General features: G+C 52.1%; 37 protein-coding genes, 1 pseudogene and 9 CRISPR repeat arrays (2 of these 47 only partly in view). Of the genes and pseudogenes, 16 read left to right on the forward strand and 22 right to left on the reverse strand.

The annotated features are described in order from the left end of the window. Nucleotides 1-410, forward strand: partial view of a cytochrome d ubiquinol oxidase subunit II gene (cydB, locus tag O77CONTIG1_RS22285; RefSeq protein ID WP_068515353.1) — the final stretch only. It extends 604 nt beyond the left edge of the window; the window shows 410 of its 1,014 coding nt (coding positions 605-1,014); its start codon lies off the left edge, out of view; the stop codon is at nucleotides 408-410. 261 nt (nucleotides 411-671) lie between these two features. Here cydB and O77CONTIG1_RS22290 read toward each other — a convergent pair whose 3' ends face one another. Then, nucleotides 672-1,148 carry an MBL fold metallo-hydrolase gene (locus O77CONTIG1_RS22290; RefSeq protein ID WP_317134164.1) on the reverse strand — a complete coding sequence of 159 codons (477 nt, stop codon included), beginning with the start codon at nucleotides 1,146-1,148 and terminating at the stop codon, nucleotides 672-674. A 69-nt stretch (nucleotides 1,149-1,217) separates the two neighbouring features. Next, nucleotides 1,218-2,207, reverse strand: a pseudogene (locus O77CONTIG1_RS24000) (IS1 family transposase). A gap of 216 nt (nucleotides 2,208-2,423) precedes the next feature. Between O77CONTIG1_RS24000 and O77CONTIG1_RS22305 the strand changes: the two are divergent. Together O77CONTIG1_RS22305 and O77CONTIG1_RS22310 are read left to right on the forward strand one after the other, a co-directional pair. Then, on the forward strand, nucleotides 2,424-2,870 hold the full coding sequence (locus tag O77CONTIG1_RS22305; protein ID WP_172799741.1) for an NUDIX domain-containing protein: 447 nt from the start codon (nucleotides 2,424-2,426) through the stop codon (nucleotides 2,868-2,870). Between the two features lie 297 nt (nucleotides 2,871-3,167). Then, nucleotides 3,168-3,770: a cation transporter gene (locus O77CONTIG1_RS22310; protein ID WP_068515356.1), complete on the forward strand. Its 603-nt coding sequence runs from the start codon at nucleotides 3,168-3,170 to the stop codon at nucleotides 3,768-3,770. Here O77CONTIG1_RS22310 and O77CONTIG1_RS22315 read toward each other — a convergent pair. Further along, nucleotides 3,746-5,395: an FAD-dependent oxidoreductase gene (locus O77CONTIG1_RS22315; protein WP_068515358.1), complete on the reverse strand. Its 1,650-nt coding sequence runs from the start codon at nucleotides 5,393-5,395 to the stop codon at nucleotides 3,746-3,748. The genes O77CONTIG1_RS22310 and O77CONTIG1_RS22315 overlap by 25 nt on opposite strands. Nucleotides 5,396-5,756: 361 nt before the next feature. Between O77CONTIG1_RS22315 and O77CONTIG1_RS22320 the strand changes: the two genes are divergently transcribed. Next, entirely contained in the window at nucleotides 5,757-8,546 is a 2,790-nt protein-coding gene (locus O77CONTIG1_RS22320; RefSeq protein ID WP_068515362.1) for a cyclic nucleotide-binding domain-containing protein, read from the forward strand. A 243-nt stretch (nucleotides 8,547-8,789) separates the two neighbouring features. Here O77CONTIG1_RS22320 and O77CONTIG1_RS22325 read toward each other — a convergent pair whose 3' ends face one another. Together O77CONTIG1_RS22325 and O77CONTIG1_RS22330 are read right to left on the reverse strand one after the other, a co-directional pair. Continuing rightward, entirely contained in the window at nucleotides 8,790-10,097 is a 1,308-nt protein-coding gene (locus O77CONTIG1_RS22325; RefSeq protein ID WP_068515365.1) for a TIGR02710 family CRISPR-associated CARF protein, read from the reverse strand. Between the two features lie 135 nt (nucleotides 10,098-10,232). Beyond that, on the reverse strand, nucleotides 10,233-10,853 hold the full coding sequence (locus tag O77CONTIG1_RS22330) for a hypothetical protein (protein ID WP_068515366.1): 621 nt from the start codon (nucleotides 10,851-10,853) through the stop codon (nucleotides 10,233-10,235). Nucleotides 10,854-11,050: 197 nt separating this feature from the next. Between O77CONTIG1_RS22330 and O77CONTIG1_RS22335 the strand changes: the two genes are divergently transcribed. Continuing rightward, nucleotides 11,051-11,701 carry a Uma2 family endonuclease gene (locus O77CONTIG1_RS22335; RefSeq protein ID WP_068515368.1) on the forward strand — a complete coding sequence of 217 codons (651 nt, stop codon included), beginning with the start codon at nucleotides 11,051-11,053 and terminating at the stop codon, nucleotides 11,699-11,701. 119 nt (nucleotides 11,702-11,820) lie between these two features. Here O77CONTIG1_RS22335 and O77CONTIG1_RS22340 read toward each other — a convergent pair whose 3' ends face one another. The 16 genes from O77CONTIG1_RS22340 to crn3 form a co-directional block, all read right to left on the reverse strand. Next, nucleotides 11,821-12,375, reverse strand: a complete 555-nt coding sequence (locus O77CONTIG1_RS22340; RefSeq protein WP_068515372.1) for a Uma2 family endonuclease — start codon at nucleotides 12,373-12,375, stop codon at nucleotides 11,821-11,823. Nucleotides 12,376-12,611: 236 nt separating this feature from the next. Further along, nucleotides 12,612-13,847 carry a TIGR02221 family CRISPR-associated protein gene (gene csx2, locus O77CONTIG1_RS22345; protein WP_197673273.1) on the reverse strand — a complete coding sequence of 412 codons (1,236 nt, stop codon included), beginning with the start codon at nucleotides 13,845-13,847 and terminating at the stop codon, nucleotides 12,612-12,614. Between the two features lie 9 nt (nucleotides 13,848-13,856). Next, nucleotides 13,857-14,540, reverse strand: a complete 684-nt coding sequence (locus tag O77CONTIG1_RS22350) for a hypothetical protein (protein WP_068515374.1) — start codon at nucleotides 14,538-14,540, stop codon at nucleotides 13,857-13,859. A 159-nt stretch (nucleotides 14,541-14,699) separates the two neighbouring features. Continuing rightward, on the reverse strand, nucleotides 14,700-15,872 hold the full coding sequence (locus tag O77CONTIG1_RS24005) for an RAMP superfamily CRISPR-associated protein (RefSeq protein WP_084782920.1): 1,173 nt from the start codon (nucleotides 15,870-15,872) through the stop codon (nucleotides 14,700-14,702). Between the two features lie 2 nt (nucleotides 15,873-15,874). After that, nucleotides 15,875-16,345 carry a hypothetical protein gene (locus O77CONTIG1_RS22365; RefSeq protein ID WP_068515384.1) on the reverse strand — a complete coding sequence of 157 codons (471 nt, stop codon included), beginning with the start codon at nucleotides 16,343-16,345 and terminating at the stop codon, nucleotides 15,875-15,877. Beyond that, nucleotides 16,342-17,286 (reverse strand): RAMP superfamily CRISPR-associated protein, encoded by a 945-nt coding sequence (locus O77CONTIG1_RS22370; protein ID WP_068515387.1) that lies wholly within the window; start codon nucleotides 17,284-17,286, stop codon nucleotides 16,342-16,344. The genes O77CONTIG1_RS22365 and O77CONTIG1_RS22370 overlap by 4 nt, the downstream gene beginning before the upstream one ends. Further along, entirely contained in the window at nucleotides 17,279-18,127 is an 849-nt protein-coding gene (gene csx7, locus O77CONTIG1_RS22375; RefSeq protein ID WP_068515390.1) for a CRISPR-associated RAMP protein Csx7, read from the reverse strand. Before csx7 ends, O77CONTIG1_RS22370 begins: the two co-directional genes overlap by 8 nt. Before the next feature lie 22 nt (nucleotides 18,128-18,149). Continuing rightward, nucleotides 18,150-18,551, reverse strand: a complete 402-nt coding sequence (locus O77CONTIG1_RS22380; protein WP_084782921.1) for a type II toxin-antitoxin system VapC family toxin — start codon at nucleotides 18,549-18,551, stop codon at nucleotides 18,150-18,152. Beyond that, the gene (locus O77CONTIG1_RS22385) at nucleotides 18,544-18,804 is read right to left on the reverse strand and encodes an AbrB/MazE/SpoVT family DNA-binding domain-containing protein (protein WP_068515395.1); all 261 of its coding nucleotides are present in this window, start codon (nucleotides 18,802-18,804) and stop codon (nucleotides 18,544-18,546) included. Before O77CONTIG1_RS22385 ends, O77CONTIG1_RS22380 begins: the two co-directional genes overlap by 8 nt. 16 nt (nucleotides 18,805-18,820) lie before the next feature. Continuing rightward, nucleotides 18,821-20,005 (reverse strand): Card1-like endonuclease domain-containing protein, encoded by a 1,185-nt coding sequence (locus tag O77CONTIG1_RS22390; RefSeq protein ID WP_068515399.1) that lies wholly within the window; start codon nucleotides 20,003-20,005, stop codon nucleotides 18,821-18,823. A 44-nt stretch (nucleotides 20,006-20,049) separates the two neighbouring features. Continuing rightward, nucleotides 20,050-20,592: a hypothetical protein gene (locus O77CONTIG1_RS22395; RefSeq protein WP_068515402.1), complete on the reverse strand. Its 543-nt coding sequence runs from the start codon at nucleotides 20,590-20,592 to the stop codon at nucleotides 20,050-20,052. Further along, nucleotides 20,589-21,833, reverse strand: coding sequence for a CRISPR-associated RAMP protein Csx10 (gene csx10 / locus O77CONTIG1_RS22400; RefSeq protein WP_068515405.1), 1,245 nt, complete (start codon nucleotides 21,831-21,833; stop codon nucleotides 20,589-20,591). Before csx10 ends, O77CONTIG1_RS22395 begins: the two co-directional genes overlap by 4 nt. Further along, entirely contained in the window at nucleotides 21,830-22,528 is a 699-nt protein-coding gene (locus O77CONTIG1_RS22405; RefSeq protein ID WP_068515408.1) for an RAMP superfamily CRISPR-associated protein, read from the reverse strand. The genes csx10 and O77CONTIG1_RS22405 overlap by 4 nt, the downstream gene beginning before the upstream one ends. A gap of 2 nt (nucleotides 22,529-22,530) precedes the next feature. Then, nucleotides 22,531-24,921 (reverse strand): type III-B CRISPR-associated protein Cas10/Cmr2, encoded by a 2,391-nt coding sequence (cas10, locus tag O77CONTIG1_RS22410; RefSeq protein ID WP_068515411.1) that lies wholly within the window; start codon nucleotides 24,919-24,921, stop codon nucleotides 22,531-22,533. Beyond that, nucleotides 24,914-26,146, reverse strand: a complete 1,233-nt coding sequence (locus tag O77CONTIG1_RS22415; RefSeq protein WP_068515413.1) for a Card1-like endonuclease domain-containing protein — start codon at nucleotides 26,144-26,146, stop codon at nucleotides 24,914-24,916. The genes cas10 and O77CONTIG1_RS22415 overlap by 8 nt, the downstream gene beginning before the upstream one ends. After that, nucleotides 26,143-27,102 (reverse strand): CRISPR-associated ring nuclease Crn3/Csx3, encoded by a 960-nt coding sequence (gene crn3 / locus O77CONTIG1_RS22420; protein ID WP_084782922.1) that lies wholly within the window; start codon nucleotides 27,100-27,102, stop codon nucleotides 26,143-26,145. The genes O77CONTIG1_RS22415 and crn3 overlap by 4 nt, the downstream gene beginning before the upstream one ends. A 491-nt stretch (nucleotides 27,103-27,593) precedes the next feature. On the opposite strand from crn3, the gene O77CONTIG1_RS22425 reads away from it, so the two are divergent. The 3 genes from O77CONTIG1_RS22425 (at nucleotide 27,594) to cas2 (ending at nucleotide 30,703) form a co-directional block, all read left to right on the forward strand. After that, the gene (locus O77CONTIG1_RS22425) at nucleotides 27,594-29,132 is read left to right on the forward strand and encodes a TIGR03985 family CRISPR-associated protein (RefSeq protein ID WP_068515416.1); all 1,539 of its coding nucleotides are present in this window, start codon (nucleotides 27,594-27,596) and stop codon (nucleotides 29,130-29,132) included. Nucleotides 29,133-29,281: 149 nt separating this feature from the next. Then, complete coding sequence (cas1, locus tag O77CONTIG1_RS22430) at nucleotides 29,282-30,319, forward strand: CRISPR-associated endonuclease Cas1 (RefSeq protein ID WP_068515419.1); 1,038 nt, start codon at nucleotides 29,282-29,284, stop codon at nucleotides 30,317-30,319. Between the two features lie 108 nt (nucleotides 30,320-30,427). Continuing rightward, nucleotides 30,428-30,703: a CRISPR-associated endonuclease Cas2 gene (cas2, locus tag O77CONTIG1_RS22435; protein WP_068515423.1), complete on the forward strand. Its 276-nt coding sequence runs from the start codon at nucleotides 30,428-30,430 to the stop codon at nucleotides 30,701-30,703. A 734-nt stretch (nucleotides 30,704-31,437) separates the two neighbouring features. Next, nucleotides 31,438-33,096: a CRISPR direct-repeat array (repeat unit 34 nt; unit sequence CTTTCATCCCATTTCCCCGCAAGGGGACGGAAAC). A 115-nt stretch (nucleotides 33,097-33,211) separates the two neighbouring features. Continuing rightward, nucleotides 33,212-34,114: direct repeats of the CRISPR family, unit length 34 nt; unit sequence CTTTCATCCCATTTCCCCGCAAGGGGACGGAAAC. Nucleotides 34,115-34,233: 119 nt separating this feature from the next. Continuing rightward, a CRISPR array of direct repeats spans nucleotides 34,234-34,929; the repeat unit is 34 nt; unit sequence CTTTCATCCCATTTCCCCGCAAGGGGACGGAAAC. 111 nt (nucleotides 34,930-35,040) lie between these two features. Then, a CRISPR array of direct repeats spans nucleotides 35,041-36,304; the repeat unit is 34 nt; unit sequence CTTTCATCCCATTTCCCCGCAAGGGGACGGAAAC. A gap of 706 nt (nucleotides 36,305-37,010) precedes the next feature. After that, nucleotides 37,011-37,485: direct repeats of the CRISPR family, unit length 34 nt; unit sequence CTTTCATCCCATTTCCCCGCAAGGGGACGGAAAC. A 549-nt stretch (nucleotides 37,486-38,034) separates the two neighbouring features. Further along, nucleotides 38,035-38,484: a CRISPR direct-repeat array (repeat unit 34 nt; unit sequence CTTTCATCCCATTTCCCCGCAAGGGGACGGAAAC). A 110-nt stretch (nucleotides 38,485-38,594) separates the two neighbouring features. Then, nucleotides 38,595-38,924: direct repeats of the CRISPR family, unit length 34 nt; unit sequence CTTTCATCCCATTTCCCCGCAAGGGGACGGAAAC. Between the two features lie 112 nt (nucleotides 38,925-39,036). After that, nucleotides 39,037-40,450: a CRISPR direct-repeat array (repeat unit 34 nt; unit sequence CTTTCATCCCATTTCCCCGCAAGGGGACGGAAAC). A gap of 117 nt (nucleotides 40,451-40,567) precedes the next feature. Continuing rightward, a CRISPR array of direct repeats spans nucleotides 40,568-44,732; the repeat unit is 34 nt; unit sequence CTTTCATCCCATTTCCCCGCAAGGGGACGGAAAC. A gap of 105 nt (nucleotides 44,733-44,837) precedes the next feature. Here the strand turns inward: cas2 and O77CONTIG1_RS22445 are convergent. Further along, on the reverse strand, nucleotides 44,838-45,164 hold the full coding sequence (locus tag O77CONTIG1_RS22445; protein ID WP_068515428.1) for a hypothetical protein: 327 nt from the start codon (nucleotides 45,162-45,164) through the stop codon (nucleotides 44,838-44,840). Between the two features lie 533 nt (nucleotides 45,165-45,697). Here O77CONTIG1_RS22445 and O77CONTIG1_RS22450 point away from each other — a divergent pair. The 8 genes from O77CONTIG1_RS22450 to O77CONTIG1_RS22490 all read left to right on the forward strand — a co-directional run. Then, nucleotides 45,698-46,465 carry a hypothetical protein gene (locus tag O77CONTIG1_RS22450; RefSeq protein WP_068515431.1) on the forward strand — a complete coding sequence of 256 codons (768 nt, stop codon included), beginning with the start codon at nucleotides 45,698-45,700 and terminating at the stop codon, nucleotides 46,463-46,465. 88 nt (nucleotides 46,466-46,553) lie between these two features. After that, nucleotides 46,554-48,473, forward strand: coding sequence for a hypothetical protein (locus tag O77CONTIG1_RS22455; protein WP_068515435.1), 1,920 nt, complete (start codon nucleotides 46,554-46,556; stop codon nucleotides 48,471-48,473). Further along, nucleotides 48,474-49,745 (forward strand): RAMP superfamily CRISPR-associated protein, encoded by a 1,272-nt coding sequence (locus O77CONTIG1_RS22460; RefSeq protein ID WP_068515437.1) that lies wholly within the window; start codon nucleotides 48,474-48,476, stop codon nucleotides 49,743-49,745. It begins immediately after the preceding gene. A gap of 1,280 nt (nucleotides 49,746-51,025) precedes the next feature. Then, the gene (locus tag O77CONTIG1_RS22470) at nucleotides 51,026-52,624 is read left to right on the forward strand and encodes an RAMP superfamily CRISPR-associated protein (protein ID WP_084782923.1); all 1,599 of its coding nucleotides are present in this window, start codon (nucleotides 51,026-51,028) and stop codon (nucleotides 52,622-52,624) included. An 11-nt stretch (nucleotides 52,625-52,635) separates the two neighbouring features. After that, complete coding sequence (gene csx19, locus O77CONTIG1_RS22475) at nucleotides 52,636-53,271, forward strand: CRISPR-associated protein Csx19 (RefSeq protein ID WP_068515445.1); 636 nt, start codon at nucleotides 52,636-52,638, stop codon at nucleotides 53,269-53,271. Beyond that, nucleotides 53,264-55,504, forward strand: coding sequence for a TIGR03986 family CRISPR-associated RAMP protein (locus tag O77CONTIG1_RS24010; protein WP_084782924.1), 2,241 nt, complete (start codon nucleotides 53,264-53,266; stop codon nucleotides 55,502-55,504). The genes csx19 and O77CONTIG1_RS24010 overlap by 8 nt, the downstream gene beginning before the upstream one ends. Nucleotides 55,505-55,561: 57 nt before the next feature. Then, the gene (locus O77CONTIG1_RS22485) at nucleotides 55,562-57,040 is read left to right on the forward strand and encodes a TIGR03985 family CRISPR-associated protein (protein WP_068515451.1); all 1,479 of its coding nucleotides are present in this window, start codon (nucleotides 55,562-55,564) and stop codon (nucleotides 57,038-57,040) included. Between the two features lie 103 nt (nucleotides 57,041-57,143). Next, nucleotides 57,144-57,671, forward strand: the 5' portion of a protein-coding gene (locus O77CONTIG1_RS22490; RefSeq protein WP_197673274.1) for an HD domain-containing protein. Its footprint extends 132 nt past the window's final position; the window shows 528 of its 660 coding nt (coding positions 1-528); it begins with the start codon at nucleotides 57,144-57,146; its stop codon lies off the right edge, out of view.

The following is a 57,671-nucleotide window of genomic DNA, read 5'->3' on the forward strand; positions in this document are numbered from 1 at the left end:
TCACTACCTTGATTGGTGCAGTCTTGATTACGATCGTCACGCCTGTGGTCTATGAAAACGCCAGAGCCAAGCTGTTTCATCAGCCAGAAGTGTATATCTTTGCGCTAATTCCTGCATTGGGGATCGTGCTAATTGGGCTATTGCTGAGGAGCTTGAATCGGAAAGCTGAAGTGACTCCGCTAATCTGGACAATCTTACTCTTTTTGCTTACTTTTGTAGGATTGGGATTAGTTGTGTTTCCCTACATCATTCCGCCTGATATCACTATCTATCAAGCAGCAGCGGCTCCCAGCGCACTTGTTTTCATGATTATCTTTATCGGCTTTCTGATTCCAATCATGCTGTTCTACAATATCTACAACTACATTGTGTTCCGAGGTAAGGTTGCTGGAGTCCACTACACAGAGTAATCCCTATTTCGGCATCGCTGAATCCGATTTGGAGATCTGATTTGGATAAAGCTAGGACTTACGCAGTTGGACAATTTCTCGCGTGCGCAACCCGTGAGAAACTGTCCAAAACCCAATGTCCAAAACCCAAAGAGCATATCGCAAGTGCGTAGGTCCTGAAAGCTTTGGATTAAAGCTTTGGATAAGGGCTTGGATAAAAACGTGCTGGGAACCTATGTAGCGTACAGGTTCCCAGTACACTCGTTGATGAAGCAGCCGTCTCTATCGAGCCGCGATCGCCACTTTGCCGCATTCCTGATTAGCGGGCACCGCTTCCATAATCTTCTTGGGATTGGGCAGGTTTAGGTTGGCCATCAGGTCAATAAAGCTCTCCCGCGTTTGTCCTACAAAGCGAGGATTCCACTGCTTCTCTTCGCCAATCGTAGAGACCGTTTCGCCCTTATAGTCATGTCCTGGATATACCAGCGTTTCATCCGGCAAGGTAAACAGGCGTTGGGTGATGGCGTCGTACATTGCCCCAGCATTGCCGCTTTGAAAGTCGGTGCGTCCGCAGCCGCGAATGAACAGGGAGTCACCCGTCAACAGATGTGTCCCGTTGACCAGATACGCCATGTGGCTGTCGGTGTGGCCCAGAGTGGCGATCGCCTCAATCTGAATTGAACCCATTTGCAGCACTTCGCCATCCTGGATAAAGCGATCGGCACAAGTCGCTTGGGCATTTGCAGGAACGACCCCCAAACATCCCGTAGCATCCCGCAGCTTGCCCGTACCCGTAACATGGTCAGCATGGATGTGGGCACTGGTCTTCTAACGGATGAGGGAGGCAAAGCCTCGGGTTGTCAGCAATTCAAGCATTGAGATCGGGCGATCACAGTATCCCATTGCCATTGCTGGAGTCGTATCTTTTTTCAATCCATGATGGGGCGTACCCAGTTATGCACCAACCGCTGCACGTCTAACACTCGTTGTAAGGCTGCGACTCGCTTGGCATACAAATTCTGTCGCCGTCGATAGGTTGCCCGTCGTCTCAACGCACTATTGTGCGCCTCATTATGATTGGCGTGGACTTCATGCTCAGGGCTAATCGCGGTGAACGGATGCTCGACTTTCACCCACTCAACTCGCTTCTGACCTTGCGACCCCTTAATCTTCATCGCCACCTCCAACCCCTCACGCCACACTTTGCGTCGCCCATAATCGGGGTGTGCCTCACCAGAAGCAAGCGTCACACTGGCAAGTTGCCATAACATAATGCCGTAGCGCCGTTCTCCATCACTAAACCAACGAATAAACTGGGCCGCAGATGCCCACGTCCATGCCGCCTTTGTCCCTTGGCGAAATAATTTATCCCGTTTTTGTCCCGCTTGTGCGGCGATCCAGTAGCGTGTCTCTCGTTCGATGAAGTGGATCGTCCATCCTTCGCACTCACTGGGGGGGAGGTTCTCGCCCACGCGAGTGTAGACCTCATCTCCTTCGACTGTGAGGTCTGCTGTTTCTGGTGCAGTTGGTGACCATTCGCTGAGTTGGTTGGCTAAACGCTCTTCCCATCGCAGGATGGTGGAGTGAGATTTGCCAAAAGACCGTCCAGTTGCTCGTACCCCCATTCCTTCAGTGCGGACATTCATTGCCAATGTCACAATCGTTGAGGAGGTTCGCAGTCGCGCCATCGGGGTGCAGTCGGTCGTTGAATTGCTTGCGGCAGGCTTTGCATACATATTTCTGCACAACAGCACCGTCTTGCAGGGTAGCCTTGCCGTTTTTGACGACCTGCTGACTTTCACATTTTGGGCAGAGCATCGCCTCTCATCCACTCGATGCAACCATTTTACACATCACTCCTTAGCAGACCAGTGCCCAGAATCTTTGGGAAACCGATTGAAGCAGTTTGATGCGGTAAGGTTTAGTAGGGGTTGCCTGGTAGGTGGGTAATTCGCTGGATAATTCGATAGGTAATTCGATAGGGGGGGCTATTGATTTTTAGGGCGATCGCCAATCTCAAGCATTAAATCAGTCATGACTCCATCCTTTGACGCGGAACAATTCTGGGCTGAACAAGCTTGGACGGTGCAGGATCGGTTTCTGGAGATGCATTCGCACTGGCTGACCGTGATCGGCGAACATCTTCAAGATCATCGTGGAAACATACTCGAGTATTGGCGAATTGAGAAAGCGGATTCGGTTATTGTGCTGCCGATTCAGAACGAACAGATTCTCTTTCCGTCTCCCAGCTATCGTCCTGGCGTTGGGTCGGTCACGTTGGATCTTCCTGGCGGACGAGTGCCCGCAGGAACCAGTCCAGAACAGGCGGCGATCGCCATCCTACAACGAGAACTTGGCATTGATGCCGCTTCGGTCGATCAGCTAATCGCCCTAAACTCCACCGGATGGGCCGTCAATAGCTCTTTCTCGAACCAAAAACTCTACGGCTTTGTTGCTGGATTTCCAGATTCTCGAATTTAACGGGGAGGGAAACCATGTTCTTTCTCGAACCAAAAACTCTACGGCTTTGTTGCCCACCTCCACAGCGCTACCGAACCTGCCAAGGAATTAATCTCAGCCGCCTATTCCATCACTCCATCAGGCATCCATCAATTACTGAGCGTGATTAACTGTCTACAGTGTCGAACGGTGCTTCTAGAATGGATTTTCCGTTTATCATACTTAAGGCTCTAGCACCAATGAATTTGAATCTAGATTCGCTGCTGAGGGTTCAGTCACCTGTTCTCAGAGCCGACCACTTTACATTCAAGGAGCGCTATGTCTGATTGCGGATGTGGTGATGTTAAGGCGGCGAATGCGGCACAGCGCAAAACGCTGGGCTGGCTGCTGGCGGTCAATGCCTTGATGTTTGCGCTGGAGCTTGTGACGGGGCTGCTGGCGGGTTCAACCGCTTTGGTGGCAGACTCCCTCGATATGTTTGCTGATGCTACCGTCTACAGTATTGCCCTGTATGCTGTGGGGCGCTCGCCCGCAGCCAAAAAAAGAGCCGCTGGCTTAAGCGGTCTGTTTCAAATAGGATTGGCGCTGTTAGTTTTAGCAGACGTGGTGCGGCGGTTTGTCCTTGGCAGCGACCCTGAGCCGACTTGGATGGTGGGCATTGGGCTATTGGCTCTGGCTGCAAACGTGGCTTGCCTGCTGCTTATTGCCAAACATCGTCAGGGAGAAGTTCACATGCGGGCAAGCTGGATCTTCTCCAAGAATGATGTGATTGCCAATTTGGGCGTGATCGCGGCGGGTTTCTTGGTCAGCATGACCGGGTCGCGGTTGCCCGATTTGGTCATAGGGCTGATCGTCGCGGCGATTGTCCTGCGGGGCGGCATCGCTATTTTGCGCGATCAAGCCCCTGTTGAGGCTTCATAGGTCTTGAAGCCACCTGTGAGATTATAGGCATCAAACCCAGATTGCCGCAGGGTTCGGGTGGCATAATAGCCGCGCTGTCCCACCTGGCAGTAGATCCAAAGCGGGCGATCGCCCGGCAAATCTCCCATCCGCTGCCGCAGTTGCGATAAGGGAACATTGATTGCCCCAGCAATATGTCCCCGTTCAAACTCAGACTCCTCGCGCACATCCACCAGAGTCACTTGTGCCAAGTCAAGGTCTTCCCAGTAGACAATGGGTGCATCGCCGCGCAGCGCATTCGCTGCAATCATCCCCGCCATATTCACCGGATCTTTGGCCGCTCCAAATTGCGGTGCGTAACATAGTTCTACTTCTTCCAAGTCGAACACAGTCATTCCGGCCTGAATCGCCATAGCCAGCACATCAACCCGCTTCTCGGTTCCCTCTCGGCCAACAGCCTGCGCTCCCAGAATTCGACCATCGGCTGGAGCATATAAAAGCTTAATGTCGATTGGCTGGGCCCCAGGAAAGTAGCCTGCATGATGACCAGGATGCAGATAAACCTTTCGGTAGTCCATGCCTACCCGTCGGAGCGTTTTTTCACTGGCCCCAGTACATGCCACCGTCATGCCAAAAATGCCGCAAACCGAGGTTCCCTGTACGCCGCGAAATTGTGAGTCTCGTCCCAAAATGGTTTCGGCTGCGATCCGTCCTTGACGATTGGCCGGCCCAGCCAGAGGAATCAGGGTCCACTCTTTCGTGACAAAATCCTGCACTTCTACAGCATCCCCCACTGCCCAAATATGAGGGTCACTGGTTTGCATGGCTGCATTGACCCGGATGCCGCCGCGATCGCCCAGTTCCAGCCCTGCCTCTTTGGCTAGCGTATTCTCTGGGCGCACCCCGATTGCCAAAATTACCATGTCAGCAGAATGCTGCTCGCCGGAGTCTGTGTGAACCAGCAAGTTATCTTCTGATCCAACCGTAAAGCCTTGAACGCCATCGTTTAAGCAGAGCTGTAGGCCTTGATCTCGGAGGTGAGCATGAACCGGGGTCATCATCTCTGGATCAAAGGGCGGCATCACCTGAGGCAACTTTTCTATTAGCGTTACAGCGATACCACGATGCACCAAATTTTCTGCCATTTCCAGCCCAATAAAGCCACCGCCCACAACCACCGCTCGCTTCACCTGATGCGTGTCAATCCATTCTCGAATCCGACGGCTATCAGGGATGGTTCGCAGCGCAAAAATTCCGGGTCGCTCTATTCCTGGTAGGGGCGGACGGATTGGGGCAGCACCGGGAGATAACACGAGAGCATCATAGGATTCTTGTTTTAGCTCTCCGGTTTGCAGGTTTTTGACCGTCAGAGTTTGGGCAGCACGATCAATCGCAGTCACTTCGTGCTGTAGCCGCACCTCGATGTTAAACCGTTGCTTAAATAAGTCTGAATTGGCAACCAACAGCTTTTTTTCATCAGCAATCACACTGCCGACATAGTAGGGTAAACCACAGTTAGCAAAAGATACAAATTGACCGCGATCGAAGATGATAATCTCTGCGGCTTCTGATAGCCGCCGTGCCCGCGCCGCGCAAGAGGTCCCTCCGGCAACGCCGCCAACAATCAAAATTCGTGGTTTAGCCATTGAATCTTTCTTCTATTTCCCGTTCATTTTCCCATTCATTATGCTCAAATTTGCCGTAGTGGCAGTGGCTCATTCACAAAGCGAATCAGAATCACAGCAGATGTGTGTATTGTGAACTTGATGCGATAGTTGCGCCGCTCACGCTTTGTCCAAAATGCTATCTCGTTCGTGTCCTCTTGAGGGTGGCGAAGACAATTGGGACACTCACGAAAACTGAGCCATGTAGCAGGCATCATAGGCAGAAATCTGCTGAGCGTTCAGAGGGTCAAGATTTCTCGACACAAGGTAATCTTTTGCAACATTGGTGTCACATCAACGGTGTAATATTGCGCTGTGTACTGAACATCCCACAACACAGTCTATGTTTGCGAACATCCCCGAACGGAAGATGCACTGGACTCGCTGGTTCCTCACGGTGGGCTGGCTGCTGGTGATTGCGTCGTTATTCTACGACCCGTGGACCGCAGCGCTGACCGTTCCCGACCATCCGTGGAGCCCACTGGCGTTGACGGGGGAGTGTGTTCCGGTGCAAGGCGTGTGCGTGGAGGAGCAGCCTTACCCAATTGGCGCTACCTTATTTTGGGGGGCGATCGTTCCTGCTGGCATCTTTATTCTGCTGGTGTTTGGGCATGAGTTGTGGCGGCGCATCTGTCCGTTGTCCTTCCTGTCGCAGATCCCACGGGCTTTGGGCTGGCAGCGGCAGTTTAAGCGGGCCAATGAAAAGACTGGTAAGGTGCGCTATGAGTTAGCGAAGGTGCGATCAGAATCCTGGTTGGGTCGTAATTACTTATATTTTCAATTTGCTTATCTATTCATTGGGTTATGTGGGCGAATTTTATTTTTTAATGCCGACCGGCTTGTCTTGGGAGGGTGGTTGGTATTCACGATTGTGTTTGCGATCGCCATCGGCTATTTCTACGGCGGTAAGTCCTGGTGTCAGTATTTTTGTCCGATGGCCCCAGTGCAGACGGTGTTTAGCGAGCCGAGGGGGCTGTTTGGCAGCAAGGCTCATCTGAGCGAGAGTCGCATCACGCAGTCTATGTGTCGCACGGTCACCCCAGAAGGCACCGAACAGAGCGCCTGTGTCGCCTGTCAGAGTCCTTGTTTTGATATTGACTCTGAGCGGACTTACTGGGATGGCTTGCACCGCCCAGATGAGGTGGTGATGCGCTACGGCTATCTGGGGCTGATGGTGGGTTATTTTGTCTACTACTATCTCTATGCAGGCAATTGGGACTATTACTTTTCTGGAGTTTGGAACCGCGACCCCAACCAGCTTGCTGCCCTATGGAGTCCAGGGCTTTACCTCCAGGGGCAAGCGATCGCCATCCCCAAGTTATTTGCTGTCCCCCTAGTTTTGGGCGGCTTCACGGTTGCAGGTTATGTCCTCGGCAGAGCAGCTGAACGCGCGGTCAAGGCTTACAACCGCAGTCGGCACAAGCATTGGAGCAATGATCTGATCCAACACCGTATTTTTGTGGTGGTTACCTTTATTGCTTTCAATTTCTTTTTTATCTTTGCAGCACGTCCGTTAATCCTACTCACACCGACCGGATTTCAAACGCTTTACGATATTCTATTGGTTTTTCTCAGTACGCTTTGGTTAGTTAAGAGTTGGCGGCGTAGTCCTGAGCTATATTCCCGCGAGAATCTTTCCAATCGTTTCCGCAAGCAGTTAGAGAAGTTAAACCTAGATATTGCCCAATATCTAGAAGGGCGATCGCTCGATGACCTCAACGCCAATGAAGTCTATCTGCTGGCAAAGGTGCTACCAGACTTTACCCGAGAGAAGCGGCATGAGGCTTACAAAGGCGTGCTGCGTGAGGCTCTGGAGGAGGGATATGTGAACACCTCCAATAGTCTGCAAGTGTTGGCGCAGATGCGACGCGAGTTAGACATCTCCGATGATGAGCACCGCGATGTCTTGGAAGAGTTGGGGATTGAAGACCCTGCCTTACTAGACCCCAATCGTCAGCGGACGCTGGAAAATCAGATCCGCCTAACGGGATATCAGAAATCGCTGGAGCGGCTCATGCGACTGCAACAGCAGCCAGGGTTAACCCGTCGCATTGGCTCCGAGGAGGACACAGCAATCCTTCGTTCGCTCCGCCGGGAATACTCCATTACTCCCCAGGAGGAAGACTGGATCCAGAACAGCCTGTCGCCAGCAGCGAGCAATGTGCAGAAGGCAGAGGGATTGCTGGCTCGCCTGCGGGAGTGGGTGGGGTGCGATCGCGCCCTGCACCACCCCGCCCTGCAACAGCACCCGGCGGTGCTCCAGGTTTTGCAGGAGACCGTCCATCGCAAACAAGAACTGATCGCCTATGCCTTGCTGGATACCCTAATCACCCTACAGGACCAGCCCGACGCGATCGCCTTGGCCCAGTCCTTTCAGCAGTTGGTGCCTGCCATTGCGGCCCGGTCTGCAACTCAAAAGCCCTGGCAGAGCAAGCTTGCCCCAGCGATGGTGCAGGTCTTGACGGCGCAGGGCTGGTCGTCTAGCGAGGCAGCTCCTGCTCTGCAAGAAACGGTGGACTACCTGGAATTTTTGCTACAGCACTACAATCCCTTGGTGCAGGCGAGTGCGTTGTATCTAATTGCCCAACTCAACCCCGACCGTGGCAGAGCGATCGCCCAAACCCTGCCCATGGCCTCGCCCTCGGCTCTGCTGCAAGAAACAGCCGAGCAGGTGAAAACCCTCCCTGCCAATTCACCCCTCTCGGCTTTCCCTTCCCTAGAGAAGCTGGTGTATCTGTTTAACAGCGACTTTTTCCACGGCATTCACACCGATACGTTGATGGCCCTGGGCGATCGCGCTGAAGTGAGGGCGTATGCTGCCGGAGACGTAATCACCGAGGCCGGCGATACCTGTCGAGAACTGTTGCTGTTGATCGAAGGAGATGCCAATATTCGCTACCAGTCTGGCGATCAGGTGCGGGTTGAGCAGTTCCACCCTGGGCAAATGCTGGATGAGCTAGAGGTCTTGACCCACAGTGACCTGGAAAACACGATTACCGCTGAGAGTGACAGGACTCGTATTCTCGCAGTGCCCGTTGATACCTTCGATGAACTGCTGGAGCGAGACCCAGATTTTGCGCGTCAGGTGTTGGAACTGGAGAGCCGCCAACTCCAGCGCTTGGTGAGGGTTTGACGCTCATCCAGCAAAGCCAAAAGCGATGGCTAGATGAGCGCCAAGCCGGCGATCGCTCTATTCTTCCGCATTCCTTTGTTTATATGTATCTTTGGAGATTTGATATTAGCTCGCTTACGAGTGGCGGCTGAACAGGTCAACCGCCGTTTTGAAGATCTTGTGGATTAGAAGTTGGTTGCATGACTCGCCCAGCAATTGAGCTTCCGCTTCTGGCTAAAGCTAACCCCAAGTCTGGCCTCTGATTTATAAGCTGGTTGGAAACTGGGGCAGGGGATGGTGCTTTTTGCCAGGAATGAGTGCATCTAAAGCGGTTGTGATGAAAGTTTGAATCACCTGCCCAGTTTGACGGTAGTCATTTTCGGTAATCGGCTGAAAGCCGTGGGCAAACAGTGAATAATTGCGCACCTGGAGTGCATTTTCTAGGTATTTGGCGTGTTCCTGAAACTGTTGCCCCAGTGGATCGTTTGGCAACTCGCTCAGCAGGAGATAGCTTTTCCACAACGGAAGCTGAATTTTGCCGTTGCGGGGATTGCGCTCGGCACTGTACTTCTCCCGCAATTCGGCAGGCAACTTATCCAGATCCACATCACCCGTTTGCAACTCATAGGTCTGCCGCAGGTGAATTTGGGCCAGTAATTCTAGCGCTCGATACAACCGACCAACAGCATCATCATAGCGCTGCTGGTGGGCACGACGCTGGGCATTGAGCAGCAGGTCTTCCACCAGTTCGTAGCCGTGACCAGGAATCGTTTCGGTTGGCTGAAAGGTAGGGTCAATCGCCTGGCGACTGCTGAGGACGCGCTTGAGCGCCAGTCCGTAAGACTGTACCTGATTCATGTGCAGGGAAAGTAAATCCCAAGCTGTTTGGTGATCAAACCGATCCCAGGCATCAAAACCTTTGTAAATATCCAACCATTCCCGGAGTTTGCGTTTCTGATCCTGGGGCAGTTCCAGGGATTGCAGCAGGGTTTGCAGGGTGGCGATCGCCCCGCTGTAGTTGTAGTCTTGCAAAAACCGAGGCAGATCTTGGTTGAGCGTGCGTTCCACCGTCAGCAGGGTGGTGGGTGCCCGCTCGGTCGATTCGCCCCGTTCGACCCGGATCAGATTTTCGCGGGTGGCGTTGGTAGTCAGATAAAGCGCTACGCCATAGTCCAATGCCGCCATGCCCAGTGCCAGGGACATGGTTTTGGTGCCGCCGGTATAGTCTGCCAAAAGTTGAGCATTGGGATCAGTGGCTTTGATGTCGTTGATTTTGGCGGCAATGCGTCCGTAGCACTCGGCTAAATCATCAGGATTGTCTAGGCGTACCAGATCGGTGTCTGGATTAAAGCGATCGCCCAGGCCCAAGTGGGTTGGCAAATTCGGCAACCGTTCCACCACCTCTGGCCCCCGCCGAATTTCACAGGGCGTTCCCTCGCCAATCACCTGAGAAACACTGCCTCTGGGACCATCAGAACAGATGAACACAATGCGATTGGGATTGAGAGACTGAATCGCAGTAATAATCGGCTGAGGTGAACCGCCAACGGTAATGAGTAAGATGGTGGACATGGAAAAAACAGAGGACTCTGAACGGAATCTCAACGAGTTTTCAGTCAGGGATTTTCAGTCAGGGAATATAGCCAAACTACCGGGTATTCTGGCAGCGAGTGCAAGTCGCGTTGCTCGTTGAAAGCTATAGTGGCGCTAGGCAGCAACTAAAGTATTCAACTGGATCTGACATTGGCGAAACACATAGTTAACCGCTGCGAAGAGGGTATATAACTCTTGAATGGTGTAGAAGGTGCGGTTGAAGGTAAAGTGGGTGCCCTCTAATTTGCCAAATTGCCAGCGATCGCCGTTGGAGGTAATGCCGTATATGACTAACTCTGGCAGGTCGTTGAGCCGTTGAGCCGCCACCATTTCAGCTAGACATTGCCCCCAGGCGGCATCAAAGTTATCTTGCTTGGCTTCTACCAGGACGAAGTAGGGCTTATCGAACACAATTTTGCCGAGGGGCGATCGCCGTGCCAAAACGTATTCGGGAAACCCCGACAACTGAGCATCGCAACTGAGATACTCGTGGCTCCAGAGAATGAAGTGCGATCGGTACTCCTTCCAGACTTCCTTAAGGATGGGATACACCAAATTCTCGCAAATGGCATACTCTGAGTTGTCTACCACTGCTTCTTCCATCATCAACTGTAAATCTTGTCTAAAATAATCCGAAACTGGGAAGGGCAATGGTTCCACGAAGTTGGCTTCGGTGTAGACAACCTCAAACGTTTTGAGGGTTTCACCCAGGCCCTTAAACTCGCTGAATGACATGGCGACTCCTCCGCTGCACAGGTCTTGTCATAGCATAGCCCAGTTGAACCAAAGCCAGACCGCACTCCCTCAAGCGACTTGTGATGCCAGAAAGGTGGGGTTCTAATTCCAGCATGATGTCAAACGCTTTGTCCTGACCTATGCGTGTAGCGCTATATAATTGAGGGAGAACTGTTTACTGGTCGAGGTCAACGCCAATGGTCACGCTTCAACTGCGCCAATTGGAGGTACCACCTGGGAAATGTCTCTTGCTGCACGATGTGAGCTGGTCAGAGTTTGAGGCCATTTTGGCGGAGATGGGAAACCACCGCAGCACGCGCATTGCCTACGACAATGGCTTGTTAGAAATTATGGCACCTTTACCAGAGCACGAGTATTTCAAAGAAACCATCAGCGATGCGCTCAAGGATATCAGTGAGGAACTGGAGATCAATTACGAAAGCTACGGTTCGACAACCTGGAGAAAACGAGCAGAGCAAGCCGGGATAGAGCCTGATAATTGCTTTTACTTCCAAAATGAAGCTCGCGTGCGGGGTAAACTGAGTTTCGATCTGGATCAAGATCCTCCACCTGATCTCGCCTTAGAAATTGACCTCACGAGCAAATCCCTCAACCGTTTCCCCATCTATCAACGCCTGGGAGTGCCAGAAATTTGGTGCTACGACCAAGGTCAACTCACGGTTTACCGGCTGCAAGCGGATGAATACCGCCCGGCAGACCAGAGTAACGTTTTTCCGGCTCTGCGAGTGCAGGAGTTGCCTCAGCTCATTGAGGCACATCGGGAACAGGGGCGATTGGCCCTGCGGCGAGCCGTGAGAGCCTGGGTGAGGGAGCAGATTACTGGTTAGAAAAGTGGTAGCGGCATGGCTCTAGTAAGCGATCGGCATCAATTGATTGACTGGTCGAGCTTTTCATATCGAGTAGCACCAATCGCGGACAATCTTTCCTAAGTGAAAAACGCTGAGCATTATTGATGCAAGATTTGATTGGGTGTCAGGGACAATTCAGGGAATAGCGTTGAGCGAAGCAAATCTTCTCCTTGAAACACCTGATCTTCATAGAGTCCCTCAACCAATTGAAGTACACTCACTTTTTGTTCCATAGGGTCAACAATCCAGTATTCAGGAATGCCAAACGCTGCATATTCCGCTCGCTTGAAGCGATAGTCTCGTTTGCTAGACTCCGGGCTGACCACCTCAATCACCAACAGAACGCCCGCTTCAACAACCGCTGATTGATCCCGGTATTCCCGCACCACCTCCAGGGGCACAACCGATAAATCAGGCAAGCGCGATCGCCGAGGGGCTGTCCGAATGCCGAGAAACTGTAAGGTAGCCCAGGGAAGATTGAGGCGCTTGATTTCAGCTTCCAGTGTGTTGCTGAGAAATCGAAGGATGAGAGCATGAAGACCGATTGGTGGATTCATTAAAACCAGGTCTCCATCCTCTAGTTCATACCGATTATCAGTGCCGTCTTCATAACGGAGATATTCGTCGAAGGTGAGTTTAGTCGCAGTTGACATAGCATCTCATGTTGGTAAGGGATGGGCATCAATCGGTTTGTCAGTCCAGTTTTTTATGTCGAATCGTACCCAATTGCAGATAATCTCCCTAATTGTGACTGTTATGGTTGATATTCCAGGGATGCAAAGAACAAGTGGCGCAATCTGGGTTTGTGCGTAGGGAGGTGCCTACGGTCATGATGATGGTTTGCATAGTCACAGTAACTTACTCATAAAGGTTCTGCTTAGGTTCCCGCTTAGTTCAAATCTCTAAAAAGTTCTCTCAAACGAGTGAGTAACTCCTCCCGTACAAACCGTGTCATATCCGAAGCGGAGAGGGAGTTCTGTCGCATCTCGGTGTGAGCAAGGTCATTCCGCATATCGCGTAATTGGGACCACAGTTTTGATAAATCTTCTAGGTCTGCAACAATCGGTTTCAATGCATCGGCTGCACTTGGCTGAGGATTGCTTTCTTTGTCCTTTGCCCACTCAACCAATTGATTCAAGCTTTGCTCAACGAACTCCCGTTCGCTTTTCTGGAGGTAATCACGTCCTAGTCCAACGCATAATGTCGAGACAACCCATTCGCGGCTGAGTAAGATCGCCTGGGTACTCAAGGACTTGTCAACATACCAGCATAGAAGATCAAATTGCTTAGCTAAGGTTTCACTACTGGCAGCCTCTCGTGGTTGAGCGAGGGCAAACTGGCTATAGTCTGCCTGAATTCGATCGAGCAGCAGGGCAAAGGGTTGGGCAAAGATTCCGACTTCTGTTTTCAGAGTTTCATTGGAAATCTTCTCTAGCTGAGCCGTTTCTTCCATGAGTTTGAGTGGACGAACTAGCTCAATGCTGTCGGAAATTGCCTGAATACGATCGCCAAATTGTCGAAGCGCCCTAGGCGCAATCGGCTCTTGATTTTGCCGACCTTGCCGATAGAAGTCCTGCTGAATGGTCGAGAGTAATTGCCCTAGTTCTTTTGCTGAACCAGTGTTCAAAAATTTATCAGTTGCAGTTAGCCATTCTGCAAATTTGAGGGTGGGAGTTAAGTCAAAGATGGGCGATCGCTCCCGATCTCGCTCATAGGCTCCGTAGTAAACTCCAGCAATTTTGACATTACGTGCCCTTTGAAGATAGATCCCGGCTAGAAATACAAAGAGGGGAATCGAGCGAAACGAGTGGGTTACATCAAGGATAATGATTTCGTCAGGTTCGACTGAATTCACAACTGATTCAAAAATCTGCCAGAGTTCATCTTCTGACTGACCCGATGGAATATCTATATCCTTCGCTTGGGGAACTGCTTGTTGAAAGGCTTCCCAATGCTTCGCCCTCGCCTCGGATGTCAGAAATACCTGGACAGTCTCCACTTGAAAAAACTCAGCCAGTGCTGCGGCAACATACTCCGTCTGTTTTTCCTGGTCTTGCCACACATAGGTGGTGCAGGAGTAGGTGTTCGTTCCCAGAAACGTGAGAAGTTTCATATGCTTAATCATCTCAATACCTTAACTGACCCACTTCACCTTTTTGGGAGTGCCGTTCTCTCGTAGTTCCAGAATTTCTACCTGTACACTCTGCCCTACAGATAACTCACCGCACTTTTTCGGTTCTTTGACCGTGAGTTTAATCCCTCCTGGCAGTTCGTAGGTGACTTCCTTACCTTTGATACTTTTGACTGTTGCCTCTATCTGTTGCCCGACCTGGAAATTCTGGTCTTGGGCAATGGCGCGAATTTCTGCCTGGCGTTCCGATTCCTGCACCTGAGTTGTTGCAGTGGGTGCTGTTTGAGTGGTTGTTAACGGCTCACTGATGACTCCGCCTTCTTTGTAGTAGCGGATCAATCGGGCTGTCCAGCCCAGGATGTGCAACAGGATCAATGGTTGAGTTTGATAGGTCTGCAAATAGCTGCTGCAAGCCTTGTCTAGGTTGCGGTAGTACTCTGGGGTTTTGCCACTGTGACCAATGCTTTTGCCCTGGCTGACCAGGGTTTTCAGGTATTTGAAAAATTGCGTTCCGGCATTTTCTGGATTTTGCTGGATGGCAAAGCGGAGGTAGGCGATCGCCTTTCCCAGTTCGTTTACGTCCACCTTCTGCTGCACCAGGGTTTGGGCGATCGTATGGGCAACCTGCCACTCGGCTTCAGTCATTGGGGTTTCTGTTTCAGTTGCAGATTCGATGAGTGTGTCCATCTCCGTCATTTATCCTTCATAATGTTGCTGCTCACGTCATAGTACAAACCTGTCGTTTGAGAGGCTTAGTCTGGGACTTTACCACAGAGGCACAGAGAACACAGAGCCATGTCTCGGTGCCCTCCGTGTCTCTGTGGTGAAATTCTTAAGTTCTTCATCTTAATAAACTCCGCTGGGGGCAGCGCGATCGGTGGGGAATTTCAGCACTTCTGCGAGTTGTTGCAGTTGCCGCTCCTGAATTAACTCTCGATGGGCAGCTTGAATCATCTGTTGCATAAATTGCTCCAGTGCCTCACCCGTCAACTGATTAGATTCTGGCAGGGTATAGCGAGTGTAGCGATCGCGCAGATCTGGAATAATCCCATTGTCTCTATTGCCAGCACCGGAGCGAGTCCAGATTTCCATCTCTGATATATCAACGGTTAAGCTGCCCATCCCAATTGGTTTGCCGGTGCCAACTTTCAGTGCAAATTGATGATTCTGATCTTGGCCTAGCGCCACCAACAACCCTCCCAATTGTGCTTTTGTCAGGTTGACAAACTGTAAACTTCCTACAAAGCAGGACTCAGACACAGCCAGTTGTGTATTAATTCCCTTTTCACCTTCATGTATTGAATTAGTAAAGTGATAGTAGAATTTACGACCACCTACTACATTCTCTTCAACATTTGAGTAATAATCTGCTTTTTTCAGGTGTGGTTGATATAAAGAAGGAACAAATTTAATTGCTGCTTTTTGAGTGCATATTGCATCACTGAAAGAGACAAGACCTTCGCAATTGATCGCACCAAAAACTTGACAGGATGGGCAAAGTTCAACGTTCCTATCACGGATATCCTTTTTTTCAGGAGAGCATTCTCGATAACCCTCCGGAACTTTGATCCTGACTTGCTGTTTATCGAGCTTATAACCTCTAGATACTTTACAAATACAACTCCTAGTAATTGCTTCATGTATAGAGCGCACGCTCCCTTTTAATGAACTACCTGGAATTATCAACTGACCTGATCGAGAAATCGCAGTCTTAATCAATGAATCTTTTGGAATTTTGGAAGCGATATCACTACCAAGCACAGTGATTCCCGATAAGACTGTCGTAGCTGTGTGAACGTTTAATTGCAAGGCAATCTTGCCGGTATAGTAACTTGCTTTATAACGATCAAGACCTGCTGGTCGAGCTTTCGCTAAAGCCAATAGGTTGCCAGAAGTGTCTTTAGGAAACGGGATTAGCCGATAGGGTTTTGGAGACAGGTTTCCTGTGGATCGATTATTAGCAGGGCGGGATGGCTGAGGGCGTTTAGGACGGGAGTTAGGACGCGGTGTGTTAGACATGGCTATTTAATGAGTGTCAGGGCAACGAAATGAATGGTGGCGGTTCGGCGATCGCGGAAGTAGCGTTGTTGAATGGCTTTAGAATTGACACCAGTACCAAAGTAAAAGCCTTTGGGATATCGGGTTTCTTTGGATTCATGGCAGTGAGCGGGGCGAACGACTTCGTCGCGCAAAGCGCTATCGCAGGCTTCCCAGTTACCATCGAGGGCTGTAAATCCCGGCACTGGATCTGTCTGATTGCTCAGTAGCAACACACTGTAACCCCTTCCCTGGCGTTTCCAGCGCAGTTCCTTTTGGCTATCGAAAACTTGGCCTTCGGGACTGGGGAAGTCATCGGGTAGGGTTTTGCAAAAACCGCTGACTTCATGGGGCCATCGCAGGAAGAAGCAGGAGTTTTCACTCTGAAACTGCTGGATTAGCGATCGCAACTCCTCAGCCGAATCAACCGTACAGGTTCCCACAAAGGCACTCATGCGGCTACCCCCAATAACCGACTCCAGGCTTTGACGGAGCGTTCAAACAAATCTTCAACCTGGGTTTGCCCAGTCCAAACCAGTTGTACCCCAAAGCCGAGGGGCATGGCGGCAGCGGCAACAGGCGTTTCCTGGTGATCGGGCCTGGGAAAACCATACTTCTCAGCCTCGGTTGCGTCTAAGAACTCGCCCGCTCCCAATAGCATGGTGTGTGGCCATTGCTGACTGGAGGCGATCGCTTTAATCTGCCCATTCTCCCGCACACAGCCAGGATACTGAACGGTGGCTGAATCGTACTGAACCGTGACGGTTCCCATGCCGCGAGATTTAGCAAAGCCGAGACCAAACCACCCATCATTCAAGTCACGCAATACCAGACCGATTAACCCCAATTGTGCCAGGGTAAAGTTCTTCAGATGAATCTTGGTTTTGAAGTCACCGACGGTACACACCTGATAGTTAAAGGGACCAACGGCAACAGAGCCGAATACCCGATCGATCGCCACGCCATTGCGTTCCTCAATTTTGAGTTGCGCGCGATTAACGGGATAAGCATCCTCAATCCGAACTCGACTGGCAATTTCAGTGCTGCCAAACATCTGATCCGTAAAGCAGGACAGTTTATAAATCTCTGGTGCAGACTTTTCTTTGAGATAGTCGCGTTTGTCATTCAGCGGATCATTGGCCCAGATGCCCTGACCGTTGCTGGGACGGCGATCGCTCCCTACCGTGCGGACAATCCGCTCCGCATGGGCACGAATGGCCCCCTTAAGGGAACTACCGGGCAGGTAAATCGACTTCCCGCCCCGGTGATAGGTCTCCACAAATTCCATATCGGGTTTAGTAGGGTCAGCCCCTTCTTTGCCCGATTTGATCAGGATGGGACCGCAGGGAGAAATCGTGAGTTCAATGGTGCAGTGGTTTACAAAACGTTTATGCATGAGTAGTCTCCCTCGCGGCTAATCTGGGCAGTTGGTTAAGTAATTCTGTTGTCCACTGATGTTTCAGTGTCTCTATTTCTTGAGGGGATTTAACGTAAGGCTGAAGCCGGCCATCCACTAAATGTTTCAGGTAATCCATCAAATCCTGGGGATTGCTAGGGTTAACCCAAATCATTTCGTCGAGCTGCAGCTTTACAACGCCTAGCCCACGCGATCGCCCTCCCCCCAAGGGAATCTGCTCGGTCTCAAACTGGTGCAGGCCGATCATGAGCAAGCCCAGTTCCCAATCTTCAGCATTCTCAACGATGGCTTTGAACTCAAAGGGAGTTCCTGCCGGTACCACCTGGAAGTCGTAGAGCTTGCCATCGGCAGCCGTTTCTGTATCCCGATCAATCGCCACTCCATCGCGCTCCTGGTACTGCCCAAACCAGGCATCCGGGAAAACGGTGAGATCGCGAACTTGAAATTTACTGGCGATCCAGGGAGAACCAAAAACGTGGGAGGCCAAATCTGTTTTATGCAGAAGGGCTTGTGTCAATGCATCATCGTTCTTCTCATACTCTTTCTTTTGCCCCTTAACCCAGTTCATCCAGTCTGAACCGGCGAGTTCACTAGGATCAATCGCTAGACCCGGATCGATACCGCGTAGAAAACTTTCCAGGCGCGATCGCATGGCTCCCTTAAAACTGGCTCCCGGAATCAGGGGCCGCCCCAGGGAATCTTTCACCACTGGCAGGTCAGAGCCGATTGGTTCGGTCGATCGACCCTGGGAAATGCGTAATGCGGTTACAGTGGTCAGAGTGCCACTGATTTCCAGACGGTTTTTGAAAACATCAAACATTGCTTTCTCCCTGCGATTAGAGTTAACGAACCATACGGATAGATATATTCAGGGTGAGATTATTCCAGGCAGTATCGGCAGTTAATACCGGAATTTCTAGCCTCATGCCAAGAGCCAAACAAGCGCGATCGCCTAACGAAAGCCCCAATGATTTGGTTTGGGGTCGTAGCTGAGCAATCAACAGAGCATCTTTTTCGGTTGTTGACAACACTTCTAAAGTGTTGCCTAACAGCCCTTGGTTTGTCAGGGTTATGATTAGTGCTTCGGAGGAGTGTCCCTTATCTTCAACCTTTGACAGGACTTCAGCCCAGTTAATAGCACCGATACAGGCACTATCGTTGAGTGCTGTTTCGACAAGGCCAGCTCCATCTTCATCAAAAAGATAGGCCAGCATCGCTGAAGCATCTAAAACTACACTACTCACAGGCTGCGCTCCGACGACGTTCCTGAATTAGCTCATCAACAACGCTTTTTTCTGGAGTTGGATTTTTAAGGATTCCGCGCAAGCTATGAATCTTCTGTTTCAGGCTCGTGAGTTGAATCACCCCTGTCTCTGAAACCGTCAGGATAAAGCGATCGCCTTCAACCAAGCCCAGTTCCTGACGAACCGAATCAGGTAGTGATAAGCGGCCTTCGGCATCTAGATAAAGTGTTTTTGGATACTGCTGTAAAGTCATAGACTACTAACTCCAATCATCGCCTTGTATACTCAGGGTTTTCCATTTCCTTTTTCAAAAGGTCTGGCAAATTGATCAGATCTTTGCCATTGAAGATCTTCACTCTACTGTTTTTGGCTTCCTGTTCAATTTCATCAGGGATCTCTGTAGCACTTACTACAAGGATCTTCAAGCAATAACTTTCTCCTAGCTTTTCAGCAATGTTACGCAGCTTCAATATCTCCTTTTTGTCAAATTTTCCAGTCTTACACTCACATATCAGAGGATTAGAATTGTAAAGACAGAACAGATCAATTTCGCCATTGTAACTGCTTAATTCAATTGAAGGTTCGACTGAATCAAATTTACAATCTTGAGCATTAAGATAGACAAGTAGCTCAAGCCAGTCTCCTCGAAGGAAGCTAAATTGTTCGGGATTAACACGGAAAGATATATCGCAAGACGTATCTAGCTGCTCAATTAAAGAATGTTCTTGCAGCTCTTCAAGAAATTTAATGACAAAAGGCTTAACCAGGTTGTTCTTGTTTATTAAGTCGTTTATTAAGTCACCACTGAAAGATACCTTACGACTACTCTTAATTGAATCGCCACCTGAAGCCGCTTGTTGTCGAATCTCATGCAATATTGAATCAACGCTTTCAATATTTTCAGCAAAGTAAAAAACGAGTTCTTTTAATTGATTCTGGTTCTGGAAGGTAAAGCTATCCTCTGCTTTTCTTTTGAAAATCTCATGCCCACATGCCCGAATGTAGTCTTCTACACTCAATTTTGCTTGGAATGGTATTGGAGCCTCATTTTCCTTAAGAGGAATAATGATTGCCTGGTCGGTACTGACAGTAAAAATAGTTGCAGTCGGAAATTTCTTCTGGAGAAAACCATAGCTGGCAATAGACATCGTTTGTGGAGCTGAAGCCAGACTAGCAAAGGAAACTTCCTCCTCTCCGGCAAGCAATTCAGTTAATGATTTTAATACTTGAGTGAAGTTGTAGGGATCAACTACCTTTACATCTCGGTCAGGCACGAAATCTATACTTTCTTTTTTATCTTTAATAAAGCTATAAGCAGTTCTCTGGAGTTTCTCATACTCTTCTCCTTTACAAACCAGAAACTTGATCTTGCTAATATCATCCAGGAACTGAAGAATCCCAGATATTGCCGGAACAGCGCTACGTCCCCCAATCAGAACCAGTGCAGTGCTCATAAATCTTAATCTCCCTGTTTTCTCAGTGACACCAAAGCAAACCTCTAGCCGTTCTTTGTGAGTGCCGTATGTTCTCGGCTCAAGTAACCTAGATACAAACGGGCCAGTCTTAAGTGTAATGATTGAATCACTGTACCCTTGTTAGTCTGAAGGTACTCTTGAAGAGCCTTTAAACGACCTTTTTCAATGCCTGAAAGATTCTTGTCCTCCAGGCTTTTAGAAATGTCCGCTTCGATGGAATCAATGATCCTTTTGCAGTTATTTGCTAGACTATCTAGATCATTGACAACTGCATCAGCAAAAACACTATTTTTATTTTCAGTCTCCTTGAGTTTCCAAATTTGACTGGCATTCTTGCGACCTACTTGATAACGAATGAAGTTCTTTATAACTTCGAGAGATGTAACGGGTTCAGTTGCTGCTGCAACGACATTCTTAATAGGTGATTTCTCCTTGACATTTTGGATATTGAACTTTTTGGCAACTCTCTCAACTTTGCCGATGACATCATCAAGCTGCTGGCTGATGCCTTGATCAATTCTTAATGCCAGTTGCTCTTGAGCATTAATACTAGAAACCGTACTCACTTTGCTTCCTCCCGAAAAATGGTGTGAAATTCATCGCAAACTCGTATCTGGCCAAAGCCTTCTGGGGTACGCTCTCCCACACCCCGTTGCTCTAGGCGCTCTAGGGCAGGTAGCCACTGATCCAGGTGAGGCGTGCTGAACAGGTAGACCGCTCCACGATTGGTCACCAACTCCATATCCTTCATCAGTCCCCAGGCGGCGTTCCAGCCAGCGCGATAGTCGTAGCTGCTGTAGGTAGCATGGAGTTGCAGGTCAGGATCGGCTACCCCAGCTTCCTGACAGAGCATTGCAGCAGAGATGACCGTGGTGCGTCGCCATCGATCGGTCAAAATGGCGTCTGATTGCAGATCAAGGGTGAAGAACTGGCGATTGTCCAGTAAAGAATTCTGGGGTTTGCCAAACACATCCCACAGCTTCCAGCGCTTGTGAAGATGGTGATTGAACTGCTGGATGCGATCTTCAACATCAGAGGTAACGTCCTGAGGTTGAGCAGTCATCTCCACCTTGCCCAATCCCCTAGAGGCAGAACCTCCCAGTCTCCAGTTCTGAAATTGAGCATTGATGAAATCCGTTAGTGCGCTGGCTAAGACTTCATCTTCCAAGCGGATGGTACCAGAGAAGAGGGTTTCCTCCTGACCTTTTTTCCGAGTTTCACTGATGACCTCAATACCGTAAAGGATGTTTTCCTGGGCGGTGGCTCGTCTACGATTAATGCCAACCCGTGTGAGCAATCGAGCCTCCACTTTCTGTGAGTGATAGCGTGGCTTCCCATCGTCATCGTCTTCAACCGTGTAGAAGCCGCCGTAGGGTTCAACTCGTCCCCCATCTCTGGGGCAGTTGGGGTCATACAAATGATCGTGCCCCTCAGCACAGAAGCGATCGATCAGGGTGTCAAATACGCCATAACTGTCTGACTGGCTGCTACAAAAGCCGGGATTGCTCTTGGAACTGACGGCGGTGGCGGGCAGCAGGCGAACCGGCAGGATATCTCCTTTGCGATTTCTGGCACTGGGATAGGCGTTGCTGAAAATGGCTGCCCCTTGCTCCAGGAATAACCGTTGAAAGTCCCCACCGGGTTGAGTTTGATCCACATCGGGATATTGCAAAATCTGGGCGGCGATCGCGCCTCGAATCACCGAACCCGGAATATGGTCGTGAGCCTCGCTGACGGAGCCACCTGGCTTACGGGTGCCGATCGCCAGCGGTGATAAAGCTTTAATGGTTAACTGAATCTCTTTCATGGGGCATTTCCTACCTTGAGCGATTCCCAGGCACTCTGGTCAATGTCGATGTCGCCAATCTGCCAGGTCAGCCAGCCTAACCCGGCGGACTTACTGCCGCCCAGGGCAGGAATATGATGGAGCGCGGCCAGCACCAGCGCCCTGGCATAGGGTGGACAGTCGGGCTGGAAGTAAAGATGGCCGACAAAGGGCAGTTGCACATTAACGGGTGAGGTTTCCAAAAAGTACAGTTTCTGGTCTTCGGCAGTGCGGCGACGGCGATTGATCGTTACCCCCGGACGCAAAACTTCGGGCAAATCTTTGGAATTTTCTAGGCAGATCAGGTCATCCACGATTAAGCGCGAGGGCAAGGCAGGGTTGCCAAAGATCTGGCAGATCAGGCAGTGATGCTGTGGCTCACCAGCTGTGCGCTGAAATTCTGAGTTATCTCGCCCAATCTGGGGACACATGGTTTCTGCTACAGGAGACTCACAGACGGGCCAGCCCAAGGCTCGTGCTAATTTTTCGCATTCATGGCGCAGGCGACCCTTTAGCTGCGACCCCGGAATCAGCAACCGTCCATCAGCCAGTCGCACAATCGGTTTATCTGCCCAGGGACCCGTGGAACCACCCGCCCCCACGCAGAGGGCACTGTCGATCACTGCTGTGAGCGGGATTTCAGTCTGGACTTGAGATAAGCTACTTAACTGAACCATGATTATGCCTCCCCTGGAGCGGTTGCGGGTGATTCGACCTGTCCGGGTGGATGCCTTTGTTCCGCCTGGCCGGTCTCGGTAAATGGATAGAGGTCTACTAACTCCCGCCAGATGGTTTCGTAAGTGGTTCCACCCTCACCCAGCAAAGACATCCAGGGAGCCAGATTACCGGAATTGTTTGGATCTTTGGGTTGGCACCAGGCGTTTTCAAACTCTTCTTGCAGCAAAGCTTGCTTTTCCTTATCCAGCCGCACTCGGAAGTAGCGGTAGTTAAGGATAGCTGTGTGTTTCCCCTGTTCCAGCAAACTGCGAATTTGGTAGAGTTGCGATCGCGGGAAGTCGGCTTCTTTCAGCGCTTTCGCCGTTTTCAGTAATCCACCAATTTCATGCAGCGTGTAGGGAGCACCATAGAGTTTGAGTTTCGGTTTGCCCTCAATCACCAAACCGGATTTACGGAAGTCTTCGATGCTGGAGGACAGCATTGTGACTGATTTCATTACCAGGAAGTCGATGGTGCCGCCGTAGTACTTAAAGTCTTTTTTCAGTTGCTTGGCCTTCTTCTTGGCAGATTTGAGTAGCTGGCTCACCAGCTTTTCGGCATAGTAGATGGGTGTATCTTCGGCTGTGATCAACACACCCACTGACATACTGAGTTGACAGTGGGAGTCTGGTGCGCGGTCGGGTCGGTAACGATGGATATCTTTTTGAGGCTGTAACTCATCCCTCACCCTAAATCCTTCTCCCAAGTCGGGAGAGGGACTTTGATCTGGCTCCCCATCCCCTAGCAAAATCTGCTCGAATTGCTCGCTCAGGGTTTGGGCGATCGCCAGTGCCTTGTGGGCTGGCACAATCAGTAGGACATCATCGCCACCAATCGTCAGAATCTCAAACGGGTGTATCCATTTGCCATCCCGTCCCTGGGTTTCAGTGTCATCAATTCCCTTAAGCTGATGGGGTGAGAGATGCTGTGCCAGTGCCCGGTAGACCGAGTGTTCCGTCGCTTGCGAAACGGCTTCACTGAAGCTCTGGTATGCTTCAGGTGTTTTGATATTTTTCTGAATATATCCCCCCATGTTGTTGCCATCAGCGTAAATATAGGCAACAAATCCGGTCGGTGTGCTGGCATTACCAATTTCCCGCAGCGATCGCGCTTCTCGATGCTTCTCTTCTAGATCAGGATAGTGAGGATGTTGACAGTAGGTCAGATCTGGATGGTCACGCAGGAAATCTTCAAACTTACTCACCCAACTGGTTAATGTTCCTGGCTTCCAAGCATCCAACCAGGTTTCTTGATCAAACCAAGCCGTATTTTGATTATCTCGCTTAGACTTTTGTCCAGCAATGCGCTTGCGGGCTAGCACATCTGAAAACCAGGGTTCACCCGGTAATTGTTTGGCTTGCTGCACCGCCGATCGCCGTTCAGTCTCGTCCCGACGCAGGTAGGGATGGGTTTCAAACATGGGGGGATACCGCCGACTGGGGCGTTCCTCCCCTGGTATATCCTGTCCAGCCCGCCGCTGGTTAAAGCGAATAGCAAGCTGAGTCACGAGTTCGTTGAAGTTCTTGCGAGACTGGAACTGTTCAAAGGCATCGCCATCCGGTTTGCCATAGTAAGCCTTGACGAGGTCACGATCGCGGTTTTGCTGATACCACTCGTACCAGTTTGTTTGCTCGATCGGATCGTTGAGTCGTCCAAAGCGCAATTCCAGAAGCCGGAAGCGATCGCCCACAGCACAGGAATTTGCGGTTAGAGTTTCCTGGGTGTAGCGCTTCTCAATCGCATTCGCTAAATCATTCACATAGGCAGGTGGGCAGAAGGCCAGGATATTGCCGCCGGTTGAATAAATGATCAGTTCAGGAATGAGTGCCTGGGATAATCCGGCGAAGTCTTGATCCAGCCATTCACGCACCTGACTGCAATATGCTGGTTCATTCTGACATTGCTGAAACCGGGAAGATTGCTCAGCCTGGAAAAACGCTGGCAAATCAACCAGATTGATCCGATCCAACAGGGCCGATGCCCCCCGGATATCCGGCAGTTTTGCCGCTTCAAAGACATATTGCTTAATTTTGGTGGCACCGCCATAGACCAGCCCAATCTGGGATTGCCAGAGTTGGGGATGGGTTTCTGTATATGCCTTCAGGTCTGTCAGTGTTCTGGGATAATCTAACTGATTAAGCTGGCGCGCATTCTCTAGGTGAAATCGCACTTCGGATGGCACCAGATCTGGCTGTCCGGCTCGTAAGGCCTGCACCATTTGCTGGAGGGTCGAGAGTGGGAACTGTGGCTCGCGATCGTTCCCCCAGGCAAGACACCAGGTGATGGCAATGGTGATTTGCTTCTTACTGTCTTCCCGTTTATCAGTTTGTTCTTCGTCAAGCACACTATCCATTCTGTTTCACCCACTCTGCAATATGACTACCCAAATTCATCAAATCTGCTCGCCCAAAGACCGCTATTTTCTGATTTCGCGTTGCCACTTCCAGTTCCGATCGCAATGAAGCCGGATTGTGATGACAACAGACCAGCCCCACCCGCGCTTCTATGCCACCTAACTGTCGTGCTCGCACGCTGGCTTCCATCAGCTTTTGTTTGCAGAGCGATCGCTTATCAGTGGTGGTACAGGAGAGGGCGAAGAGTTGGTAATGATGCATAAACGCCACATCAAACTCAAACTTTGCCCAGGATTGATGGGGCTTTTGGGGGTCGCCGATGTTGAAAGAAACACGGCTATCATGAATGCCGATATCAGACGCAACTTGCTGAATTTGAGACAGAACGTGGTGTTCTAGCCAAGTGCCATCTAGCCATTCGCACACTTGAGTCAGATCTCGAAATCCCTGCTTCTGTGCGGTTGGCAGCGATAGAGAGCCGTCCCTAGCTCCCAAATAGGGTTCCATGACTTTCGCTATCATAACTTCGGGTAAGCCAGTCAGGTCGATGGGGTCAAGCCCCGCCAGTTCTGCTTCTGATCGCCAGCGAGAGTATTCATTTTTGGCCACGCTACGCAACTGACGATTGCACCAGTTCCGCCAGGCTTGCGCCAAGTCTGGAGATTGATGGAAGTGGGCGATCGCCTCTGCTGCTTCGGGCAATATTGGAGCATTAAGCGGTGGACGGTCATCCTGCCAAGACAAACCATGCAACCGGAAGAGTTGATCTAGGGAAAGATTGGGAGTCACCTTCACGCGCTGGCTAGGCTTCCCGGTTTGCTCAAGCGTCATCTCCAGGGTATTGGAATCCAGGTAGCTGAAGACCGCCTGGGGCTGCACGGCTTCAACGGCCCGGTAGGCGTGGACTGACATCACTTTGGTGCCACCTGTGTAGTTCATGCCAATGGGTCCAGCGAGAGATTGAGCCATTTTTCCAATGGTTTGCTGAATGGCTGAAGCATCCGCCTGTCCTTTGCCCAAATCAACGCAGCGAGCAGCTTGAAGGCTGGAAAAATCTTTGAGTACCTGCGTTAGATGCTTTGCTTGGGCAGCGGTGCGTTCGGTGTGAATCAGAATCGGAGTGCCGCCTGGTTTTAGAAGGGTGAGGGCTGCTACAGCATTGGGGAGGGGATTCTCACCCATGAGCAGGAATAAATAGTCGGTTTGGTAATTGCTCAGGTTCATCGATTTGTTCCCAGCAACGCGCTTGTCATCTGCTCCAGCAGCACCGATGGAACCGCGCAGGGGTTTCCCTGCACCCAAGGGCCACAGGTGATCTCTAACCAGGGTTTCTGTTTGTGGACGGTTTCGCACGGTTCCAGGGAACTGTGAATCACCGCCAAGCATTTGAGGTTACCCCGATCGCCACAAAACTCGTGCCAAGCGGGAATCTCCTCTGGTTTAGCGCTAATCACGATGTAGTGAGAACAGGCTTCTAGGATAGGAACCTTGGCAATGTCCACCTTGCCGCCCACGTCCACAATCACCAGCGGCTTTTGGCGGCGCAGTTGCAAGATAGCGTGGGCATGGTGGGCAAAGAAGCGGGGAGAGGACTCGCCCTTGTAGGCCAGTTTGAAGGTTTCTCGATCGGCATCGGTCGCCGTTTCAGGGAGTTCCAAAATCCAATTGCCTTCGCCGTCCCAGTTGGCCCGCTGAAGGAAGAGGTCCGGATGGGTGGGCAGCAAGGCACTAAACAACGCATGGCTAAAGACCGATTTGCCGCTGTCGGGTGGGCCCACTACCATCAGCGCTGCGCCTAGGCGGGGTCGAGTCATCGCCTTTGGCAAGGCCACCACCTGCCCAATTTGCACTTGGCGAGAATGGGTAGCCACCACCACGCCTCCTTCTAGCCGCGGATCAAAGCACGCAACCCAGGCGGTCGGGTGCAATTCGTGGACGAGGTAAGCATAGAGCCAGATGGGGGCACGCCCAGTAATCACAACGCCGCCCGTTGTATCAATGCCGCTGGGCAAGCTCAGGGTTTGCAAATCAGCAGGCGTGATGAGGCGGTCGGGGGTATTGAGGGCGATCGCCAGCGTTTGAAACCGTAGCCCCTGATAGTCTTGGGGAGCGCTGACGCTTAGCGAAATCGTAGGCGGTGAGATCGCCTGGGTGGGGGGATATTGCAAAGATTCAGACATTCAACCAGATTTGAGAAACCTCAGGAGGACAAAATGCAGCCCACCGCTGCCCCTCAGTCACTCTGGCAAAACCAAGCGCTGAGCTGGTCAAGCAGGGTTGAGTAGCTTGTGGTTTGGTTGCTATTCTTCATTATGACGAAAAGATTGAAGAGGGGTTTTCAAAGAATAGAGCACGAGCAACCTGCCACTGGTTAAAGCACAGCACATCTGACTTTTCAGAGCTTTAGGGCTAGCTAAAGTTGAGCCTTGTAGGCAAAGCATCTACTCATCCAGAGGGGCAGCATTCTAAAGTAAAGTACCCACCAAAGCCAGGAATTCCAGCCCATTCGATACACGAAAACATGTTTTCTAACAGATAGAGCAAAGTTTTCTACGGTTCTTCATGGGCTGTTTAGGCTTGTTCACACTCTAGCTTTAGAGTTTCCGTTTCCCGAGCGATCGCCCCTTGTTGGCCACTTCACGTTCCGGTTCTCTACCGCTTCCTGTCTGCAATGCGTTCCTTCAAGTTTCCTTATCCACCGACCCCCGCCGTCTTGCACTGGCTCAGCGGCGGCCAACTGGCAAACCGCCTAGGGCGATCGCTGCGGCTCTGGCTACTGCTCGATCGCCTCTACAGCAACCCAGCACTGCAACAAGCATTGCCCCAGCCCTTCCGTTACCAACAGCTCTGCCGCTTGCTCTATGCCCCCAGCCACAGTTGGGCAGAAACCGTCAGCCGCCAGCAGATTACGGCCTATTGCCAAGGAACCGACTGCCTCTGTCAACAAACCGCCAGCCAGCTCATCTTTTCCCATCCAAATGCAACCGCAATGCAGATATCGCCCCAGGCGTGGGGGGAAGCCATCTGCCACATGACAGGGCTTACCGCCTCGGCCCTGGAGGAGGAACTCGAAAAATGCCCCTTTGCAGTGACCCACCGCAGCCTGCGGGCAGACTTGGATTATCTTACTCAAGCCCAGTGGCTACAGCTAGCAGATTCGCAGATGGGCACAAAGCGCTATCTAAGAATCCCACCAGAACAGTGGCCCATCCCGCCCGCAGATCCCGTGCTGCGGACCCCTGGGCTACTGTCACGACGTGACGGCTGGACGCTGCTGCGGGCCCTAGAGTCCATTGCATTTGTGCAGCCGCAACTCGAGGTCATCATTAATCAGTTGTGGGACGCTTTGACAGAGCGATCGCCCCAGGGTCAGCCCTCCCCCTTCCCTACCCGTGAACCCACCCGCCGCATTTTCATCCATCTCGACTACATTCTGAACGAAACCGTCCAGGAGCGGGTCGATAGCTATCAGGCAGAACTAGAGGCTCTATGGCAAACCCCCGACGGCGGCGTGGTGCAGTTTGACTATTGGCTAGCGCGGCAGGAGCAGCAGGTTAGGGTGACCGTTTATCCCGTGTGTTTGCACTACGCACGGCGAGCCAAGTACCTCAGCGCCTACGGGGTCGATCCGCAAGGCAACTTTGGCTGGCATAACTACCGGCTAGACCGGATTGTATCCCCGCAATTGCAAGTTTTGCCCTGGGGCGATCTGGCGGTTCCTGAGGCGTTAAAGGCGCTACGCCACGCCGGCCAGTTGCCAACGCCAGCAGCCGTCGAGCAGGCCTTGGAAGCCGCTTGGGGGTTCAATTTCTATTTGCCCAAGGCGCTGCTGATCATGCGGTTTTCTCCCGCCTTTGCCCGCTGGTATGTGGATGAAACCGATCGCCATCCCACCTTTCACCCCCTGCCCCATCGCGCCCTGCCCCGGCTGATTCGGTTGCAGATGGCCGATACAGCAGAACAGGCAGCCCTGCTGGACTTGGTGGCACGGCTACCAAAGGGCGATCGCTACTATTGCGGCTGGATTCGCCTGGGGGACATTAATGTAACCATGCGGCTGCGGGACTGGCGACCCAATGGCGAAGTGATTGCCCCCCTCGCCCTCCGGCAACAGATGCTCCAGGAAGCCCTCCAAGAAGTGCATTGGTATCAAGCCCATCAAGACAGTGCGGAAAACCGATCCGCTAAAACCCAAGTCAATCCTAGCTAGACCGCTCCTAATTGGGGAAACACGATCCAATTACGCGAAATTCCTAACCGAACTCCTGACTAATGACGGTGTAGCAATGAGCACAAGGCCAGTTTAAAAACTGGACTACTAAAAGCCGCTACCCAAGAAGTTGGTTAGGAGTTCTAAAAATGTCGCTACTGTATCTGACCCAGCAAGGTGCCAAGTTGCAAAAAAACCAGAATCGCCTGGTTCTAACGCTGCCGGAGTCCGCCTCGATTCATATCCCCGTGCAAGAAGTGGAACAGGTGATGGTGTTTGGCAATGTGCAACTGACCACCCAAGCCTTGACCACATTGCTGCTGCGGCAGGTGCCAGTTATGTTTCTGTCCCAAACGGGCAGCTATCGCGGGCACCTGTGGCGCGATCGCCACGACCACCGCGCCCAGGCGGCCCAGTTTGCCCGACTGCGAGACCCCGCGTTTCAGCTCGCCCTGGCCCGCGAAATTGTAGTCGGCAAAGCATGGAACTCGAAGCAACTTCTACTCAAGCTCAACCGCCGCCGCAACTTGGCAACAGTAGACACCGCCATCGCCCGCATTGACCGAGAAATAGAAACGGTGAACCACCTCGACCCATCGCCCGATTCCCTGCCAGACATCATCCCCAACATCCTGGAACAACTGCGAGGCTACGAAGGGGCGATCGCCGCCCACTACTTCCCTGCCTTCGGGCAGCTCATCCTCCCGCCAGAGTTCACCCTCACCGAGCGCAACCGCCGCCCGCCCCGCGACCCCGTCAACGCCATGCTCAGCTTTGGCTACACGCTGTTGTGTAATAACGTCCTTTCGCTGCTGATTCTAGAAGGGCTAAATCCCTACCTGGGCAACCTCCATCGCTCCGACCGTAATGAAGCCCAGCTCGCCTTTGACCTCATGGAAGAGTGGCGATCGCCTATCGTAGACGTTCTAGTCATTGCCCTCCTCAACCAGCAAATCTTCAAACTCCACTACTTCTCCCCACCCCAGCCCAACGGCGGCATCTACCTCAACGAACAAGGCCGTCGCCGCTTTTTGCAAGCCTTTGAGCGACGCATCATGACCCCCGTCCACCACCCCGATGCTCGAGAACCAGTTCCCTACCGCCGCGCCATCCAGCTCCAAATTCGGCGCTACAAACGCAGCCTGCTCGAAAATATCCCCTACGAAACCTTCCGGCGCGTTACCTAACTCCCTACAGCCACCAACCTATAACTTCTCCTTATTCCGAAGAGCCACCAACCCATACCTTCCCCTATTCCAAGAGTTGTCCCTCTATACCAACTCCTCACCCCCCTTATGCTAACCCTCATCGTCTACGACATCCCTGACAATCGCCGTCGCCACAGGCTTTCCAAACTCCTCGAAGGCTACGGACGGCGTGTCCAAGAAAGTGTATTCGAGTGCTTCCTAACTCAACTAGAAATGGAACGCCTATTTCAACAGGTCGCTGCCAGAATGAATCCCGCCGTAGACAACGTGCGGTTTTACTGGATTCCGCCCCAAGCAGTGGCAAAGACGCGAACCATCGGCAGCGACAAGCCCAAACCGCCACCCTCAGCCTATATCTTCTAACAAGGGGAAAAGCTGGGAAGAGGGAAGAACGAAGAACAAAAAACGAAAAACGAAAAACGAAAAACGAAAAACGAAAATCCCCAGCCTCCACCAGCCCCCTGCCCATAATCTCCTCCTCCGCCCTCCCTCATCGCTCTTCCCTCTTCCCTCTTCGTTCTTCGCTCTTCGTTCTTCCCTCTTCCCTCCTCGTTCTTCCCTCCTCGTTCTTCCCTCTTCCCTCCTCGTTCTTCCCTCTTCGTTCTTCGTTCTTCCCTCTTCCCTCTTCGTTCTTCGTTCTTCCCTCTTCCCTCTTCCCTCTTCGTTCTTCGCTCTTCGTTCTTCCCTCTTCGTTCTTCCCTCTTCGAGAATCTCGACAACTGCAAAAATTGCAGCTATTCTAAGTGATTAGCAACCCACGAAGGTGGCACGAACCTTGAAAACTGCATAAACTCGTTAACCATCGTGGATTGCTTGCACCACAGCGGTTTCAAGCAATCCTTTGAAAAGTTTCCTAGGGTTCAGGAACAAGATTTTGTCACGGAGGTAAACCTTCGTGGTTTTTCGTTCCAGAATCCCTTCGGGATAAAGCTTCTGGGAAAGAGGCCTTTCATCCCATTTCCCCGCAAGGGGACGGAAACAGTTGACCTGCTACCGTTACGATACCCAGATTCAGACGGATAGCTTTCATCCCCATTTCCCCCGCAAGGGGACGGAAAACCTGCTGTTTGGGCCAAGTGGGACGGCCCGCGCTTCACCTTTCATCCCATTTCCCCGCAAGGGGACGGAAACTAGCGAAATCAGTTCAGAAGGATTGGCTAGGATTTTAGGCTTTCATCCCATTTCCCCGCAAGGGGACGGAAACTACGGGCCATTAGCTGACCATCGTAGCGATCGCCCCTTTCATCCCATTTCCCCGCAAGGGGACGGAAACGACACGATGAACTAGCCAAACTGGGAGTCCAGTATAAACTTTCATCCCATTTCCCCGCAAGGGGACGGAAACAGTGTAGTTCCACCGTTGCCTAAGTGAGCCAGAAATACCCACTTTCATCCCATTTCCCCGCAAGGGGACGGAAACCAGTTTGCTACTTCAGACGAGTGCATCGCATCAGGCTGTAACTTTCATCCCATTTCCCCGCAAGGGGACGGAAACAAGCTTGATTTACTAACTCAGTACCGTAATACTGTCCAGCCTTTCATCCCATTTCCCCGCAAGGGGACGGAAACTCCACTACAGGACTTTCCACTACAGAACTTTCCACTACAGAACTTTCATCCCATTTCCCCGCAAGGGGACGGAAACCCTTTTGTACTCGATATCCGGTTCGGAATTGTCTTCTTTCATCCCATTTCCCCGCAAGGGGACGGAAACTTACAGTAATGTCTGCGAGGGCATCTATCTGAAGCCCTTTCATCCCATTTCCCCGCAAGGGGACGGAAACCGTAAGAAGGAAGCGGGAGATCGCCCCAGAAGTTTTCTTTCATCCCATTTCCCCGCAAGGGGACGGAAACCCTTGGGAGTTTGTGTTCACGAGGGCGATCCTCTACTTTCATCCCATTTCCCCGCAAGGGGACGGAAACGGGTTCAAGCCAGCTTCTCCTTCGGATGCTCCTCATTGTTATCCTTTCATCCCATTTCCCCGCAAGGGGACGGAAACTCCAACGACGGGCGCGACTCGGTTTGGTTGGCATTAACGGTTTCTTTCATCCCATTTCCCCGCAAGGGGACGGAAACAACGGCGTTAAGGTTGCGTGGCAGCCGATCGCGATCGCCCTTTCATCCCATTTCCCCGCAAGGGGACGGAAACTCTCAAGATCCTTCAATCGCAAGGTAAAGGAGATAGCAGAAACCCTTTCATCCCATTTCCCCGCAAGGGGACGGAAACAGGACACCCTGCGTCAAAAGCTCCAAAACCTGGAAGCCCAGCTACACTTTCATCCCATTTCCCCGCAAGGGGACGGAAACCTTGAGCTCTATCCCGTTGCCACAGCCGCTGTCTGTCCACTTTCATCCCATTTCCCCGCAAGGGGACGGAAACTCTTTGTGAGTTAGCGGCGCTTGATAATAGTCGCGGTTGATCTTTCATCCCATTTCCCCGCAAGGGGACGGAAACCATGCGATCAAATGCTGCCCTGCGTTCTGCGCTGGGTATGCTTTCATCCCATTTCCCCGCAAGGGGACGGAAACACAGGACAGCTTTGGCGGTATCAACGGTAAAGCTCATCTTTCATCCCATTTCCCCGCAAGGGGACGGAAACCTGGGCTGTGGCTCGAAACTTGCCCCATGTCCAACGGCGGGCGGCCTTTCATCCCATTTCCCCGCAAGGGGACGGAAACGTCAGTGATAACAGCGGTTTGAGAGCGTGTTACAGGAATTTCTTTCATCCCATTTCCCCGCAAGGGGACGGAAACGCCGTTGGCGTGTTAATTGCAACTGGACAAACAGTTGAACCTTTCATCCCATTTCCCCCGCAAGGGGGACGGAAACCCCAGGCGTTTTCGTTACTGAGAATACTGCTGGCTTAGTCCTTTCATCCCATTTCCCCGCAAGGGGACGGAAACGTGCCAGACAGTTGGCTCAGTAAGTTCAGCAGCGCATCTTTCATCCCATTTCCCCGCAAGGGGACGGAAACTCGCAATGGCGCTGCAACAAACTCGCAGCATAGGCGCTTTCATCCCATTTCCCCGCAAGGGGGACGGAAAACTCTTTAGCCCTGACTGTGCCTGAGCCGCTTGATCCTTAAACTTTCATCCCATTTCCCCGCAAGGGGACGGAAACTCTAATGTTTGAGCAGCATTTTCAACTCAGCGACTATCTGCTTTCATCCCATTTCCCCGCAAGGGGACGGAAACACCCTTAACTTACCTGGAGAGTCGTCACCAAAAGGAACGTAGAGCTTTCATCCCATTTCCCCGCAAGGGGACGGAAACCTAATTTCATAATTTCACCCAATTTTCCAACTTTCATCCCATTTCCCCGCAAGGGGACGGAAACTAGGCTGCGTCTTTTGCTCATGTGGGCGATCGCTCCTTTCATCCCATTTCCCCGCAAGGGGACGGAAACCTCAGGAGCAGCTATATAGGCTAACTACAGCGATCGCATCTTTCATCCCATTTCCCCGCAAGGGGACGGAAACTGCAGGATTCTGAGGGAGAGCAAATAGACACAAGAAGTCTTTCATCCCATTTCCCCGCAAGGGGACGGAAACGTACAGAGCTAAAGCTGTTCATCACCTCCCACCATTGCGGCTTTCATCCCATTTCCCCGCAAGGGGACGGAAACTCAGCTAATTTTGCTGTGACTACAGCGGGTGGTACAGCTTTCATCCCATTTCCCCGCAAGGGGACGGAAACATTAGGAGGATTTCCTTTTTAGAGAAGCTGCACTAGTTGGGACTTTCATCCCATTTCCCCGCAAGGGGACGGAAACTCATTCCTACGGCGCATCGGCTGAATTTTGGTGAAACTGCTTTCATCCCATTTCCCCCGCAAGGGGGACGGAAACTAAACCAAACGTCGTCTCCCATCGAGACCCTTAGCAGGGGGACGACTTTCATCCCATTTCCCCGCAAGGGGACGGAAACAATTCGGACTACCCTGTTTGAGGGAGGGAGCAACAGCGTCGTCTTTCATCCCATTTCCCCGCAAGGGGACGGAAACCGGAAAGCCGAGACTTCTCCGCCTTAACAAACTTCTTCTTTCATCCCATTTCCCCGCAAGGGGACGGAAACCTTATTGGGTGAAAGATGGCTCAGCCAAAGTCACTCAACTTTCATCCCATTTCCCCGCAAGGGGACGGAAACCTCGCCAGCAGGTGCAGCAGCAGGTTCTCTTCGTCGCGCTTTCATCCCATTTCCCCGCAAGGGGACGGAAACCCAGTGATTCCAGACTCATCTAAGTCGCCTCCCCCCCCTTGCTTTCATCCCATTTCCCCGCAAGGGGACGGAAACCAGGGTTGATTCTAACAAGGGGTGGCTGCGGCTGGTCTGGCTTTCATCCCATTTCCCCGCAAGGGGACGGAAACAGGATGCCACTCTGGTTAGAGAGAGCCAACCGCGCAGGGGACCTTTCATCCCATTTCCCCGCAAGGGGACGGAAACGGTATTGATCCGAGGTATTGATATGTTGTGGAGCTTCTTTCATCCCATTTCCCCGCAAGGGGACGGAAACTTCAATCAAACACAACGGAAGAGTAATCGCCTACACCGACGCTTTCATCCCATTTCCCCGCAAGGGGACGGAAACCTGGTTTGTAGCCATACAGCTCCGCCTGGATGCCGCCTTTCATCCCCATTTCCCCCGCAAGGGGACGGAACGATTGATGTGACATTCTCAGTTAATTATGGGGCGATCGCCCCTTTCATCCCATTTCCCCGCAAGGGGACGGAAACCGCATGGAAGACGCTAGCGGCCAACACCAAAATGCGATTCCTTTCATCCCATTTCCCCGCAAGGGGACGGAAACAATGCTGGCAGGCGAGCATCACCGAGTAGATGTCGCCCTTTCATCCCATTTCCCCGCAAGGGGACGGAAACTATCTGGTAGCCCGATCCTGCCAGATCCGTCACCAGCTTTCATCCCATTTCCCCGCAAGGGGACGGAAACAGTACCCAGTCGGATGTAATGCCTAGCAGGTGGATTCGACTTTCATCCCATTTCCCCGCAAGGGGACGGAAACCGCAGTTGCGTCTGCTCCCCTTGCTTTGAGATCTTTCATCCCATTTCCCCGCAAGGGGACGGAAACTTACACCGAGTTTATTTTCGACCTCTAGCCAGCGAGCGCAACTTTCATCCCATTTCCCCGCAAGGGGACGGAAACTTGATGGGCGTGTCGGACAGTCCCAGCGACAAATCTTTCATCCCATTTCCCCGCAAGGGGACGGAAACCGCCACGCCTGGATCAGGTGATAGGCGATCTCCAGCGGGCTTTCATCCCATTTCCCCGCAAGGGGACGGAAACCTGAGAAGGGTTTGATGCTGGTGACACACATTTCAGCTTTCATCCCATTTCCCCGCAAGGGGACGGAAACCCGACCGCTTCGAGAAATTAAGACCAGCCAGCCTAATCAGTCTTTCATCCCATTTCCCCGCAAGGGGACGGAAACTTGAATATTTTCACGGCTGCTGGGTTGAGCTTCAAGTGCTTTCATCCCATTTCCCCGCAAGGGGACGGAAACTGGCAGAAAAAGACAAATTAAGCGCTAAGTATTTAAGCCTTTCATCCCATTTCCCCGCAAGGGGACGGAAACACTGAAAGCGAAAAGATGGGTGATGAGCAACAGTGACCCTTTCATCCCATTTCCCCGCAAGGGGACGGAAACTCAATTCTCTGTGAATGCCTTCAATGAAGCCGAAGGCATTCAACTTTCATCCCATTTCCCCGCAAGGGGACGGAAACGTAATAACGATACCGCCGCGCCCACGACGCTCAGACTCAACTTTCATCCCATTTCCCCGCAAGGGGACGGAAACCCCCTCGCCAGAATATCCCCCCAGCGATCGCCCAATCTTTCATCCCATTTCCCCGCAAGGGGACGGAAAACTCGGGTGTGCCCGCGTGGGTCACGCTCCTGTCGTTTGATGGGCTTTCATCCCATTTCCCCGCAAGGGGACGGAAAACACCAAATCGGGCGATCGCCCCTGACACAGTCCGGTAGCCTTTCATCCCCATTTCCCCCCGCAAGGGGGGACGGAAACGGTTTTTGAGGGTCAATCTGAAATTATGTTTTAACATAACTTTCATCCCATTTCCCCGCAAGGGGACGGAAACCAGACTTTGCTTGTACAAAAGGCATATGTTTTTTTACTTTCATCCCATTTCCCCGCAAGGGGGACGGAAACAATTTAGCCTATTGTAGGCTAAATACTACGTTTTTATACTTTCATCCCATTTCCCCGCAAGGGGACGGAAACCAGCAGTGAGAAATTATTACGCTCGTTCTGATAGGTTAAAACTTTTCATCCCATTTCCCCGCAAGGGGACGGAAACTCCCGTAGCGCTTGGCTTTTGCTGATGTGTCCGCAGAAGACGCTTTCATCCCATTTCCCCCGCAAGGGGACGGAAACGTTTGTGGCGACGGATTCTTGAAAGCTAATCCTTGCGACGCTTTCATCCCATTTCCCCCGCAAGGGGACGGAAACAATTCGGGCGATCGCTTGCTGCATAGCGATACTTCAACTTTCATCCCATTTCCCCCGCAAGGGGGACGGAAACCTGAGCGCGTTACCGATCTTGGCGATCCATTGCCCCAAACTTTCATCCCATTTTCCCCGCAAGGGGACGGAAACACACGCGGCTAATGCAGGAACGCGAAGCAATCATCCGGCTTTCATCCCATTTCCCCGCAAGGGGACGGAAACTATCAGCGCCTCCCGGTTGCGCGTCCTACCCGCAGCCCACTTTCATCCCATTTCCCCGCAAGGGGACGGAAACCACCCAATGGATCGATCTGTCTGGCGAATGGGCAGCGGGTGTCGTCTTTCATCCCATTTCCCCGCAAGGGGACGGAAACGTGGCGACGGGTGACCCCCCTATCGGGCTGCCACGCCAAACTTTCATCCCATTTCCCCGCAAGGGGACGGAAACATCTTGCGGCTGCCCCGCACAATGTTGAGTCCGTCTTTCATCCCATTTCCCCGCAAGGGGACGGAAACGGCGACGTGCTTCGGTGGGCGATCGCCGGGCTAGACTTTCATCCCATTTCCCCGCAAGGGGGACGGAAACGAGGAACGGATCGAGGATGCCACCGATTGTGACTGTCCCCGACTTTCATCCCATTTCCCCGCAAGGGGACGGAAACGAAAAGGAAGTAGCTACTTGCCGAAAAAAGCCAGGCAATTGCTTTCATCCCATTTCCCCCGCAAGGGGGACGGAAACTCATCTCCTCCTTCTCCTCCAGTTCCTCCTGAAGGACTTTCATCCCATTTCCCCCGCAAGGGGACGGAAACTTGGACGTAGACGGCCCAATCGTTTCTGCCAACTTTCATCCCCATTTCCCCGCAAGGGGGACGGAAACTCCGTTTGGGGTGTAGGGCGCGGGAAGAGGGTTATAGACTTTCATCCCATTTCCCCGCAAGGGGACGGAAACTTCGTCGATTGGTTCCTGGCGATGCCGCTGGTGCGGTTTGCGACTTTCATCCCATTTCCCCGCAAGGGGACGGAAACTCCAGGGGGACAAAAAAGCGGCAGTCAGATTGTTTATGCTTTCATCCCATTTCCCCGCAAGGGGACGGAAACCCGATCCAGGTGGCAGGCGAACCCTATCCCGGCCCCCATTACTTTCATCCCATTTCCCCCGCAAGGGGACGGAAACGTAGCGCAACTTGAATTGCCGCACGTAGCCCTTCCCCCTTTCATCCCATTTCCCCGCAAGGGGACGGAAACCTGGAAACCAGTCTGCTAGGTGTGGCTGTATTCTCTTTCATCCCATTTCCCCGCAAGGGGACGGAAACGTGCGTAAGCGGTCATGCGGTACGCAAACGGAGGGACTTCTTTCATCCCATTTCCCCGCAAGGGGACGGAAACGTCGGAGCAAAGTTTCCCTCCCACCCGAACTGTACGCTTTCATCCCATTTCCCCGCAAGGGGACGGAAACGAGCCTCCTCCTCCACCTGTCAACTTTAACTGTACTTTCATCCCATTTCCCCGCAAGGGGACGGAAACATCAAGGCAGTGAGTCAACGCAGGCATAATTACACTTTCATCCCATTTCCCCGCAAGGGGACGGAAACTTACGTGTCTCGTCCGCTTGGGGCTGGAAAACGACTTTCATCCCATTTCCCCGCAAGGGGACGGAAACCTGTACACAGACTGTATGGACTGTGTTCATTCAAGCCTTTCATCCCATTTCCCCCGCAAGGGGACGGAAACCTGGATACCTGTTGGGGAGTTGCGTACCCGGATTCTCTCGCTTTCATCCCATTTCCCCGCAAGGGGACGGAAACCTTCGGGAACGTAAGCAGAAATCATGATGCAGACCTGATAACTTTCATCCCATTTCCCCGCAAGGGGACGGAAACTCTTCTGTGGGTGGGCCAACGCGGCAAAAGTCATCTTTCATCCCATTTCCCCGCAAGGGGACGGAAACCTGAAGTGTCTCTAGATGCTGCGACAGTAGCCCTGCTAGATGCCTTTCATCCCATTTCCCCGCAAGGGGACGGAAACGAGTCAGGCTGTCTGACTCGTGACGCATAAGGCGAAAATTACTTTCATCCCATTTCCCCGCAAGGGGACGGAAACCGGAATGTTGCGGTCATCAATTCGCCAGGATCTCTCTTGGGCTTTCATCCCATTTCCCCCGCAAGGGGACGGAAACTTCCGTCCTTCCCGTCCCCACGTTGCCATCATATAGACTTTCATCCCATTTCCCCGCAAGGGGACGGAAACCCCCAGTGTCGAGAGTTTCTGGGTGAGGCTCTCAAGTTGCTTTCATCCCATTTCCCCGCAAGGGGACGGAAACTTTATGGGCATATCTGCTGAGATTGTGCCCTACTCTTTCATCCCATTTCCCCGCAAGGGGACGGAAACTTTTATAGGTCAATTGTCGGGCTAATTGGAGTACTCTTTCATCCCATTTCCCCGCAAGGGGACGGAAACGGGGTATTTGGCGGCAATCCAAATCTAGTCAACAGCCCCTTTCATCCCATTTCCCCGCAAGGGGACGGAAACCTCCGTGAAAGCTGTATCGTTTGATCAAGCTTCCCGCGAGGCTTTCATCCCATTTCCCCGCAAGGGGACGGAAACTCTTTGCGTTCCTTAGCCAGCATCAGTGAGGAAAAGTTGCGCTTTCATCCCATTTCCCCGCAAGGGGACGGAAACGCCGCTTCAGTGCGGAGCCGCGCTACTGCATCTTCCAACTTTCATCCCATTTCCCCGCAAGGGGACGGAAACCAGAGGAGAGCGCCAGCCAGTAGAGCAGCAAAACCAGTGCTTTCATCCCATTTCCCCGCAAGGGGACGGAAACTGCCAGCCATTTCCAGCTTGTAGGCGGTCTTTTGTTCTTTCATCCCATTTCCCCGCAAGGGGACGGAAACCTGCTGAGGCTGACGCGGCAACTGGCGACGGGCCTTTCATCCCATTTCCCCGCAAGGGGACGGAAACGTCATGATTCGGATGTGGCTGTTTTACGTGATTTGTGGGCAGCTTTCATCCCATTTCCCCGCAAGGGGACGGAAACCCTGGATGGTAGAACTCTTTCTTGTTCATGTAGTACAGGCTTTCATCCCATTTCCCCGCAAGGGGACGGAAACTAGTTTGGGCAATTGTCTACTAATTTAGATGCCCCATTAAACTTTCATCCCATTTCCCCGCAAGGGGACGGAAACGTACCAGAACAGCTACTTTCCCAGAATGCCCAGCACGTCTTTCATCCCATTTCCCCGCAAGGGGACGGAAACGGTTACCCAGTAGAGGGCTACCCACGAGTAAGGATCGCCCGCCTTTCATCCCATTTCCCCGCAAGGGGACGGAAACTAACTGAACTTCAAAAGTCCCGTATTAGATACCACCTAGACTTTCATCCCATTTCCCCGCAAGGGGACGGAAACTTGCCGGAACCATCAAGTGAAGCTGCCTGCGAGAAATCGGCTTTCATCCCATTTCCCCGCAAGGGGACGGAAACATTTGAGATTAATTTCAGCCCAACTTCTGAACGAGCTTTCATCCCATTTCCCCGCAAGGGGACGGAAACTCCACATCAGGTGTGTAGCGAAACTGAAGCTGCACCATGCCACTTTCATCCCATTTCCCCGCAAGGGGACGGAAACTAGGTGGGACTTAACTCAGTGAAGGTTTCATTCCTACGACTTTCATCATCCCATTTCCCCCGCAAGGGGACGGAAACGCGATCGCCGGATTGAGTCAGCACGTCACCCAATTCGATTGCTTTCATCCCATTTCCCCGCAAGGGGACGGAAACCCGTCGTATTCGTATTCCGAGACTTGAAGGGCAGTCTTTCATCCCATTTCCCCGCAAGGGGACGGAAACTTTACCACATCCTGCATCCCTACCAGACCATTAGGCGCTTTCATCCCATTTCCCCGCAAGGGGACGGAAACTGGTCAGAGTAGAACGTGGCGGGGCGAATGTGGGCGATCTTTCATCCCATTTCCCCGCAAGGGGACGGAAACTGGCAATCAGTACGTGCTATAATCTGGTTAGTTGAGTAAACTTTCATCCCATTTCCCCGCAAGGGGACGGAAACTCTTCGTTTTGGCCCCTCTCAGGTATCTCAGGGTTTCTGAAACTTTCATCCCATTTCCCCGCAAGGGGACGGAAACGCTATGGGATGCCTTCTACGGTCTAGGCATGTTGACTTTCATCCCATTTCCCCGCAAGGGGACGGAAACTTTGCGGGGTGCGCGGTTGGGAAGCTCGCCAAAGTCACCTTTCATCCCATTTCCCCGCAAGGGGACGGAAACGGCTATGGGCCACGCGCCTCGCCCGGTGGCATCGGCTCTTTCATCCCATTTCCCCGCAAGGGGACGGAAACCAGGTGAAGCGGCGATCGCCCGCTCCGCCAACACCGCCTGAGGCTTTCATCCCATTTCCCCGCAAGGGGACGGAAACCCTGAAACTTCTCCGCGTTTGTCGCACCGACGCTATCTACTTTCATCCCATTTCCCCGCAAGGGGACGGAAACTTTTTTGGAAAAGAGAGCCAGACAGTATGACAAAAAAAACTTTCATCCCATTTCCCCGCAAGGGGACGGAAACTCCTACACCACGCAGTGGTGTATAATTCGCTACAGGCGACTTTCATCCCATTTCCCCGCAAGGGGACGGAAACAAAGAAATAGCGGAGACTTACTCCGCTAAAACAAGAGCTTTCATCCCATTTCCCCGCAAGGGGACGGAAACACGAGAAGCAAGACCACGGTCAGCAAGAAAAGCATTACCACTTTCATCCCATTTCCCCGCAAGGGGACGGAAACTCTTGAATGAGCCTATCCAGATTTCAGAGTCAGACTTGATTCTTTCATCCCATTTCCCCGCAAGGGGACGGAAACTTGAAGGTTATGGGGCTATCCCAACTGGACTACCTGCAAGCTCGCTTTCATCCCATTTCCCCGCAAGGGGACGGAAACTCAATGACGTGTCGCGCGGGTCTAAGGTTGCCGTCACTCGTTACTTTCATCCCATTTCCCCGCAAGGGGACGGAAACATCGGTATGCTATATTGGGGCTGTGCCTAGAAAGCCTTTCATCCCATTTCCCCGCAAGGGGACGGAAACCTGATTCAAGGTAGCCAAGTTGGTGATCTAGGGTTAGAAGGACTTTCATCCCATTTCCCCGCAAGGGGACGGAAACGCCAACCTGCATTATCAGCTTGGCGATTGTGGTGGTGCTGGCTTTCATCCCATTTCCCCGCAAGGGGACGGAAACCATCTGACGATTGACATCAACTGTCACCCCTAGCAGGGCTTTCATCCCATTTCCCCGCAAGGGGACGGAAACTGAAGCGGTATCGGTGGTCGTGACGGACAGGAACCTCCTTTCATCCCATTTCCCCGCAAGGGGACGGAAACGGGCGAGATGGCGATCGCCGACGACGACGTACTGCTTTTTCATCCCATTTCCCCGCAAGGGGACGGAAACCTCAGCACATGGTCACAGTCTTTTCTGAAACGTTTCTGTCTGTTTTCATCCCATTTCCCCGCAAGGGGACGGAAACCCAAAACCCGTGGGACTATACGGACGAGTTCGACCAGATTTTCATCCCATTTCCCCGCAAGGGGACGGAAACGGGAAACGGTTAGGTGGCTTGAATGCTTGGCGCTTAATTTTTTTCATCCCATTTCCCCGCAAGGGGACGGAAACTGGACAGGGCGCGGGCAAACCAATTTCATGCTGGGTAGGATTTTTTCATCCCATTTCCCCGCAAGGGGACGGAAACTGGTACACTCGTTCTCAGTCCGACCGCGCCGCCCGCGCCCGTGTTTTCATCCCATTTCCCCGCAAGGGGACGGAAACTTGATCTGCTCAAAACAAAAGGGCAAATCTCGGATATTTTTTCATCCCATTTCCCCGCAAGGGGACGGAAACGCGGCGGCAATAATGGTAGTTGTCCCAACTTTCAATTTTCATCCCATTTCCCCGCAAGGGGACGGAAACTGTTGGTGCCGCCTGCGTCCAGGTGAATTATCAGACTGATTTTCATCCCATTTCCCCGCAAGGGGACGGAAACCGAATACAATTGTCCCAGTTGGCGGCTTTGAAGGAGTCCAGTTTTTTTCATCCCATTTCCCCGCAAGGGGACGGAAACACATCACGTTGCTGAGGTTTTAGAACTTTTTCTTTTCCGCACCGTTTTCATCCCATTTCCCCGCAAGGGGACGGAAACCCGCTGAGCAGACAGCCGCTCACGACATCGCCCATCCTTTTTCATCCCATTTCCCCGCAAGGGGACGGAAACCTATAATGGTGGAATATCCAGATAAGTATGAATAATGCACTTTTTCATCCCATTTCCCCACAAGGGGACGGAAACACGTGGAAAAGTGGCTAGGCTACGAAATCGAGATAGCTACTAATTTTCATCCCATTTCCCCGCAAGGGGACGGAAACCGAGTTTCTTAAGTTCCTCGCTGGACAGACCAATAAGGAATTTTCATCCCATTTCCCCGCAAGGGGACGGAAACTCGGGCCCGAAGCATCAAGGATTGAGCCATCAAATTTTCATCCCATTTCCCCGCAAGGGGACGGAAACCGTCGGCTTTGGGTCATCCAATCGCTCTGGGGTTGGCAGAGGTTTTCATCCCATTTCCCCGCAAGGGGACGGAAACTCGAACCGCATCCCCTCTACGATCAGAAATATTGGCTTTCATCCCATTTCCCCGCAAGGGGACGGAAACTCGGTGCTGATTTCTTCGCCTGTGGACGTACCGCCTTGCAGCTTCAAAACTTTCATCCCATTTCCCCGCAAGGGGACGGAAACCATAAGGGGAATGGCATCAAGTACCGCCCCTGATCTCTTTCATCCCATTTCCCCGCAAGGGGACGGAAACCTGATACGGCTCCCAAGCTGCCTATTCTGGTGGACTTTCATCCCATTTCCCCGCAAGGGGACGGAAACATAAAAGCGGCGGCACTGCTTGCGACAGGTATGTCCCAGGGCAACTTTCATCCCATTTCCCCGCAAGGGGACGGAAACCGGATAGCGTGAACACGACCGTCCCCGTTGCCGCGCTGCCGCTTTCATCCCATTTCCCCGCAAGGGGACGGAAACGCAGCTACTAGTTGTGTGGTGAGGGTTGGTTCCATTTCAGCTTTCATCCCATTTCCCCGCAAGGGGACGGAAACTTTTTGGGCGCGGCAACCATAGTTAACAAGCTCTACTTTCATCCCATTTCCCCGCAAGGGGACGGAAACTTGAAAGATACCTGGATTTTTTTTGCCTAGTCTGCAAACAGCGACTTTCATCCCATTTCCCCGCAAGGGGACGGAAACTTTACAATTCCAGCTAGGCTACTATTGAGTACTTTAACAGCTTTCATCCCATTTCCCCGCAAGGGGACGGAAACTCGATCCATCTTATAAGCAGATGAACTCTTCAGAATACTTTCATCCCATTTCCCCGCAAGGGGACGGAAACAGGTTAGGCATATCGCAGTCTCTCCGTCATCTTTAGACTTTCATCCCATTTCCCCGCAAGGGGACGGAAACGTGATGCTGATCTCCAGCCCATCCACTTCAACCGTACTTTCATCCCATTTCCCCGCAAGGGGACGGAAACTCGCTCATAACCTTACGGATCTCTTCACGGGCATTGAAAATTGTAGTCAACTTTCATCCCATTTCCCCGCAAGGGGACGGAAACGGTTATTGCTCTGTTGTTCGTTTCCAAACTATCAAAAAACTTTCATCCCATTTCCCCGCAAGGGGACGGAAACAACAACACTACACGACGATCGGGTACACGGGCTGCTCTTACCGCTTTCATCCCATTTCCCCGCAAGGGGACGGAAACCGGAAAGCAAACAATAGGTAACGCTAGACTTGGAGACATCCAAGCCTACTTTCATCCCATTTCCCCGCAAGGGGACGGAAACCCCCGGAGACAGTAAGTGCGTTTGCGACCCAGCAGCCTTGTTGCACGATGCGATCGCGCACCGTGGGCACAGACAGGTCTATCAACAAACGTGTCAAAATAAACACTAGTACCCGCACGATGCGATCGCGCACCGTGGGCACGGCCAGTCCGCGCACTCGGTCTTGGGGGGTTCGCCTGGTTTAGGGCGTGGCTTTTTGGGAATGTGGAGCGATCGCAGCGGTAGGGGTTGGTAGGTGCCCGTTTCGATCTGGCAGCGCAGCGTGGCCAGCTTGCGCTCGGCATCCTGCTCAAAGGCTTCCACCGTTTCGCCATCGACCCCCGCGCAGCCCCGGTTTCGCCGCACCTTGAGCCAGGCCTGCCAAAAGTTTTCTGCCGACAGAAACCGCTGCCAATCTAGTTGGGGCAGTTCCAATTTGGGTCGATCTGGCACGGGGACATCTCCTGCAAGAAAAGAAAAGTTAAAGGTTGCAACGCAAAATCAGAGACAGCGATTAGATTTGAGACTTATGTACCTAAGACCGAGCTTGATCCCTCTAGCCCGCCTTAAAAAGGCACTGACATACTTGAGACAGCAAACTTACTGCCCTCATCCCCCAACCCCTTCTCCCCGCTTGGGAGAAGGGGGAGCCAGATATGGGGTCGAAGTCTCTCTCCCGCTCTGGGCGAGGGCTTAAAGCCGTCGGCATACCAGAAACGGGTGAGGGCTGAAATTGCTGCGTGAGTTATATTTAGTGCCCTTATATTTAGTGCCCTTAAAAAGGGGGGGGAACCGATCCGCTCCGGAGGTTCCCTCTGTTTCTGGCAAAGCAGATGGCATAGCAATGACACTTGGTGCGGTTTGTGTTTTCAGTTCATATCTTCAACAGGATTGGAAGACCTCCCTTCCAAAGGGGTGTAAAACAGTTAGGTATAGATCCGGTATCGACATCAGACCTTGAGAGACAGGGAGGTTTGCCCTACGCCATGCGAAACACGCTGACCGAAGCCATTACCCAAGCCATCAAGATTGTGTTTAATGCAGAGACGATTCTGCCGTTTTTTATCGGGTCGGTGTGCCTGGGACTCTTTGGCAATGCGGTGTATGACCTGCTCCAGTCGTGGCTGGGGGATAATGCGACGGCGCTGATTCGCATTGCGCTGATTTCGCTGCTGATTTTGGTGGGGGCGATCGCCACGGTTTCGTGGTTGATCTCTCGCCAGATTTCCCTGTTGCCAACGGACGTTCCGTTTGAGGTGCAGCAAAAACAGATGGAGCAAAAATATCCGGGGCTGATTCTGCTGGTCAGCAATCTAGAAGCTTGCGAAACGGCCATTCGCTTTCATCTACCCGCGCTCAAATGCTGTTGGCTTATCTGCTCACGCGAAAGCCTAGATAAGGCGATGGATTTGCGCCAAAAATTTCCTGACGTATGTGTGGATAATCCCATTGTGATGAATGATGTCTATGATCCCCTGAAGTTTCGCGATTGTGTGGATGAAATTTATCGAACTCGCTTACCCAAGGGCTGGTCTGAGCAAGACATCATTACTGACTATACGGGCATGACTGCTCACGCCACGGTAGGGGCAGTGTTGGCCTGCATCAACACGGCTCGCCCGCTGCAATATATTCCTGCTCGAACCGATCCAAGAACTGGCAGAGTGATCGGCTCGCTCGATCCGATCCGTGTGACGCTGGGGGTGCAGATGGTGGGGCGATCGCGCCAGGGCGATCGGCAAAAGGCAAGCTAACTCTGGTGCGCCATCTGCCACTGGTTTGGGGTGCCGCGTTAGATTCTAGTGTCCGGTTTTCTGTCTTTTTCATCTTTGAGCAAGCGCTATGTTTCTCGTCCTTCTCGAAACGTCTGGCAACCAGAGCTATATCTTTTCGACCAACAAGCTGCGTGAAAACGTCGGTGCATCCGAACTAACCTTCCGCGCTGGCACAAAATGGGTGCTAGACGCCGTGGCTGAAAACGGTGGGCATTCTCATTTGAGAGTCTGGAATAAGAATTCACAAGGCGAAGCAGAAGTCCGGGAAAACGAAATTCGAGACAAGCTAATGAATCCACAGTGGAATCCCCCGCTTGAAGAAGCGTCAAACACCGCTGCTGAAATCATCCTAGCGACTTCTGGCAAGGCGCTAATTCTTACTCGTGACAAAGAGAGAGCAAGAGGGATTATTCAAGCCGTCACGCTGAAGGCGCTGGAAGAAGCACCCGGATTGGATATCTTTGGTGTGTTTAAGGAATTTAACTGGGAACGGGATAACCTATCGGATGTGAATGAGCAGGTGCATCGTAAATTTGCAGAAGCGCGATCGCACAATGCCACCCATCATCTCCGCTTTTTGCGATTGCCCGTGGTCGATCAGTGCGCCACCAGCGGTTTGCCTGCCAACGAAGTAGATCCAAAAGCGGCTGGAGGGGAATCTGTGCTGCGATCGCGCGTCTCTGTAGCAAAGCGCAGGAACTACGACAATAATACTCAGCGCATTCAAGAACTGTTAGATCGAAACCAGATCCCTCAAAAGTTTGCAAGAAGCATTAAAGCTTTAGACGACGAAATAGATAGCGAAGATGAAGGGCAAAGTGTAGACGACGAGGATGAACGGCAAAGCAGGCAGGGTTCCTGGCGAGCCGTGATTCATGCCGACGGCAACGGACTGGGCGAAATCTTTCTCAAGTTTGGAGCGCACCTGACCAAGCTGGGGAAAATGACGGGTGATATTAGCCAAAATAATCGCACCTATGTAGACGCATTGCGCCGTTTTTCCCTGGCGCTGGATGTTTGCACTGAGCAGGCATTTATCACCGCGCTGCGATCGTTTGGCACGGGGCTTGAGAAGTTGCCAATCGTGCCGTTGGTGCTGGGTGGCGATGACCTGACGGTGATTTGCGATGGCAAAGCGGCGCTGCGGTTTACGCAGCAGTTTCTCCTCGCCTTTGAAGCCGAAACGCAAAAGACCGATGATGCTCACTACCACGGCATTCTTCCTGAAATTGCTGAAGCAGCGCTGGGCGTGAATCGTCTCTCCTCTTGTGCAGGCGTGGCGATTATCAAGCCTCATTTTCCCTTTTCAGTTGCCTACGAGCTTTCGGAATCGCTCATGCAATCGGCAAAAGAGGTAAAGCGCAAGCTGACCCATGTGTTACCTAATGAAACAAAAGCCGTTCCCTATCCCTGCTCCGCGCTAGATTTTCATGTGCTGTATGACACGAGCGGCGTGAACTTGAGACAGATCCGCGATCGCCTTAGCCCCACATCCGACACTCATCTCTACATCGCGCCTTACATCGTCACTCCAGTTAAAGATCTGTCGGTCAAAGACGAGATGACGCAATGGGCAGAGCCGCATCAATGGGAACACCTAGCGCGTCGAGTTGAAGCGCTAAATGCAAAGGATGAAGACGGGCGGCGCAAACTGCCGAATAGCCAGATGCACAACCTGCGGAATGCACTGTCGCAAGGTGCAGAACTGGCAGATGCCCAGTATCGGCTGATTCGCAATCGCTATATTGATTCACACGCAGATGTACAAGATGAGGATGCTGTTGAGAAGGGCGATCGCCCACTTGCCGACATCCGAGCGCTGGAAGGAGATCACAAGTCTTTATTCACAAAAGTTACTGATCCTGTCACAGGAAAATTACTCAAGATGACTGGCTTGCTGGATGCGCTGGATGCGGCTGATTTTTTAGCCGCCGATCTCTCTGCGGACCCAATTTTTCAACGCGCTGCCGACCGGGAGGATGGCTAAATGAAATTTCAACTCACCATTACGATGCGGAGCGACTGGCATGTGGGCGCTGGCGCTGGGCGGCGAGGCGACATCGATCGGCTGATTCAGCGCGACACCGACGGCTTACCCTACTTGCCTGCAAAAACGCTCACGGGCATTTGGCGAGATGCTTGCGAACTCATTGCCGATGGGCTGGATAGCACTGGGATCTCTGAGGATGCATCCACATCCTGGAAACAGTGGGTCGATTTCTTATTTGGAGATCAGCCTGCGATCGCCACATCCCCTGTCTCAAACGCACCCCAACCCGCAGCACTCTCGATTCGAGCCGCGCACCTCCCCACCTGCATTAAAGACTTGCTTCAGTACCGTGCTAGACACCATAAATCAGCACATCAAGCCTTGCAAAGTGCGTTTACCTTCATCAAACCCGGAATCAGCATTGATGACAGAGGATGTGCGAAGGAAGATTTTCTGCGCTTTGAAGAAATGGCGCGAATTGGCACGGTGCTAACGGCAGATTGTGAATTGCTGGCAGTGTTGACTCCGGATCAGCAGCAAGCAGCTTGTACTCTGTTGGCAGCGGGCGCGCAGCGGGTGGTGGAACGGCTCGGCGGCAAGCGGCGGCGCGGTGCAGGTCGCTGCGAGTTCAAGATTGATTGGCCTAAGGAGGTTGGAATTCAGCAAGCCCTGTGGGACATTCTGGCGCAAGATGCACCTGAACTTCCCAAAGCTTCAACACACAACTCAGATCACTCAAATCACTCAGATTACTCAGAAAAGACGATTTCTCCGGAAATTCGCAGTGATCAATCCGGGTGGCAGCGAATCACGATCGCCCTAGAAGCCCTAACGCCCCTAGTCATTCCAGCCTGCACGGTTGGCAACGTCGTCGAAACGCTGGACTACATTCCCGGCACGCAATTGCTGCGGTTGGTGCTGCAACAGGTGCGATCGCTCGGCGTGGATCTGGGCGATGCGGTGGCGCGGGGCGACCTGCTGGTGACGAATGCCACGGTTGCGATCGCCGACCAGCCAGGACAGCCGATTCCTGCTTGCCTGTTTACGAAAAATCGGGCGGTGGACTGGACAAAGGAGGCAAGGTTTACAACCGTCTGTGAACTGGAGCCAGACGCTCAGCTCAAGGGCTATCGCAAAGGGCTATATCGAGTTCACAAGCACCTGGAAACGCTCCCCCGAATACCAAACCGTCGATACGCTCGTTGGCACGCACAATACCATCGAAGACCAATACCAGCGCCCCACCAGCGAGGTCGGCGGGGTCTATAGCTACGAGGCGATCGCCCCTAGAACCCGCTTCCGGGCTGAGCTACGAATGCGGCAGCCTATTTATGATGCGCTGTGCCAAAAACAGGCTGACTGGTATGAGAAATTGCAGGGACATCACCGCATCGGACAATCTAAAAAAGATGACTACGGAGCCGTTAAAATCACTGTAAAGATCATTCAACCGGAACGCGAAACGGATATCTCAACGGAGGATTCAAAACAAACAGAACAAACAGAGAAACTCTGGGTGTGGCTGCTTTCAGATGTGCTTCTGCGGAATGAGTCGCTGCGGCCGACGGCATCGGTAGAAGACTTTCGGCAGGCACTCCAGCAGACGCTCAACGCTGAAGGAAATGATTCCATTCAGCTAGAACTCTCCACTCCTGGCGAAGGATTAGTTTCTGCCATGCTGCGATCGCACCGGGTCGAATCCTGGCAAACGCAGTGGAAGCTGCCCCGCCCGTCTCTGGCTGGCATCGCGGCAGGAAGCTGCATGGTCTTTGAGGTGACATCTGGAAAGCTTGATCCTCAGCGCCTCAGGCAACTTGAGCTATCGGGCATTGGCGAACGCACCGCCGAAGGCTACGGGCAGCTTTGCTTTAATCATCCATTGCTCAGCGAACCGTTGAACGCTAAGAAACTAAACCGCAAAACAGAGGAAGCCTTGAAATCTCAAGAAGCTGAGCTAGATACACCGCCGCCATTGCTTAGTCCATCTAACCGCGATTCTGATGTTTTCAAATATGCCCGTTTGATCGAGAAAGCTGCTTGGCGCGAAGCCATTCGCAGGGCTGCTTTGTTTCTGGCAAGTGAGAGCGATCGCCGCACAGAGATTCTGGGCATTTGGATTGATAACGAGCGAGACGAACCTAGCCAGCCCAGCATGAGCCAGCTTGGTGGCTTGCGGTCGGTCGTCTCTCAACTGAAATTCAATCAAAAAGAGCCAGTTCTGTCCTGGATCGAACACATTCGAGAGAAGCGCTCTAACAAGTGGGATGGAACAAGGGATGGACTTGGTAAGATCGAGCGTCTAATCAATGAAGAGGAACATATCTGGAATCAGGTTCGTAACGCACTTCAGAACGCTGAGTCGAATCAAAACAGCCTCAACTATCCTTTACTTCAGGAACTCACGCTGACCGAGACAGGCGACGCAGACCTGAAGCGAGAACTCTGGGCTGAGGCGATTCAAGTTGTAGTTTATGCCTGCATTCATGCCCATAAACGAGAGTTAGAACCTATAGACCGGGAACAAGAAACCCTTGTAGGAGGAGCAGGATATGGCGCGTAAGATAGACGCTCGATACATCATCACAGGTACACTCATTGCCGAAAGCCCCTTGCACGTTGGCGGGTTAAACAATGACCCAATGGTTGATTTAACGCTGGCAGTCAACGGAGCCGGAGACTACTACATTCCCGGCACCAGCCTTGCGGGGGCGCTGCGCCGCTGGATGGAGGAACTGGAGGGAGATTCCCCAGTTATTTCCAAGCTCTGGAGGCCGCGCCTGGGACAAAATGGCAGGACGCAAAGCAATGAAAGACACGCGAGTTGGGTGCTGGTAGAAGATGCCGGGATTCAGGGCGACGTGCAAACCGAATTGCGCGACGGTGTGGGAATCGATCGCTTTGGCGGCAGCGCCGCAGAATACATCAAGTTCGATCGCGCGATTTTGCCAAAAGGCAGCAAGCTAAATTTGCACATTACGTTAGAGCGGGTCGCAGAGTCAAAGTTGGCGCTGGATGATGCTGAATGGGCGCTGGTTTGCCAGTTGTGGGCGGGTTTATTGCGATCGCTGCAAGATGGCGAACTGAGCTTGGGCGCTGCCAAAACGCGGGGGCTAGGAGTGGTCAAGCTAGCAGGCGTAAAGGTTAAAGAGCAACTATTCAACTCTCGTGCAGGCATTCTCGCACTGCTCAGAGGGGAATCTGGCAGCTCGTCAATTTTCGATCTGGAGGCAGACGCGCTGCGAAAGGCGCGTTCTGCTCTAACAGTCACCATTGACTGGGAACCCCTTTCGCCCCTGATGGTGAAGGCAGAACGCGAAGGCATCGCAGTCGATATGCTGCCTTTGGTGAGCGGCATCGGCGACCAGGTTGCGTTTGTGCTGCCGGGAAGCTCCATCAAAGGGGCGCTGCGAACCCAGGCAGAGCGCATCGTTTGCACGGTTTGCCCTAAGTTCAATCATGCCGCAGCAACAAAGCCAGCCGATTCCAAAAAAGCGTTTTTGCAGCAGGTGGAGGTTCCACTGGTCGAGAACCTGTTCGGCAAGGCAGCCAAAACCGAGGGTAAGCAACAGCAAGGGCGCATGGGTGCATTGTCCGTTGCCGATTGCTACGCTGACCACGAAATCTCAGGACAGCAATGGGAAAAGATTCAGACCGCCAAGGAATCTGCGGAGTTGCTACAGGCTCTAAAAGACGCGAAGCTACATGATGTGCAGCAGGCGTTTCACGTTGCGATCGATCGCTGGACGGGTGGCGCAGCGGATCAGTTTCTGTATAGCACGCTGGAACCAATGGGGGTGCAGTGGCAGCCGATCGCCCTCCGGATCAATCTGCATCGTTTGGAGGGGGCAGACCTGCAAAAACAGGGTGTGGCGCTGCTGCTGCTGGTGTTGCGAGATCTAATTCAGGGGCGAATTCCGCTGGGGTATGGCGTGAATCGAGGCATGGGGGCGATCGCCATCAAATCCATCTCGTTTTCAGCCAGCGGCGCGAACTTACCCGACGAAATCCAAGCCCTTCACAACGTCACGCTGAAGGTTGAACCAGAACAATCGCAAACTTACCTCACCGCCCAGCATCTTGCTCAGATCCGCAGCCTTGCAGGGTTGAACGATGCCTGGAAAGCCTGGATCAAATCAACAATTCCTTAGGAGGTTGCATCATGAGTGAGGCAGTCGCTACCAAAACGAAACTTTACAGGCAATCAGATCAGGACATCTCTTTGAAAGACGCGCTGAACAAGGTTAAAGAGCTGATGCCAGGGGCGATCGGACTGTTTTACAGCCCCCAGGCTTGCAGCTTCGCCAGATTAGAGTCGGATGGGCGAGTCACAATTTGCCGCAACGGTAAACAGGGTTGGCAAGAGCAGACCCTGGATCTGTCCTCAGTGTTTGAAGCCAGAGTGTTTAATGAACAGGCTGAACTGCGCTGGCTCAGCATTCCCGGCAGCAAAGGAAAAGCCGTGCTGATCTCGGAAACAGATTTGGGCAACACATTTGCAGATGACACGAATGAGTTGAACTATCTCAAAGCTGTTGAACAGACGTATTTGCTTTGGGGCAAACCCCTGAACAAGGTGACGCAGCCTGCACCAGCCAACTGGAGTATTTTATCTGCCGCTCGAATTGGGACTATGCCCGTTCCAATTTCACCAGGCTCTAACAACCAAACCGTTGTTGAACTTCGTAGCCGTGAATATCTGGGCGAGATTGAACCATACGGCAATGTCGCAGTGCAAGAAGAACGCTTGATGAATTTGACCTGGCAAACCAAACAGAGGGAGAGCAACCATGAATAAAAAGCGGGTTGATTGGTCACAGTTGGCACAGCTCAAATCTCAGTTGCCACCTGGGGAAGAAGGCGATGCAGCTTCAGAAGAAGAAATTGAGCAAATATCTGCTTTTCAAGAAGGATTTCATAATCCTTACAATTTCATTCCTGCGCCCAGTCGAAAGCAAACTGGGGAACTTCAGGATGAAAAGCCATCGGGTCACGCAAGCTATTTAAAAAATAAGTGGAGTGGACGCATTCGTGTTGCTCTAGAGACAATCACACCCCTGCTGATTCCGGATGCCGCCAACCTCAAGGAAATCGGCAGAGAAAAGCATAAAAGCTATCCAATCCGAAAGCTCGGCGAGCTGCCCTATCTTCCTCCCACGTCTATCAAAGGAATGCTGAGAACGGCTTATGAGGCTGTGACGAACTCTCGATTTGGGGTATTCCAAAACCATGAAGATCGGCTTGCCTATCGAATGCCAGCAACAGAAGGATTAAGTTTAGTGCCCGCTAGAATTGAAGGCAATTGCGATCGCATTCAACTTCTACCTGGAACTACCCCAGGTCTACCGACTTTGAATACTGGGAATGAACGCTGGAATATTCCTGGCAATTTGATGTATGCTGCGTGGCTGCCTCGATATAAAAAAGGTAGCGATTGCCTTCTTGATAAGCCTGAGCTTATCGGAATGCAGCATGGACAAACTGTTAAGGTTTGGCTGCAAAAGGTAAAGCGAAGACCTTTTTTCTATTGGGTAGTTTGTGACATTGTGCCCAGTTCATCTGCGCTGCCTGAGCGTCCAACTCCACCGACGAATTTAAGCAGGAGTCATAAATTAACCTCGGAAACATTGAGAATTGAAAATGCCTATCTATGTATCACCAACCAAAACATCGAGAATAAATACAATGAGCGGGTATTTTTCACCCGTCCAGCAGATGAGAAGAAATGGAGTGTGAGCCTGAACGAGCTTCAGGCTGACGAACTTAGAAAGGCTTGGAAAGAGCTAATTGAGAACTATCAGGAAGAGCATGAACGCGAAATTGAAGCAGGCTCAGAACGCCCACCCCAAACCAGCTACGGAAAGTGGTCAAGACACATCACTGGGGGAAGTCAGGAAGCTCAACTGAAAGACGGCACCCTCTGCTATGCCTTTGTTGAGAAGGATGGGCAAAGCTTTAAGGTGATCGCGCTATATCCAGTTATGATTGCCAGAAAACTGTTTGAGGTTGATCCTGATTCACTTTTGCCTGAATCGCTAAAACCTCCTGGCTCGTTTAATGAACTTTCGCCTGCCGATCGCGTTTTTGGTTGGGTGAATCAGAAGGGCAAAGGTGCTTATAAAGGTCAGTTGCGGCTTCACTCAGTGAAGTGTTTGTCAACGGATGCGATTCAAAAGTTCACGGACGATCCAGCAAATAATCCTGGATTGCCGCTGACGATTCTAGGGCAACCGAAACCGCAGCAGTCTCGGTTTTATGTTGCCAAGGATAAACAAGGTGATGCTTTAAGTAATGGCACGCCTAAACAAGACGGATATGCATCTGCCAAACAAGGTTTGCGAGGGCGGAAGGTGTATCCCCATCACAAGGCGATCGCCAAAAATGCCGACTATTGGAACGACCCGATGAGCGATCGCTCTCACATTTCGCACGACGGCTACCATCAGGAATATCGCCGCCCGAACAAAGATAGCACTGAGCAGCGCGATAGCCAAAACCGCTCGATCCAAGCCTGGGTAAGGCAAAACACTCAGTTTCAGTTTGACATTGATATTACAAATCTGTCGTCTGTGGAGTTGGGCGCGTTGCTTTGGCTGCTGACCTTACCAGACGACCATTACCACCGACTGGGCGGCGGCAAGCCCCTCGGCTTTGGCAGTGTGCAGCTAAAGATTGATTGGAGCCAAACCGATCTGCGATTGGGACAAGCTTGGAAGCAATACTATGAATCGCTGCTGCCGATCGAGCCACCCGATCCAGGGCAGGCAGCGGAATGTATCGATGCGTTTAAGCAGGCCGTTGCGCTTGCTTACTCACCGCACAAGAACAAAGAGGACTTTGAAGAAGTTCTGTTTATTCGAGCATTCAAGCAGGCCGCAAAAGGACTCGACGGCCCGATTCGCTACCCTAGAGTGAAACCACAGCCCGATCCAGAGGGTGAAAACTACAAATGGTTTACCAAAAATGAGAGCAAGGACAAGCGATCGCTTCCGCCGCTCTGGAACGAAACAGGTTTGCCCTATGGGGAATAACACGCTGGATTCGCAATCCAAAATCGCCAATCCAAAATCCAAAATTGGTTCATATCTATGGAATCTTCGTTTGACTATCCGCCGACGGTAGAACTGTTGGATTATCTGGTGCCTGGTATGCTGGGGCAAAAGGGCAATCTGCAAAAGGCAGTGCGGCTGTGGGCGATTTTGCGATCGCTCTACGGCGAAAAACCCATGCTGCTCTCTACCGATGCAGTGGGTTCCTTTAGCAATGCCCAATGGCGAGACTCGTTCTTGCAGCCAGAGCAGCAGCAAAGAACCCTCAAGCAGTGGCTCTTTCAGGATCAGCCTCAGATAGATGAAACGCTGTGGCGGCAAGCATTTGTGAATCGCTATGGCATTGAGCGCGATCGCCTTTCTGCACTGCTAGGAGATGCACCCAAGTATGAAGAGCCGATTCCATTTCAAATAGACCACCGCACGCTGCGGAACGACTTTGCCACATTGGAAAAACTAGGCTGGCTCAAGGCTGGCGGCACAGGCAGTCAGCGACGCTATTCCAAAGTCAGCACCCTGCCGACTTTGCCCTGGGTTGCTGCCAGCGCCGCTGAATCTGCGGATGAGCCAGCGTTGATCCACTATATTCCCAATGATTTGGCAGGCGTGGTCGAGCATTTTCCTCAGCCTATCAATGGCACACAGCGGTTTATTTTAGGTACGGAATACATCATTTCCCAAGCCGTTTCTCGCCAGGTTGATCAATTGCTCCAGCGTTTGAAGCGAGCTTGGCAGCAAACGCCTGTGCCTCCGGTGCGGCTGGTCTATCGCAGTATTCGCTACTATGAGGCCGAGTTTGAAGTCCTAACGTATCCGGTCTGCATTTATTATTTCCAGCGTGCGCCGTATTTATTTGCCTTTGGCCAAACGCCTCAACATCTGGATGATGGCAATGCCAAACGCTTGAGCTGGTATGATTATCGGCTCGATCGAATTTTGTCTCTCCAACTGCTGGACTGGGCAGATCAATCATTGCCGACTGAATGGCAGGTCAAGGCGCAACAGGCTTTATCTAAACCCACATCTGCACCTACACCTGTATCTATGTCTATGCCTGCATCTGCATCAGTTTCCCACTTGCCGAGGCAATTTGCTGAGAAAACGCCCGAACTCGTACAGCAAGAAGTTGCCTCAGCAATGGGGGTCGAAATTCATCGCCCGATCGCCCCTTTGCTGCTGCGATTCGAGCGCTATTTCTACGGCAACTATATTGCCAATACTGAGCGAGCCAAGCTCTTTGTTGAAATGGGATTTGCCCAGGCGGAAAAGCGCTTTCAGGCTGATCCAGAGATCAGCAGTCAGGGCTTGTCGCTTACAAAACTGTTTGGCGATCGCCCCCGCCACAAGAGCAGCATCTTTTGCACTGCCCAACATCGACTCGGAGACAACAATGTCGTGATGCGGCTGCGGGCGTGGGGCCCCAATGTAGAAGTGTTGCTGCCACTAAGTCTGCGTCAGCGCATGAAGGACGATATGCAAGAAACTTGGACGCTGTATGAATACAACCTAACTGGATAAAAACACCAAATGAATCATCCAAATCAGTAAGGATCAATCCACGCAGATGATTGCTAACAATCAGTCTCAATTCCAACCTCTTAGCTCGCGTTTTGCAAACGCCTTGACCTATGCCTTTCACTTGCATCAACATCAACCGCGCAAGGGCAGCACTGTGCCTTATATCAGTCACTTGATGAGTGTGGCGGCGCTAGTTCTCGAAGATGGTGGAGATGAAGACGCTGCGATCGCCGCACTGCTTCATGATGCAATTGAGGATCAGGGCGGAAATGCCACTCGGAATGAGATTCGGAAACAGTTTGGTGATGCCGTGCTACGCATTGTGGATGCCTGTACGGAATCGGACGAAATGCCAAAACCATCCTGGAAAGAACGGAAACTTCGGACGATCGCCCAGATTCAGCAAGCCGAATCCGCCATTCAGCGCGTGATTATTGCCGACAAGCTACACAACTTGCGCTGTATCTGGGCAGACTGGCAGCGTCAGGGCGATCGCGTGTGGCAGCGTTTCAATGCCAGCCCTGCCGATATTCTGTGGTTTTATCGGGCTTGCCTGGATGCTGTGGGCGATCGCTTTTCTAGAAGACGGGATGTAGTAAGTGTCTACACCCAGCAGCATACTTGCCTGGAT

The sequence above is a fragment of the Leptolyngbya sp. O-77 genome (assembly GCF_001548395.1).
Lineage (GTDB): Bacteria > Cyanobacteriota > Cyanobacteriia > Elainellales > Elainellaceae > Thermoleptolyngbya.

Bases quoted from the DNA above. Each gene is read 5' to 3' on its own strand.
- crn3 (WP_084782922.1), bottom strand. From the start codon at position 27,102: ATGTCTGAATCTTTGCAATATCCCCCCACCCAGGCGATCTCACCGCCT.
- O77CONTIG1_RS22370 (WP_068515387.1), bottom strand. From the start codon at position 17,286: ATGCATAAACGTTTTGTAAACCACTGCACCATTGAACTCACGATTTCT.
- csx19 (WP_068515445.1), top strand. From the start codon at position 52,636: ATGAGTGAGGCAGTCGCTACCAAAACGAAACTTTACAGGCAATCAGAT.
- csx7 (WP_068515390.1), bottom strand. From the start codon at position 18,127: ATGTTTGATGTTTTCAAAAACCGTCTGGAAATCAGTGGCACTCTGACC.
- cas2 (WP_068515423.1), top strand. From the start codon at position 30,428: ATGCTAACCCTCATCGTCTACGACATCCCTGACAATCGCCGTCGCCAC.
- O77CONTIG1_RS22325 (WP_068515365.1), bottom strand. From the start codon at position 10,097: ATGTCCACCATCTTACTCATTACCGTTGGCGGTTCACCTCAGCCGATT.
- O77CONTIG1_RS22310 (WP_068515356.1), top strand. From the start codon at position 3,168: ATGTCTGATTGCGGATGTGGTGATGTTAAGGCGGCGAATGCGGCACAG.
- O77CONTIG1_RS22385 (WP_068515395.1), bottom strand. From the start codon at position 18,804: ATGACTTTACAGCAGTATCCAAAAACACTTTATCTAGATGCCGAAGGC.
- cas1 (WP_068515419.1), top strand. From the start codon at position 29,282: ATGTCGCTACTGTATCTGACCCAGCAAGGTGCCAAGTTGCAAAAAAAC.
- O77CONTIG1_RS22335 (WP_068515368.1), top strand. From the start codon at position 11,051: ATGGTCACGCTTCAACTGCGCCAATTGGAGGTACCACCTGGGAAATGT.
- O77CONTIG1_RS22485 (WP_068515451.1), top strand. From the start codon at position 55,562: ATGGAATCTTCGTTTGACTATCCGCCGACGGTAGAACTGTTGGATTAT.
- O77CONTIG1_RS22425 (WP_068515416.1), top strand. From the start codon at position 27,594: ATGCGTTCCTTCAAGTTTCCTTATCCACCGACCCCCGCCGTCTTGCAC.
- O77CONTIG1_RS22305 (WP_172799741.1), top strand. From the start codon at position 2,424: ATGACTCCATCCTTTGACGCGGAACAATTCTGGGCTGAACAAGCTTGG.
- O77CONTIG1_RS22390 (WP_068515399.1), bottom strand. From the start codon at position 20,005: ATGAGCACTGCACTGGTTCTGATTGGGGGACGTAGCGCTGTTCCGGCA.
- csx2 (WP_197673273.1), bottom strand. From the start codon at position 13,847: ATGATTAAGCATATGAAACTTCTCACGTTTCTGGGAACGAACACCTAC.
- O77CONTIG1_RS22320 (WP_068515362.1), top strand. From the start codon at position 5,757: ATGTTTGCGAACATCCCCGAACGGAAGATGCACTGGACTCGCTGGTTC.
- O77CONTIG1_RS22405 (WP_068515408.1), bottom strand. From the start codon at position 22,528: ATGGTTCAGTTAAGTAGCTTATCTCAAGTCCAGACTGAAATCCCGCTC.
- O77CONTIG1_RS22470 (WP_084782923.1), top strand. From the start codon at position 51,026: ATGGCGCGTAAGATAGACGCTCGATACATCATCACAGGTACACTCATT.
- O77CONTIG1_RS24010 (WP_084782924.1), top strand. From the start codon at position 53,264: ATGAATAAAAAGCGGGTTGATTGGTCACAGTTGGCACAGCTCAAATCT.
- O77CONTIG1_RS22365 (WP_068515384.1), bottom strand. From the start codon at position 16,345: ATGAGTGCCTTTGTGGGAACCTGTACGGTTGATTCGGCTGAGGAGTTG.
- O77CONTIG1_RS22315 (WP_068515358.1), bottom strand. From the start codon at position 5,395: ATGGCTAAACCACGAATTTTGATTGTTGGCGGCGTTGCCGGAGGGACC.
- csx10 (WP_068515405.1), bottom strand. From the start codon at position 21,833: ATGAAAGAGATTCAGTTAACCATTAAAGCTTTATCACCGCTGGCGATC.
- O77CONTIG1_RS22340 (WP_068515372.1), bottom strand. From the start codon at position 12,375: ATGTCAACTGCGACTAAACTCACCTTCGACGAATATCTCCGTTATGAA.
- O77CONTIG1_RS22415 (WP_068515413.1), bottom strand. From the start codon at position 26,146: ATGAACCTGAGCAATTACCAAACCGACTATTTATTCCTGCTCATGGGT.
- O77CONTIG1_RS22350 (WP_068515374.1), bottom strand. From the start codon at position 14,540: ATGGACACACTCATCGAATCTGCAACTGAAACAGAAACCCCAATGACT.
- O77CONTIG1_RS22330 (WP_068515366.1), bottom strand. From the start codon at position 10,853: ATGTCATTCAGCGAGTTTAAGGGCCTGGGTGAAACCCTCAAAACGTTT.
- O77CONTIG1_RS22460 (WP_068515437.1), top strand. From the start codon at position 48,474: ATGAAATTTCAACTCACCATTACGATGCGGAGCGACTGGCATGTGGGC.
- O77CONTIG1_RS22455 (WP_068515435.1), top strand. From the start codon at position 46,554: ATGTTTCTCGTCCTTCTCGAAACGTCTGGCAACCAGAGCTATATCTTT.
- cas10 (WP_068515411.1), bottom strand. From the start codon at position 24,921: ATGGATAGTGTGCTTGACGAAGAACAAACTGATAAACGGGAAGACAGT.
- O77CONTIG1_RS24005 (WP_084782920.1), bottom strand. From the start codon at position 15,872: ATGTCTAACACACCGCGTCCTAACTCCCGTCCTAAACGCCCTCAGCCA.
- O77CONTIG1_RS22450 (WP_068515431.1), top strand. From the start codon at position 45,698: ATGCGAAACACGCTGACCGAAGCCATTACCCAAGCCATCAAGATTGTG.